37 protein-coding genes and 4 pseudogenes (1 of these 41 only partly in view) are annotated in these 50,466 nt (G+C 68.5%); 13 read left to right on the top strand and 28 right to left on the bottom strand.

Going from position 1 to position 50,466, the window contains the following annotated elements; all coding sequences use genetic code 11:
* The 7 genes from ACIQRW_RS02840 to ACIQRW_RS02810 all read right to left on the bottom strand — a co-directional run.
* Nucleotides 1-233: helix-turn-helix domain-containing protein (locus ACIQRW_RS02840; RefSeq protein ID WP_403753428.1), on the bottom strand; the 233-nt coding region annotated here is incomplete at its 3' end.
* Nucleotides 234-1,138: 905 nt separating this feature from the next.
* Nucleotides 1,139-3,283: an alpha-galactosidase gene (locus tag ACIQRW_RS02835; protein WP_403753426.1), complete on the bottom strand. Its 2,145-nt coding sequence runs from the start codon at nt 3,281-3,283 to the stop codon at nt 1,139-1,141.
* Nucleotides 3,283-5,391: a beta-galactosidase gene (locus ACIQRW_RS02830; protein ID WP_403753423.1), complete on the bottom strand. Its 2,109-nt coding sequence runs from the start codon at nt 5,389-5,391 to the stop codon at nt 3,283-3,285. Before ACIQRW_RS02830 ends, ACIQRW_RS02835 begins: the two co-directional genes overlap by 1 nt.
* The gene (locus tag ACIQRW_RS02825; RefSeq protein ID WP_403753420.1) at nt 5,388-6,284 is read right to left on the bottom strand and encodes a carbohydrate ABC transporter permease; all 897 of its coding nucleotides are present in this window, start codon (nt 6,282-6,284) and stop codon (nt 5,388-5,390) included. Before ACIQRW_RS02825 ends, ACIQRW_RS02830 begins: the two co-directional genes overlap by 4 nt.
* Nucleotides 6,281-7,198, bottom strand: coding sequence for a carbohydrate ABC transporter permease (locus ACIQRW_RS02820; protein ID WP_403753417.1), 918 nt, complete (start codon nt 7,196-7,198; stop codon nt 6,281-6,283). The genes ACIQRW_RS02825 and ACIQRW_RS02820 overlap by 4 nt, the downstream gene beginning before the upstream one ends.
* 55 nt (nt 7,199-7,253) lie before the next feature.
* Nucleotides 7,254-8,651, bottom strand: a complete 1,398-nt coding sequence (locus ACIQRW_RS02815; RefSeq protein ID WP_403753415.1) for an ABC transporter substrate-binding protein — start codon at nt 8,649-8,651, stop codon at nt 7,254-7,256.
* 271 nt (nt 8,652-8,922) lie between these two features.
* Nucleotides 8,923-9,897, bottom strand: a complete 975-nt coding sequence (locus ACIQRW_RS02810) for a LacI family DNA-binding transcriptional regulator (RefSeq protein ID WP_403753412.1) — start codon at nt 9,895-9,897, stop codon at nt 8,923-8,925.
* 683 nt (nt 9,898-10,580) lie between these two features.
* On the opposite strand from ACIQRW_RS02810, the gene ACIQRW_RS02805 reads away from it, so the two are divergent.
* Nucleotides 10,581-12,209, top strand: coding sequence for a right-handed parallel beta-helix repeat-containing protein (locus tag ACIQRW_RS02805; RefSeq protein WP_403753410.1), 1,629 nt, complete (start codon nt 10,581-10,583; stop codon nt 12,207-12,209).
* Nucleotides 12,210-12,444: 235 nt separating this feature from the next.
* Nucleotides 12,445-12,987: a TetR family transcriptional regulator gene (locus ACIQRW_RS02800; RefSeq protein ID WP_403753407.1), complete on the top strand. Its 543-nt coding sequence runs from the start codon at nt 12,445-12,447 to the stop codon at nt 12,985-12,987.
* A 364-nt stretch (nt 12,988-13,351) separates the two neighbouring features.
* On the opposite strand, the pseudogene ACIQRW_RS02795 reads toward ACIQRW_RS02800, so the two are convergent.
* Nucleotides 13,352-13,465, bottom strand: a pseudogene (locus ACIQRW_RS02795) (phytanoyl-CoA dioxygenase); the annotation flags it as partial.
* Between the two features lie 24 nt (nt 13,466-13,489).
* On the opposite strand from ACIQRW_RS02795, the gene ACIQRW_RS02790 reads away from it, so the two are divergent.
* Genes ACIQRW_RS02790 through ACIQRW_RS02770 form a run of 5 tightly spaced genes read left to right on the top strand, consistent with a single transcriptional unit; the run spans nt 13,490 to nt 19,386 of the window.
* The gene (locus ACIQRW_RS02790; protein WP_403753404.1) at nt 13,490-14,608 is read left to right on the top strand and encodes a MurR/RpiR family transcriptional regulator; all 1,119 of its coding nucleotides are present in this window, start codon (nt 13,490-13,492) and stop codon (nt 14,606-14,608) included.
* 34 nt (nt 14,609-14,642) lie between these two features.
* Entirely contained in the window at nt 14,643-15,344 is a 702-nt protein-coding gene (locus tag ACIQRW_RS02785) for an RraA family protein (RefSeq protein WP_403753401.1), read from the top strand.
* Nucleotides 15,328-16,524, top strand: coding sequence for a glycoside hydrolase family 88 protein (locus tag ACIQRW_RS02780; protein ID WP_403753398.1), 1,197 nt, complete (start codon nt 15,328-15,330; stop codon nt 16,522-16,524). Before ACIQRW_RS02785 ends, ACIQRW_RS02780 begins: the two co-directional genes overlap by 17 nt.
* Nucleotides 16,508-18,535, top strand: a complete 2,028-nt coding sequence (locus ACIQRW_RS02775) for a heparinase II/III family protein (RefSeq protein WP_403753395.1) — start codon at nt 16,508-16,510, stop codon at nt 18,533-18,535. Before ACIQRW_RS02780 ends, ACIQRW_RS02775 begins: the two co-directional genes overlap by 17 nt.
* Nucleotides 18,536-18,576: 41 nt before the next feature.
* Entirely contained in the window at nt 18,577-19,386 is an 810-nt protein-coding gene (locus tag ACIQRW_RS02770; protein ID WP_403753392.1) for a helix-turn-helix domain-containing protein, read from the top strand.
* A 49-nt stretch (nt 19,387-19,435) separates the two neighbouring features.
* Here ACIQRW_RS02770 and ACIQRW_RS02765 read toward each other — a convergent pair whose 3' ends face one another.
* The 4 genes from ACIQRW_RS02765 to ACIQRW_RS02750 form a co-directional block, all read right to left on the bottom strand.
* Nucleotides 19,436-20,206: an SDR family oxidoreductase gene (locus tag ACIQRW_RS02765; protein ID WP_403753389.1), complete on the bottom strand. Its 771-nt coding sequence runs from the start codon at nt 20,204-20,206 to the stop codon at nt 19,436-19,438.
* Nucleotides 20,203-21,231, bottom strand: a complete 1,029-nt coding sequence (locus tag ACIQRW_RS02760) for a zinc-binding dehydrogenase (protein WP_403753386.1) — start codon at nt 21,229-21,231, stop codon at nt 20,203-20,205. The genes ACIQRW_RS02765 and ACIQRW_RS02760 overlap by 4 nt, the downstream gene beginning before the upstream one ends.
* Nucleotides 21,232-21,318: 87 nt before the next feature.
* Nucleotides 21,319-22,032 (bottom strand): SDR family oxidoreductase, encoded by a 714-nt coding sequence (locus tag ACIQRW_RS02755; RefSeq protein ID WP_403753383.1) that lies wholly within the window; start codon nt 22,030-22,032, stop codon nt 21,319-21,321.
* 129 nt (nt 22,033-22,161) lie between these two features.
* A complete protein-coding gene (locus ACIQRW_RS02750; protein ID WP_403753380.1) occupies nt 22,162-22,956 on the bottom strand; it encodes a helix-turn-helix domain-containing protein in 795 nt (264 codons plus the stop codon).
* A 163-nt stretch (nt 22,957-23,119) separates the two neighbouring features.
* Between ACIQRW_RS02750 and ACIQRW_RS02745 the strand changes: the two genes are divergently transcribed.
* From ACIQRW_RS02745 to ACIQRW_RS02735, 3 genes and pseudogenes are all read left to right on the top strand, one after another.
* Nucleotides 23,120-24,034, top strand: a complete 915-nt coding sequence (locus ACIQRW_RS02745; RefSeq protein WP_403753377.1) for a phytanoyl-CoA dioxygenase family protein — start codon at nt 23,120-23,122, stop codon at nt 24,032-24,034.
* A gap of 135 nt (nt 24,035-24,169) precedes the next feature.
* Nucleotides 24,170-24,878: pseudogene (locus tag ACIQRW_RS02740) on the top strand (ABC transporter ATP-binding protein).
* A pseudogene (locus tag ACIQRW_RS02735) lies at nt 24,875-25,576 on the top strand (ABC transporter permease); the annotation flags it as partial. The pseudogenes ACIQRW_RS02740 and ACIQRW_RS02735, both read left to right, overlap by 4 nt.
* 748 nt (nt 25,577-26,324) lie before the next feature.
* On the opposite strand, the gene ACIQRW_RS02730 reads toward ACIQRW_RS02735, so the two are convergent.
* From ACIQRW_RS02730 to ACIQRW_RS02685, 10 genes are all read right to left on the bottom strand, one after another.
* Nucleotides 26,325-27,527, bottom strand: coding sequence for a polysaccharide pyruvyl transferase family protein (locus ACIQRW_RS02730; RefSeq protein ID WP_403753374.1), 1,203 nt, complete (start codon nt 27,525-27,527; stop codon nt 26,325-26,327).
* 26 nt (nt 27,528-27,553) lie between these two features.
* Nucleotides 27,554-28,561 carry a hydroxyacid dehydrogenase gene (locus ACIQRW_RS02725; protein ID WP_403753371.1) on the bottom strand — a complete coding sequence of 336 codons (1,008 nt, stop codon included), beginning with the start codon at nt 28,559-28,561 and terminating at the stop codon, nt 27,554-27,556.
* Entirely contained in the window at nt 28,558-30,663 is a 2,106-nt protein-coding gene (locus ACIQRW_RS02720; RefSeq protein ID WP_403753368.1) for a DUF2264 domain-containing protein, read from the bottom strand. The genes ACIQRW_RS02725 and ACIQRW_RS02720 overlap by 4 nt, the downstream gene beginning before the upstream one ends.
* 66 nt (nt 30,664-30,729) lie before the next feature.
* Complete coding sequence (locus ACIQRW_RS02715) at nt 30,730-32,376, bottom strand: extracellular solute-binding protein (protein WP_403753366.1); 1,647 nt, start codon at nt 32,374-32,376, stop codon at nt 30,730-30,732.
* Nucleotides 32,377-32,411: 35 nt separating this feature from the next.
* Nucleotides 32,412-33,320 (bottom strand): carbohydrate ABC transporter permease, encoded by a 909-nt coding sequence (locus ACIQRW_RS02710; protein WP_403753363.1) that lies wholly within the window; start codon nt 33,318-33,320, stop codon nt 32,412-32,414.
* Nucleotides 33,317-34,339 carry an ABC transporter permease gene (locus ACIQRW_RS02705; protein WP_403753361.1) on the bottom strand — a complete coding sequence of 341 codons (1,023 nt, stop codon included), beginning with the start codon at nt 34,337-34,339 and terminating at the stop codon, nt 33,317-33,319. The genes ACIQRW_RS02710 and ACIQRW_RS02705 overlap by 4 nt, the downstream gene beginning before the upstream one ends.
* A gap of 120 nt (nt 34,340-34,459) precedes the next feature.
* Nucleotides 34,460-36,652: an alpha-galactosidase gene (locus ACIQRW_RS02700; protein ID WP_403753358.1), complete on the bottom strand. Its 2,193-nt coding sequence runs from the start codon at nt 36,650-36,652 to the stop codon at nt 34,460-34,462.
* Between the two features lie 188 nt (nt 36,653-36,840).
* Nucleotides 36,841-38,136, bottom strand: a complete 1,296-nt coding sequence (locus ACIQRW_RS02695; protein WP_403753355.1) for a choice-of-anchor Q domain-containing protein — start codon at nt 38,134-38,136, stop codon at nt 36,841-36,843.
* 122 nt (nt 38,137-38,258) lie between these two features.
* Nucleotides 38,259-39,599, bottom strand: coding sequence for a right-handed parallel beta-helix repeat-containing protein (locus ACIQRW_RS02690; RefSeq protein WP_403753352.1), 1,341 nt, complete (start codon nt 39,597-39,599; stop codon nt 38,259-38,261).
* Between the two features lie 172 nt (nt 39,600-39,771).
* A complete protein-coding gene (locus ACIQRW_RS02685; protein ID WP_403753350.1) occupies nt 39,772-40,932 on the bottom strand; it encodes a glycosyl hydrolase in 1,161 nt (386 codons plus the stop codon).
* Nucleotides 40,933-41,502: 570 nt separating this feature from the next.
* On the opposite strand from ACIQRW_RS02685, the gene ACIQRW_RS02680 reads away from it, so the two are divergent.
* Entirely contained in the window at nt 41,503-42,399 is an 897-nt protein-coding gene (locus ACIQRW_RS02680) for a helix-turn-helix domain-containing protein (protein ID WP_403753348.1), read from the top strand.
* Nucleotides 42,400-42,901: 502 nt separating this feature from the next.
* Here the strand turns inward: ACIQRW_RS02680 and ACIQRW_RS02675 are convergent.
* From ACIQRW_RS02675 to ACIQRW_RS02660, 4 genes are all read right to left on the bottom strand, one after another.
* Complete coding sequence (locus ACIQRW_RS02675) at nt 42,902-44,284, bottom strand: ADP-ribosylglycohydrolase family protein (protein ID WP_403753345.1); 1,383 nt, start codon at nt 44,282-44,284, stop codon at nt 42,902-42,904.
* A 125-nt stretch (nt 44,285-44,409) separates the two neighbouring features.
* The gene (locus tag ACIQRW_RS02670; protein ID WP_403753343.1) at nt 44,410-45,765 is read right to left on the bottom strand and encodes a GH1 family beta-glucosidase; all 1,356 of its coding nucleotides are present in this window, start codon (nt 45,763-45,765) and stop codon (nt 44,410-44,412) included.
* A gap of 282 nt (nt 45,766-46,047) precedes the next feature.
* Nucleotides 46,048-46,326, bottom strand: a complete 279-nt coding sequence (locus tag ACIQRW_RS02665; protein ID WP_403753341.1) for a hypothetical protein — start codon at nt 46,324-46,326, stop codon at nt 46,048-46,050.
* 133 nt (nt 46,327-46,459) lie between these two features.
* Nucleotides 46,460-47,017, bottom strand: coding sequence for a C40 family peptidase (locus ACIQRW_RS02660; RefSeq protein ID WP_403753338.1), 558 nt, complete (start codon nt 47,015-47,017; stop codon nt 46,460-46,462).
* A 205-nt stretch (nt 47,018-47,222) separates the two neighbouring features.
* Here ACIQRW_RS02660 and ACIQRW_RS02655 point away from each other — a divergent pair, with 205 nt between their 5' ends.
* Nucleotides 47,223-47,828: a TetR/AcrR family transcriptional regulator gene (locus ACIQRW_RS02655; RefSeq protein WP_403753335.1), complete on the top strand. Its 606-nt coding sequence runs from the start codon at nt 47,223-47,225 to the stop codon at nt 47,826-47,828.
* 174 nt (nt 47,829-48,002) lie between these two features.
* Here the strand turns inward: ACIQRW_RS02655 and ACIQRW_RS02650 are convergent, their stop codons facing one another.
* Both ACIQRW_RS02650 and ACIQRW_RS02645 read right to left on the bottom strand, forming a co-directional pair.
* Nucleotides 48,003-48,146, bottom strand: coding sequence for an RICIN domain-containing protein (locus tag ACIQRW_RS02650; protein WP_403753332.1), 144 nt, complete (start codon nt 48,144-48,146; stop codon nt 48,003-48,005).
* Nucleotides 48,147-48,160: 14 nt separating this feature from the next.
* Nucleotides 48,161-48,670, bottom strand: a pseudogene (locus ACIQRW_RS02645) (PQQ-dependent sugar dehydrogenase); the annotation flags it as partial.
* 509 nt (nt 48,671-49,179) lie between these two features.
* Here ACIQRW_RS02645 and ACIQRW_RS02640 point away from each other — a divergent pair.
* On the top strand, nt 49,180-50,466 hold the 5' portion of the coding sequence (locus ACIQRW_RS02640) for a ricin-type beta-trefoil lectin domain protein (protein WP_403753329.1). It continues 1,113 nt past the right edge of the window; the window shows 1,287 of its 2,400 coding nt (coding positions 1-1,287); it begins with the start codon at nt 49,180-49,182; its stop codon lies off the right edge, out of view.

Here is a 50,466-nt window from a genome sequence, read left to right as displayed (position 1 = left end):
CAGACTCGGGCCTCGACCGCGGGCGGTGTGCGGTGAGGTGTGGTTCGGGGCTTGCTGGAGCGGTCGTGCAGACCGGCCTCGCCCTCGGCCCGCCATCGGCGGATCCACTTGTGGGCGGTGGGCCGCGATATGCCCATCTCGGCCGCCACGTGCGCGACGGGACGGCCGGACAGGACGCGTTCGACCAGGATCCGTCTGCCGTGAACGGTCAGCCGGGCATTACGGTGGGACACGAAGACCTCCGTGTGTGGTGTGGAGCCTAGACACCTCCACCACACCGGAGGTCTTCGCCATGATCAAGCCCGATCGGCGTTAACAACGCTCGTGATCAATACACCTAGGTCGGGGGCGATGCGGTGCGGCCAGGGGGCAAAGTCGGGCTCGCCTTCGGTGACGCGGGTCCAGCTGTGGGCGCTGATGGCCAGGCGCCGGCGTTCGTCGCTGAGGGGCTTTGGGTGGCTGGCGAGGTCCGGGCGCTGGGTGAGCCCCGTGGGCGAAGGTACCCTGGTAAAAGTGGCGACCGTGCCATCGGAGAACGCGGCGTCCATGCGTGCGTCGAGCCGGACTCGCCGACCGCCGTCCTCGGCCGCCGGCTGTCCACGTTGGCGCCCGATCGGAACGTCACCGGCGCGGGGGGCGACGGCCGGGGCGCGACGCGCTCGACGGCGTAAGCGAGCATGGTGAGGTGGGCCGAGGTCCAATTGGCCGATTGACGCCGTTCGCACTGTAGGAGCCGGAGCCGGAGCCGACCTGAGCACCCAGATCGGTCGGGAACCCTTCGAGACGGTCCTCGGCGTACGGGAGCTGCCGTTCGGCGCGCGACCGCTGCCGGGAGAGGGCGGCCGCAGCACTTGGACACGGCCGACGGCATGACCGTGGTCGTCCTCACCCGTCAGATCAGGTTCGCCCGCGACGTCGGCGACAACCGTCCTCATTGAGGATGGCGTCGTGGTCGAGGTCGGCCATTATCAGCAGCAGAGCTGCTTGAAATCGTGGCAGGTGAAGGCGACTGCTCTCGTCGGCGAGCCTGAAAGGCCAGCGTCGCTACGCCTCGTCATCTTGGGTCGTTCATCCCCAGGGCCGTAGCGGCGCCTCGAACGGGCGCGTCGGTTCCCGGCACAGCCGCGCCCTTCGCCCTTCAGTCCTCCCGGCGTAGCGTCAGCATTCGGCTGGAGTAGTTGCCGGGCGGCAGCTCTGCTGCCAGGCCGTGCGCGGCCAGCGCGGCACCGCTGCATACCGTGTCGGACGGCAGCGTTCCTCCGTCGTCGTGCACGCGGTAGACCGCCTGCGGATTGAGGCCGCGCAGTCTCAGTTTGGGTGCCAGCGCACGGCCAGCCGGCTTCGGCCGCCATTGCAGAACCACCGATTCGCGGCCGTCACGCGCCACGTACTGCACGGCGTGCTCGCCGGCCGCCGAGGAGCCGAGCCGGTACTGGTGCCCCGTCTGAATCGTTGCCCGGGCCTTCTTGTACTCGGCGACGTACACGGCTGCCTCGTCCAACTCCGCTGCCGACCAGCGCGTCAGATCTCCGCCGATGCCCAGGGCGCCGGCCATCGCACTGTGGAAGCGGAAGCGAAGGGGCACGGTCCGGTGGGTGAAGGGGTTCGGGCTGTCGGTGACCCAGGCACCCATCACCTGGGCGGGGTAGAGCTGCGAGAAGCCGTGCTGGATGGCAAGACGGTCCACTGCATCTGTATTGTCCGAAGTCCATGCCTGGTCGGTGCGGGCCAGGCTCGCCAGGTCGACCCGCCCGCCTCCGCCGGCGCAGGCCTCGACCCGTAGGTCGGGCCGGGAGGTGCGCAGTCGGTCAAGGACGCGGTGGGCCCCGAGGGCGTGCTCGACGAAGATTCGGCGTGCGTCGGCATGGCGGCCCGTGGAACCCGCCTCTGTGAACGACCGGTTGAAGTCCCACTTGAGGAAGTCCACCCTGAACCTGTCGACGGTGTGGAGCAGCCAGTCCAGGGCCCAGTCGGTGACCTCGGGGCGTGAGAAGTCGAGCACGAGCTGGTTCCGCAGAGGGTGGGCGGCGCGGTCGGGCAAATGCAGCACCCAGTCCGGCCGTTCGCGGTACAGCTCACTGTCGGGGTTGACCATCTCCGGTTCCACCCACAGCCCGAATTGCATGCCGAGCCCATGTACGTGGTTGGCGAGCGGCCGCAGCCCGTCGGGGAAGGCGGCCGGCCGGGGTACCCAGTCGCCGAGTCCCGCTCGGTCACTGTCTCGTGCGCCGAACCAGCCGTCGTCCACGACGAACAGTTCGGCGCCGACGCGTGCGGCCAGGTCTGCCAGTTCCCGCTGTCCCTGGAAGGTGACGTCGAAGGCGGTGGCCTCCCAAGAGTTGTAGAGCACGGGCCGCAACTCATCCGGCGTGGGCAGTACGTGGTCCCGCACGTATGAGTGGAAGGTCCGGGACGCCATTCCGAAGCCTTCGGGTGTGTACTGGCCCATGCTCACCGGGGTCGTCCAGCTCTCGCCGGGCGCGAGCGCGACCTCCACCCCCTCGTGGCCACTGCCGGTCAGCACACTGCATCGGCCCTCGGCGGTTTGCACCGCTGTCATCCGCCAACTGCCCGACGTGGCGAGGGCAACGGTCCACACCTCGCCGGTCTCCTCGGTGGCGTCCCCGGCGTCGAGGGTGAGCCACGGGTTGCTCTGATGGCCGGTGTGGCCGCGCCGACTGGTCAGGGTCGTCTCGCCGACGGGGAGCGGGGCCCGCCGCAACTGGAACTCCCCCGCCCAGCGGCCGTGCACCGCGCCCATTCGGTACGCCGGGAGCACGGGCAGGTTCCACTGCGCTGCCGAGTGCCGCAGCAGGGTCAGTGGGGAGTCTTGTAGCTCCCCGGTGTGCCGGAGTACGGTCCATCGCTCGATCACGGGGCAGGCCCGGCGCACCCGGTAGTGCAGCTCCCACGTGAGGGGACGTCCGCTGTCGCGGAGGCTGACGGACAGTTCTGCGCTGTCGCCGTCTTCCCGGAGGTCGTAGCCGTCCACGATCGGCTCGAGCGCGCTTGTGCCGTCCGTGTAGCGCACCTCGATCGCAGGTGGGGAGAAGCGCACCTGGCCGTCGACTGCCAGCTCCTCCGTACCGTCGAGGGAGGCATGAAAGCTGTCCGTCTCCACATCCGGCTCCCGGACCGCGCGTATGTCGTTCAGGGTGAGAGTGCCTCCCCAGTGCACGGTGCGCACGGTTCCGGCGGCCGAGTCGACCAGCAGGACGTAGCAGGTATCAGCGGCGTGCAGGAGCACGGTCCCCGAGCTGCGGTCGGCCTCGATCAGCGGCATCAGCGGTCCTCATCTCGGCGGGGCTCCCGGGGTGCCGCGAGCTCGTTCGTGCCTTGCCATACATCCGATTTACGCGTGCCGGGCTTTAGCTCCGCCGACTTGCGCAGCACGACGACCTCCCCGGCGGGCAGGCTCACACAGTCAGGAAGTACCGAGCCGTCGAGGCGGGTGTAGCCATTGAGGGGGACGATCGCCCCTTCGTCCGTGTGGTTGACGAGGAAGAGGTACGAACGCTCGCCCGAACTGCGGCGTACAGCCTCTACTCCGGGAGGCACGGCCGCGGCAGGGGCCGCCCCGGCCTCTTGGCAGACGGCACCGAGCAGGTCGCGCAGAGAGCTTTCGGGCAGTGCCGCCGCCGCGTACCAGCCTGTGCCGTGGCCGTAGCCGTGGCGGGTCACGGCCGGGCCGCCACGGGCGGGGCCTCCTTCGGGCCCGTCTGTGAATCGTAGCCAGGCCGTGCAGCCGCGTGCCTCGACCTTCTCCGTCCACACCGATGCGCGCGACCCGTCGGACAGCAGTGCCGTTTCGCCGTGCCGCAGGGGGACGTACTCGTCGATGACGAGCCCGAGAAGATCGCGGAACGCCCCCGGGTGCCCTCCGGTCCGTACCCGGTCGTGGGCGTCGACGGCACCGCTGAAAGGTCCGAGGACGGTGTGGCCGCCTTCCTGCACATAGGTGTGCAGGGCCTCGGCGTCCTCGTCGGTGACCAGGTAGAGGCTGGGAGCGAGGACGACTCGGTACGAGGCCAGGTCCGCGTCGGGTGCGACGAGGTCGCAGGTGATTCCGAGGTCCCATAGAGCCTTGTACCAGTACCTGACCAGATTCATGTGGCGCAGGCCTTCCGAGGGGCGTGCCTCCATCTCCAAGGCCCACCAGGCGGGCCAGCCGAAGATCAGCGCGACCTCGGCCTGCACCTGAGTGCCGCGTACCTCGGACAGGGTGGAGAGTTCGGCACCAAGGGCGGTGACCTCGCCCCAGGTACGGGTCGCTGTGCCGCCATGCGGGAGCATCGCGGAGTGCCATTTCTCCGCGCCCGCCCGGGACTGCCGCCACTGGAAGAACATGATGCCGTCAGCGCCGCGTGCCAGGTGGGTGAGGCTGTTACGACGCATTTCTCCCGGTGTCTTGGGGATGTTGACTGGCTGCCAGTTCACCGCCGACGTCGAGTGCTCCATCAGGAGCCAGGGCCGGCCGCCGGCCATGCCCCGCGCGAGGTCGGCGTTGAGCGCGAGGTCGACGTGGTTGCCCGGGTCGTCCGCGACGAGGTAGTGGTCGACGGAGACGATGTCGCAGTGCCGGGCGAAGGCGTGCCCGTCGACCTTCTTCTCCAGGGTGCCCAGGAGGTTGGTGGTGATCGGGGTGCTGGGGGCGAAACCGCGCAGCAGCGCGCTCTCCGCGCGGTGGCGGGCGAGCAAAGCGTCGGAGGAGAAGCGCCGGTAGTCGAGTTCCTGGCCGGGGTTGCGGAAGGCTGTGGTCTCGCGCGGTGGATCGATCTCCGCCCAGTCGCCGTACCGCTGTCCCCAGAAGTCGGTGCCCCAGACGTCGTTGAGCCGTTCCAGTGTGGTGTACCGGTCGCGCAGCCAGGTACGGAAGGCGGACCCGCTGGTGTCGCAGTAGCACAGGGCGTTGTGGTTGCCCCACTCGTTGTGGACGTGCCACATGACGACGGCCGGGTGCTTCGCGTACCGGCTCGCAAGTGCCCGCACCATGGCGTCGGCGGCGCGCGCGTAGTCGGGGCTGCTCGGGCAGAAGGCCTGCCGGCTGCCGTGGGTGAGCCGGGTGCCGGACGCGGTCTGCGGGAGTGCGGCCGGGTGGGCCCTGCTGAACCAGGGCGGAGGAGCTGCGGTGGGGGTGGCGAGGTCGACGGCGATGCCGGCGGTGTGCAGCAGGTCGAGGATCGTGTCGAGCTGCGACCAGTCGTACGCGCCGGGGCGGGGTTCGAGGCGGGACCAGGAGAACACCCCGACGGTGACGAGGTTGACGCTCGCCTCGCGCATGAGGCGTACGTCCTCGGGCCAGACGTCCGCCGGCCACTGCTCCGGGTTGTAGTCGCCTCCGTAGGCGATCCCACCGAGCTGTTCCGTCAGCGTGTGCAGGGCGTCCGTCACGACTTCACCGCCCCGGCGGCCAGGCCCGCACGCCAGTAGCGCTGGAGCATGAGGAAGGTGATCACGATGGGCACGACCGAGACGAGCGCGCCCACCAGGGTCAGCGTCTGGAGCTCCGGAGCCCGGCTGGTCTGAGACTGCCAGGTGAACAGCCCCAGGGTGACCGGGTAGAGCCGCTCGTCCTGGAGCATGATCAAGGGGAGCAGGAAGTTGTTCCAGATGACGACGAACTGGAACAGGAAGACCGTCACCAGCGCCGGGGACATCATCCGCAGCGCGACGGTGCGAAAGATCGTCCACTCACCGGCCCCGTCGATGCGGGCCGCCTCGATGACTTCCACGGGTATGGAGGCGGCGGCGAAGATGCGGGAAAGGTAGACGCCGAAAGGGCTGACGATGCTGGGCAGGAACACCGACCAGAAGGTGTTGGTGGCGTCCACCTCGGCGAACAGCAGGAACAATGGCAGCGCGAGGGCGGTTGCGGGCACCAGGACGCCGCCCAGGATCACCGAGAACACCGCCTCGCGGCCCTTGAAATCGTAGACGGCCAGGGCGTATCCGGCCATGGCGGCGAGCAGCGTGCCCACCGCCGCGCCGAATCCGGCGTACGCGAGGCTGTTGCCGAGCCAGCGGAGGTAGACGCCGTCCTGCTGGCTGAAGAGCGCGGCGAGGTTCTCGCCCAGGTGCCAGTCGGCGGGGAGCAGGCCGGGCGTGCTGACCAGATCGCTCTGGCTCTTGGTCGCGGAGACGAGCAGCCAGTAGACCGGCAGCAGCATGTACGCGGCGATCAGGGCCATGAAGACGAACACCGGCACGGCGGACGGGCCGGGGCCGCGACGGGAGCGTACGGGCGCGGGGGCGTGTGCCCCTTCGGTACGGGTGAGGAGGGTCATCCCTGCCTCCTGGCAGTGAAGCGGAGGAAGAGGAAGGAGAGCAGGAACGTCGCCACGGCGAGCAGAACCGACAAGGCTGCTGCCTCGCTGTAGCGGTCGCCCGCGGCGAGGGAGAAGGCGGCGAGATTCGGTGTGTACGTGCTGGTCACGCTGGTGGAGATGGCGCGGAAGACCTGAGGTTCGGTGAACAGTTGGAAGGTTCCGATCAGGGAGAAGACGCCGGTCAGCACGATCGCCGGGCGGATCACCGGCACCTTGATCCGCAGGGCGATCGCCCATGGCCCGGCCCCGTCGACCCGCGCTGCTTCGCTGAGATCTGCGGGCACGGCCTGAAGCGCCGCGTACATGATCAGCATGTTGTAGCCGGTGTAGGTCCAGGTCACGACGTTACCGATCGACCACAGGATGGCGTCGGGGCCGAGCAGGTCGACGTCCACGTTCACCGAACGGAGCAGGTCGACGACGGGGGACAGCCGCGGGTCGTAGAGGAACGCCCACATCAGGGCAGCCACGACGCCGGGGATGCCGTACGGCACGAAGTAGACCAGGCGGAAGAACCGCTTGAGGCGGGCCACCGCCGAGTCGAGCAGGAGCGCGAGCGCCAGGGCGAGGGCGAGCATCACGGGGATCTGCACCAGGGCGAACAGCGCCACGCGCAGCAGGCTGTCCGCGAAGTACGGCTCGGACATGACGTCGGCGTACTGCTGGAACCCGGCAAAGACGGTCTCGGTGCGGCCGAACGTGCCGCCCGTGCGCTCGGTTTTGTGCAGGCTCTGCCAGAAGGCGTAACCGACGGGCACGAGGGTGAACAGCACGAACGGGATCAGGAAGGGGGCGAGAAACGCGAACGGGGCGAGGGTTCGGTGACGGCGGGCTGGCGCCGCCACCGGGCTACGGGTGGTCGTCACGGTCACTTTCGGGTCGAGCCCAACCGGCGGGGCGATGGGGTGGGAGAGGGCGGACCGGGTGTCAGTCCGTCACGTCGAGCGACTGCTCGCGCAGCGACTCGGCGCTCTGGGAGTCGGTGTCCTTCAGCACGTCGGAGAGGGTGCTGCCGCCGCCGGTCGCCTTCGCCGTACCGTCACTGAGGAAGCGATAGGTGTCGGTCATGGTCGGACCCCACGTGAAGTCCGTGTCCACGTTGGCCGACGCCTCGGCGAAAACGTCGAAGACCTTCTGCTTCCCGTAGAAATCGACGGGCTGCTGCAAAGCGGGCAAATCCAGACCTGCCTTGGCGGCTGGGTAGAGTCCGCCTTCCCGGTTGAGAATCTCCAGCGCCTTCGCATCGGTGTTGAGCCACAGCGCGAACTTGGCCGCTTCGGCCGGATGCTTGCTGCCGGCGAGAACGGCGGTGGTCGAACCACCCCAGTTGCCCGCCTGCTCCTGCCCCTTCTCCCACTGCGGCATCGGGGCGACGGCCCACCTGCCGGAGGTGGACTTTGCGTTGTCGCGGATGGTGCTGTACCCCCAGGCGGCGCTGATCCAGCTCACGACCTCGCCGTCGTTCCACGACTTGTACAGGGCGGGCGAGAAGCCCTGGAGGTCCGTGGCGACGAGCTTGTCGTCGATGAGCCGCTGCCAGTAGTCGGCCACCTGGCGGCTCTCGGGCCGGTCCACGGTGACCTTCCAGCTGTCGCCGTCGCGCTCGAACATGGGGGCCTTGTTCTGCCACAGCAATCCGGTCAACCAGTTCGGGTCGGTCTGGGAGAAGTGGGTGATGTACTGTCCCTTCTTCGCCGCCTTGATTTTCCGGGCGGCGGCCTCGTACTCGTCCCACGTCGTCGGTGCGGCGAGACCGAGCTGGTCGAAGACGTCCTTGCGGTAGAAGAGCGCCATCGGGCCGGTGTCCTGCGGCACCGCCCACACCCCGTCCTCGCCCCCGGCGCCGAAGTCCACCTGGGACCACGTCCAGTCGACGAAGTCCGCCCGGGCGTCGGTGACTCCGGCGCACTTCGCTATGTCAGTCAGCCCGCCCTTGAGGCGGAAGCTGGCGAGGGAGTCGTACTCGATCTGTCCGAGGTCGGGGGCCTTGTCGGCCTTCAGTGCATTCGACATGTTCTGGTACGTGCCGGCGTTGCCGGACGGTGTCGTCCTGAGCTTGACCTGGATGTCGGGGTTCTCGCTGTTCCAGACGTCGACGGCCTTCTGCATGCCCGGCACCCAGGACCAGTAGTCGAGCGTGACCTTGCCCGAGGACTGCTCGCAGGCGGAGCTTGCTGCCGAATCCGTACCGTCCGTGCCGCCGCCGCACGCGGTCAGGGCGGTGAGGGTGAGCGCCACACCTCCGACCAGGCTGCGCCGCGCGAGGAGGCTGCGGCGGACGGCCGAGAGGTGGGGGGTGATCGAGCCGCGCGTGCGAAGTGCCATGAGGGTGCTCTCCCTTGAGCCGGGGCCGTCACGTTGGAGTGAGGCGACGGCGGCCACCTTCACAACAAGGATCAACACAAGTCAACAGGCCTCGCGGACTTATCTGCGCTCCGGGACCGTTTCGTGATTCGGGAGAGTGCGCTCGCAGCGGACATCAAGCGGCTCTGACCTGCGGAAATAATGCCAACGGGGCTGAGGGCGCACGATCGAGGAAGTGAACGTAATCGATTACGCCCTGCTCGTGCTTGAACGCCCGGCGTGGACAATTTCGTCAGACCGTTCCGCGCGGGATGAACTGCGTCTTGACGCGAACGGTCTTCCTCGCGACGCGCCCGTCGAGCCGCTCGATGAGCAGCCGCGCCGCAGCCCTGCCCACGTCCGGGGCCGGGTACCGGACCGTCGTCAGCCGCGGTCGGACGAGCGAAGCAAAGGAGGCGTCGTCGTGGCCGATCAGGGCCACGTCGCCCGGGATGTCGATCCCCAGCTCCTCCGCCTTGTCCATCGCGCCGACAGCGACGACGTCGTTCGCGCAGAAGACCGCGTCCGGCCGGTGCTTCATCCGCATCAGCCGCTCGAAGCCCACCGCGCCGGCCTCCCGGGTGTGTTCGCCGCGGACGACCAGGCGGCCGGGGAGCGTGGTGCCGAACTGGACGGCCAGGGCCCGCAGCAGGTCCAGGCGGGGGTCGCCGCCGGTCGCGTCCCGGGGGCCGGCGATCATCGCGATGCGCCGGCGTCCGGCATCCGTCACCTCCGTCAGAGCCTGGCGCATGGCGGCCCGCGCGTCAGGGGTCACCAGATCCGCCTCACCGAAGGGCAGGTCGGCGCTGACGACTACCGGGATGCCCGCAGCCGACAGCGTCAAAAAATCCTTCGCGACCAGCCGGAACGGAGTGATCACTACCCCTGCGAACCGCTGCTGGACGGCCTCCCGCAGAAACGCCCTCTCCTCGTCCCTGGCCGCCTGGGTGTCGCAGACCATGACGTGCAGGCCGAGCGGCCGCAACTCCTTCTGGAGCGCGGCCGCAAGCTGAGCATAGAAAGGGTTCGACAGATCGGGTACGACCAGCGCGACGATGGTGGAGCGGCCCGTCCGCAGGCTGCGCGCCATCGTGTTGACGGTGAAGCCCAGATCGGCGATGGCCGCCTCCACCACCCGTCGTGTCTCCTCCGCGACGGGCCGTTTGCCGGACAGGACGTAGGACACCGTCGCGGACGACACACCGGCCGCACGGGCTACATCGGCCATGGTGATCCGAACCGTCAACGCACACGCCCCCTCCGTTCGGGACTGAACTGTACCGGCGCTTCGAGCGGATTCCCGCACAGCCGGACGCGCCATCTACCAGCGCGCACAGGAAATCTGCGGGGGACACGGGCGGCATGCCCCACGTGAGGGATGCGTGACGGCTCGGCGGCCGCGCGCAGGTCGGTGTCGTCCAGAGGGGTCGATTCGGCGTTTTCGTGCGGAGCGTCTGCGCCGAAGCCCAGGGTGGTGAGCATGTTGCCGGAGCCAAGCCCTTCGGGGATTGGCCGACGTAGAGAGACAGGATCACATCGACTGCGGCGCCCGCTGCGGGTAGGCCAGTGGCCATGTGAAGGCGACACCGAACGGGTGCCAGGCCGCGCCGCAACTCCCAAGCAGAACTTCTTCGGAACGCCCAGTGCTCAACCAGGGCTTCAGCAGTGAACTGATGCACCGTCAGAATATTTACACCAAGGTCGGGGTTGCATTCGGTTTTTAGGTCTGCGACTGTCACTCACGCAACTCACCCCCCTCACAGTGGACTTCGGAGCACGGCGAACAGCGCTCCTGACGCGGCGCCGCGCCATGGACGAATGAACCTTTGGCGCCCTCACTTCTGCCCGTGGCTGACGCCGGCGCAGGACGTTCGCCGCTCCGTCAGGACGATCTCGGAGATCAGGCAACACATGAAACGCACGAGCACCCTCGTCGTGACCTCAGCACTGCTCGCCTCGTCTGTCCCGCTCGGCCTCGTCGCCATAACTGCGGGCCCGGCCCACGCCGCCGGACGCACGTACTTCGTCAGTCCGAGTGGCAACGACAGCAACCCGGGAACCTCACCAGGGGCCGCCTTCCGCACCATCCAGAAGGCGGCCGACAACGCTGGCCCCGGAGACACCGTCTCGATCATGAACGGCACGTACTCCGAGCGCTCCAAGGGTTCCAACGTGCTGACCGTCAAGCGCTCCGGACGCGCTGGGGCGCCCATCACCTTCACCGCCCACCCCGGCCACAACCCGGTGATCCACCCGGTGCACGCATGGAACGGCATCAGCGTTTATGGTGCGTCCTATATCACCATCAAGAACCTGGAAGTAAAGGGCAATAGCGCCGCTCTGACTCTTGCTGGGGCGGAACGCGACGCAAAGACGAGCGATTTCACTTACAACACCAATTGCATCTGGGCGGAGCCGAACAAGGCCACGGGTTCCAAACCCCACCACATCAACGTCGTCGGCAACACCGTCCATCACTGCCCCGGGCTGGGCATAGGTTCGCGCGGCGCGGACTACATGACGATCGACCGCAACCACGTCTACGCGACCTCGTGGTACACCGTCTACGCCACCAGCGGCATCTCGATCCTTGCCGCGCACGACATCGACCGCGGCAACCCCCGCAAGTACAAGATCCGAGTCACCAACAACAGGGTCCACGACAATGAGACCAGGGTGAAATGGGAGCGCTGCAAGTGCTATTCGGACGGTAACGGCATCATCATCGACACCCTCAAGGGCAAGTCGAAGGCCGGAGAGAAGGGCCCCGACTACCAGGGCAGGGTCCTGGTCTCCAACAACCTGTCCTACAACAACGGCGGCTCAGGTATCCACTCCTACAAGAGCCAGCACGTCGACATCGTCAACAACACGGCGTACAAAAACGGTCGCAGCACCCGCATGGAGAGCTACGCCAATATCTTCGCGCACGACAGCACCGATGTCCGGCTGCTCAACAACATCGCGTACGGCCGTCCCGGTCAAGCGACGAACAGCAAGTCCCGCAACGTTGATGTCACCTACGACTACAACATCTACTTCGGCGGCAAGGCTCCCGAGGTCAAGGGGCCCAACGACATCATCGCCGACCCGAAGCTCGCCAGCCCGGGTACCGGGGCTTCAGCCGACTTCCGGCTGAGCAAGGGCTCCCCCGCCATCGGCTCGGGTGTCCCGTTCGCCGCCGTGACCACCGACCTCACCGAGGCACGCCGGCCCGGCGGCGCACCCGACCGTGGAGCCTACAGCTTCAGTACCGAAGGTAACGACGCAGCACCAGGGGCATCTGCAGGCAAGCCCGCCTCTCCGGGCCAGCAGAGCTCCTCCCCGACCGAGCCCTCCGAAGGATCTGATGCCGACACCTCACCCTCCGCCGAAGCATCCGCCACCAGCGCCGACGACTCCGGCCTGAAGCCGAACGGGGAGGGCGAGCCCCTCGCAGAGACCGGCGGCTCCAGCCCTGTAGTCCCGCTCGGCATTGCGGCGGCCGTTCTTGCCGTCGGCGGCAGCATCCTCTTCGCCGTCCGGCGCAAGCGCTCCTGACCCTTCTGTCTGTTACACCGCCAAGACGTGGTGCCGGTCCCGCCCCCCTGCCCCCAGGGACCGGCACCACTGCGCGTGCGCCGTACTCATCCTCGCGGGCCTCCGCAGCAGCGGACCGCGCGCCCCTGACAGACTTGCCTCTATGGCCGCGGCAGAGCACCACACCAGAACGGAGTCACCTACCGGTGAACCGGCACCAGACCCCCCGCGCGTCGCCTGGCGCAAACAGATGAGAGTGCGCGTACTCGATGCTGCCCGCGACCTGACCTGCGAGGCAGGCTGGGACCAGGTCAGCCTCTCCGCCGTCGCGGCCCGGGCCGAAGTCTCACGCCCTTCCGTGTACAAGGAATTCGGCAGCAGAGCCGGCCTGGGCCGCGCACTGGTGATCCGGGAAACCCGCCAGTTCCTCACTGGCGTAGCCGACACCTTCTACCCCGGGACGCCGGATACCCACGCCTGCCTCGAATCCGCCGTTCTCTACGTACTCAGCGAGGCTGACAAGCAGCCTCTCATCCGTGCGGTGATCACAGCCGCCCGCGAAGGCTCCGACAGTCTGCTCCCTTACCTCACGGCCCGGGCCGACCCGATTTTCGACGCGGGACAGAGCCTGGTTCAGAGCTGGCTGGCCACGCGGTACCCACAGCAGGACGCGGAGAGTCTCGAGATGGCAGCGGACGTCATCGTCCGCATGACCATCAGCCACCTCATCCTGCCAGCCGGTGAGCAGCACCTCATTGCTCGAAGACTGGCAACGGCGGCGTTGAAACTACTGCGCTGAACCAACCCGTGTTCAGGCGGCAAGGCCGTTCAGCACAGACTGCCCCTGCCCGCGGCACGCGCTGAAGCAATCCTCCGACAGCAGTGGACGCAGCGCCCCGGTACGTGAAGACGAGGACTACCGCTCCAGCCCGCCCTGCCGACATGAGCGAACACCTCGGCCAATCGGCAGACCACTGGGGCAGCAGTACGTTCGCGGCACCTCCCGCAGCGAGACCCGCTCCCGGCCCGGACCGTAGACACGGCAGTCGGAACAGTTCGCGTAACGTACGGCGTATCGCCAGCCCCACCTCGTGGGTGCTCAAGACGAATGTCGACGCCGCCGGTCGGCGCCATGTGCAATGCCCAACCCATGCGGCCGACGTTCAGGGCGCGCCCATGATCAAGCCCTCGATGGTGTGTTTCTGCGTGATGGGCGTCAGCTCATCGACGACCGGGCAGCGAAGGTGAAGCCGAACCCGCTGCGGCAGCATGTCCCATTACTTCCGGGTGACAGCAACCACGTGACCGGACCGTCTGCCCGGAACCACGTGGCCGGTCCGTCCGACCGGGCCACCCTCGCTCCCGTCCGTACGACCACGGAGGCCGCCCTGCGCGAAGAACTCGACGCGCGCAACGCCTCCCCGCTCTCCCTCTACGAGTCGGCCGGCTTCGGTCGGAGCGAAACGGTCCAGGGCAAGGGCGAGGGCACGCCGGAAGACAGCACCCACCGAAGGACGCACGAGGGCGCCGGCCCGGACCCGGCGCTCTTGGGGCACGGAAGCCAGGTGTTCACCGGTGCCGTCACCGCCACCCTCGCCGAGCTTCCTCCGCACGACTTCGAGCATGCGGTACGGCTCCTCTCGGACCGGAAGCGCCGCATCACCCTGGCCGGTGGCCGCTTCACCCACCTCCTCGCCCAGTACCTCGGCCTGCACCTGATGCAGTTGCGGGACGACGTACGGTTCCTGCCCGACCATGACGTCGAACGCACCGCGGTCCTCGCCGCGCTCACCCGGTGCGACGTGCTGGTCGTCTTCGACTACCGCCGCTACGAGAGCGACAGGACCACCATGGCGGCCCTCGTCCAGGAGCAGGGCGGCAAAGTGGTCCTGTTTGCCGATACCTGGCTAGCCCCCGGCACCCCGCAGGCCGAGGTCGTGCTGCCCAGCCGGGTCACGGCGCCCTCCCCCTACGACAGTCTCGTTGCCGACCTCGCCGTGTGCAGACCGCCGTGGCGGGAGTCATCGCGACGCTGGGCGACGAGGCCTGGAAGCGCATGCAGCACGGCGAGGACACCGCACGGCGGGCAGGGCTCTACTGACACTCCGCGGACAACGCGCCGCTTCTGCTCTTCCTCGGCGGTCAGGGTGCCGCCGCACCTGCCGGAACGGCCACCCCGTGGGCCGCGGCCGACGTACGACCATGGTCGCCCTCCGCCCCCGCCGCTCCCCTACGTACCCGCCCTGCTGAGGACGGAATTCCGGGCGACGGACCGGCTCGACCGGCAGATCGTGCAAACCATTGGCGAACGGACCCGCGTGCGCACCAGCTGTTCCTGCATACGGTCTGGAAGTCGGCATCGTGCCGCCACGTCGCTCCGTCCCCGTCGGGCGGAGACCGACGCGCTCTGCAGGAAGTGAGTCACCACGCATGCACCATCCAAGGACCGACGCTGTGCCGCCCCCCGTCGCATCCCCCGCGGACGGGCACGTCGCCGGCTCAGGACTCACCGACGGCGAATTGTGCGACCGCTATGCCCGCGTGTCCACGGCCGCGGTCAACGACGTGCTCCGCGCCGGAGGGCTCACCCGTCAGGTACTCCCCCACGCGATCGTCCCGGTGCGCGACGACATGCGGCTGACCGGTGTGGCCTTCACCATCAAGGGTGCCAAGAGCCTGCAGCTGGACGGTGAGATGGAAGAACGCGCCGTGATGCTGGAGGAGATACCGGATCATGCGATCTGTGTCTGGGACACCTCCGGAGACGACGAGTCCGCCCAGTGGGGCGAGGTCATGACCATGGCCGCACAGCGGAAGGGCTGCCGTGGCGCCGTGGTCGACGGCGGCGTGCGCGACACGGAGAAGATCCTGGACCTGGATTTCCCCGTCTTCGCCCGCTACCGGACGTCGAACGGCATGCTCGGTCGCTTCCGGATGACGGGCTGGCAGACCGAGATCAGGCTCGGTGAGGTGACCATCGCACCGGGCGACTTCATGGTCGGCGACCTCGACGGAGTAATCGTCATTCCTCGCGCCCTGGCCGAGGGGACGTTGATCGCGGCGGAGAAGATCGAGGAGGACGAGGTCGGAATCAAGCAGATGGTCACCTCCGGCCTGGAGCCCCGAGAGGTGGTGAAGCGTGGTGGCTACTTCTGACCGTGGACACCTTGCCGATTCGACGCACCACTCCACGACGGCGCACCACTCCGCACAAGCGGCACCCCACGAGGTCGCCGTCGGACTCTTCCGTCACTACGACGCGACCGACGAGGTCAAGGCCTACTACGGCGTCCTGGCGGTCTACGCGCTGGCCCGCGCGGCGACCGAGGCGGGCGACGATGCCACCGTTCACCACGCGGAGACCGTCGTCCGCCGTTTCCCCGATGAGATCCCACATCCTCCGTACAACTTCCCCAGCTACCGCATCGGCGGAATCGCGCATGCCTTTCTGAGCGCCCGAGGCCACTTGAGGGACCGCGCGGATCTGCTGCGGCACTATGCCGACGAGATGATGACGGCGACGCGCGACGAAAAGGGGATCCTCGCCATGCCGGGGCGCCCCGATCTCATCTGGATCGACGTCGCGATGGCCTCGGCGCCCTTCCTGATGTACGCGGGCCAGGCCTTGAACGAACCCCGCTACATCGAGGAGGCCATCACCCAGGCTGTCCTGATGTACGACGAATTCCTCGACCCCGACAACGGTCTGCTGCACCAATGCAAAGGGTTCGTCGCCAAGGGAGTCCTGTCGCAGGATCACTGGGGACGGGGCAACGGATGGGGGCTGTTCGCTCTCGCCGAGCTCCTGCGCGGGCTGCCCGCAGAGTACGAGCGGCGCGAGGAGGTCGTGGAACGGTTCGTCGCGCTGTCGCGGAGCCTCTTGCCGCACCAGACCGGCCGGGGGCTGTGGCGTCAGGAGATTTCCATGGCCGACGCCTGGGAGGAGTCTTCCGGGTCCGGCCTGATCGTGTACTGCCTCGGCGTGGGAATTCAGCAAGGAGTGCTCGTCGGCCAGGAGTGGCGAGACGCCGTCAGCGCCGGCGTGCACGGCCTTGCCCGGTGGTGCGTCAACACCGACTTCTCCACGGAGAACAGCTGTCCGGGAACCCTGTGCCCGGGTGAGGGTGAGGCCACGGGGACACCCGAGGCCTACGTCGGGCTGCGTGCGCCCTTCCGGGACGAACCGCACGGCTTCGCCGCACTGATCCTGGCGATGTCCGTCGCGCACGTCGTCGGCATCGGGTCGGTACGGCTTCGACCGTGCCACCAGTCCGAGCTCTACCTTTCTCCGCTTGCCCCGACCACGGATGAGGCGCCCGATGTCCCTGGCGAATGACCCCCGCACGAAGAGCCGGCTCGATGTGCGGCGCGCTCTCGACCTGTGCCGGAAGAACCCCCGAGCCCAGGACATGCTGGATGTTCTGACGCGGCGTGCCGAGCGCTGGGCCGCTTCCCCGACCGTCGTCGATCCGGACGACGCCGCCGCACGGGTGGACTGGTGGTACGTCTGCTGGGAGCGTATGAGCGATGTCGCGGTCGTCCAGGCTCTCGACCCGGACGAGGGACGGGCTGCCTGGCTGACCACTGAGGTCATGAGAATCTGCGACCTTCCGGCCGACGAATGGACGGGTCCGTCGTTCCGGCCCCGGACCTCACCTCTGGTGGGCACCCTTGAGACGGCCCACATCGGTCTCGGCGTGACGACGGTTCTCGAGCTCTGTCCGGACCTCTTCGACGAAGCTCAGCGCCGGCTCGTAGAGCAGGCCCTCGTCAGCAAGGGCCTGGAACCGTGCCGTCGCTTCCTGGAGGGCAACGAGCGCGTTCCCGGGGACGGGGAGCCGGCGCCCGACATATGCAACTGGTACCTGGTGGTGCTGAACGGATTCGCCGCCATGGCGTTGGCGACAGGCTCCGACGCCGACATCGGGACGCTCCCCCGCCGGTTCCGGTTCGGGGCCGCGCTATGTCAGGCCGACAGCTACGCGGAGTGGGTTCAGTACTGGGGTTATGCCCTGCTGCACCTCACCCATCTGTACGAGCTGATGGCCGACGCCGATGTCCCGGGGGTGACCCCTGAGTGGATCGCACCCATGGGTAACGCGCTGCCGTGGGTCGCGCAGTCGGTGATGTTCGAGCAGAACCGCAGCTCGTGGGGTGACGGTCGCTACATGGCGATGGTGAACTTCGGGGACACGGCTCTGACGGGAAGGCCGCCTGCCGACGTTCTTCTGTGCCTCGCGAGATTTCTGCCCGACTCCGTCGGGCCCTGGCGTCGAGGTCTCGCACGCTGGCTCTTCGAAGCCACCTACGTGGACCTCGAACTCGCGCCGGGCGGCGGGGCGTCCTTCGGCTTCTTCAACGGGGTCAGCTGGCGGAGCCTCAACCACCTGGCTGATGCCGGTGAACCCATGTCGCCCTCGGAGGCCGGGCTCGCGACCGGGCAGGGTTTCGGGTCGGGCGCGGTCGTCGTCCGGGACTCCTGGCAGGACACCAGGACCGTACTGGCCGCACGTACGGGCCACGACGAACTTCCCACCGTTTCGCACCGGCACGCCGACGACGGCAGCTTCGTCCTGGGGCATCGAGGGGAGGTGCTGTTCACGGATCCGGGTCACTGCTGCTACCGCCTTCAGGCGCAGTCGGACGCCAAGGCACCCGACGCGCACACCGGTTGGTCGTTCGTCGATCCCTCGGCGGGCGAGACGGTGACGCAGAGTCTTCCGCTGACCGGGGAAGCCCAGGGCACCCGGGTCGGGCCGCGGCTGGTCGACAGCCCGTCCGTGCCCGGACCCGTCACCGTCTTCAGCGCCGATCTGGCCGCCGCTTACCGCGATCCGGCGGTTGCCCGCGTACGGCGCACCTGGATCAGCTGGCTCCCGCATCTCGTCCTGATCGTCGACGAGATCGATACACGGCGCCCCTTGACCGTAGACTCCCATTTCGTGATCAACAACCGTGATGATCTCCTGCGGACCAACAGGGCCACGGACAGCCGGCTCGTGTTCCGACGTGGCGCAGCAGCGGCCAAGTTCTTCCAGCTGGCGTCCGAGACCGACCAGCGTCCTTCCATGTCTCCGGTTCGAACACACTGGTCCGCTCTCCATGACATCTACAGCCCTCACCCGAACTCTCCGGGACAGGGAAAGGAAGGAAGCGGCGAAGTCCACACGTTCTCCTCGGCGACTGCGGGAACCCACCACCGCAGCGTCTATTCGATCATTCTGGACGAGGAGTCGGCGATCAAGGGGTGGCACATCTGGTTGCGCAGGAATGTCGCCGTCGTGCAACGTCCGGACGGGACCGAGGTCTCCTTCGACCTCCACCATCTGGTGACCCGGGCAACGTGACGAGCCGTAGTTCGGAAGAGCAGCAACGGCACCTTGCTGTCATGCCGTCGCGAGACCCGTTCGACTGCACCGTCAGCGACGTCGACTACGTGCTGATCCGCCAGACCACTCCGGACTGGCGGATCACCAACCACGCCAACACGCAGTCCCACATCATGGTCTATGCCGTGTCGGGCAAGGCCGACTACGAGATCGCCGGCCAGGCCTACCGCATCCGTCCCGGGGCGCTGGTCCTGATGCCTCGCGGCACCCCGCACACAGCCAGCAGCGACCAGGAGGACCCCTGGCACTTCATGTCGGTCGCCTTCCGGGTGACGACGGCAAACCAGGATCCGGAAGCCCTGCTGGCCACACTCCCTGTCGTGAGCACCGATCTGTCCGGAGGCGTCGCCACCTACTTCGCTCAGCTGCACACCGCGTGGACGTCCCGGGAACCGGGATACCTGCTGCAGATGCGGGGATTGACGTCGGCGGTGCTCTTCCGTGTGATCGAGAAACACCGCCAGTCGACGACGGACGCGCCGCACACGCGGCGCATCTCGGCCATCACCCAGCTGCTGACGGACAGTTTCTCCACCACGTACTCGGTACAGGAACTGGCCGCCCTGTCCGGATTCAGCCCTTCTCACTTCCGGACCGTGTTCAAGAAGGTCACCGGGCTGACGGCGACGGCGTACCAGCAACATGTCAAGATCGCGAAAGCCACGGAGTTCCTGAGCAGTGGAGAGTTCAACGTCACGGAGACCGCACGCCTGACCGGCTTTCGCGACGTGCACTACTTCAGTCGCCTGTACAAACAGATGACCGGCATCAGCCCGTCGCACCTGTCCCAGGGCGACTTCTTCGTCTGACTGCGCGGGGTGGGGCCCGGCCCACCAGGGCCGGGCCCCACCCCCTGCCTCACCGCCCCAGCCATCCCCCGTCGACAGGCAGCGTCGTGCCGTGCACGTAGTCCGCCGCGGCGCTGGCCAGGAACACCGCGCTCCACGCGAGGTCCGAGGGATCGCCCCAGCGGCCGGCCGGGATCCGGTCGAGGATCGCCTTGCTGCGGTGCGGGTCGTCGCGGAGTGCGGCGGTGTTATCGGTGGCGATGTATCCGGGCGCCAGAGCGTTCACGTTGACTCCGGACCCGGCCCACTCGTTGGCGAGCGCCTTCACCACTCCCAGGACGCCGTGCTTGGCGGCGGCGTACCCAGGCACCAGGATGCCGCCCTGGTAACTCAGGAGGGACGCGGTGAAGATGATCTTCCCCGAGCCTCTGCGCACCATGGTGGCACCGATCTGCCGGGCCAGCAGGAATTGGGCGGTCAGGTCCACTTGCAGGACGAGGTCCCAGTCCTCGTCGGAATGGACGGCCGCCGGCGCCCGGCGGATGACCCCCGCGTTGTTCACCAGAATGTCGATCGGTGGCTGGGTTTCCGTGAGCGCCGACGCCAGTTCGGTGACGGCTCGGCGGTCTGCCAGGTCCGCCTGGACAGCCTGGAAGGAACGCCCTTCCGCGCGGACCGCCGCGCCGGTCTCGCCGTAGTCGGTGATCGTGCTGGAGACGCCGACGACGTCGGCTCCCGACCGGGCGAGTGCGACGGCTATGGCCTGGCCGATGCCGCGGCTGGCTCCGGTGACCACGGCCCGCTTGCCGGAGAGGTCGAAGGGGGAGCGTGGTCCTGTCATCGCACCGCTCCGGTGCAGACGAGGACCTTCATGACCCCGCGGCCGGATTCCATCGCCGCGAACGCCTCGGCAGCGTCACCGAGCGGGACGATCGTCGAGATCATGACGTCGGTCGGTACCGTCCCGTCGTGGATCAGCTCCACGGCCTCGGCGAAGTCGCTCCGTTCGTACAGCCGGGCGCCGACAAGGGTGAGTTCGCGCCAGAAGATCCGATGCAGGTCGATGCTCTTCGGGCGGGGGTGGATCGCGACGAGGCAGAGTCGGCCGCGGACACCGAGTACCTGCACGGCGGTGGCCAGGCCGGCCTCCGCTCCGGAGACCTCGAAGGCGACGCGGGCCCCGGCGCCCTCGGTCCGGTCCTCCACCGCCGCGGCCGGGTCCTCGCTACCCGGGTCGACGGTAGGGAATCCGAGCCGGGAGATGAAGTCCCGCCGGTAGGCGTCCGGTTCGACGACCAGTACGGAGCCGCCGGCCCGGCGGGCCAGGAGTGCGATCAGCACGCCGATGGGCCCGGCTCCCACGACCACGACGGTGTCTCCTTCGGAGACTCCCGCCCGGCGGACGTCGTGGACGGCCACCGCCGTCGGCTCCACCAGTGCCGCCGCCGCCAGGTCGATGTCGGGCGGCAGGGGCACCACCACGCGGGCGGGGACGGTCCAGCGTTCCTGGAGAGAGCCGGCGGAGTCGACCCCGATGAAGTCCAACAACTGACATATGTGCTGATGACCGCCCTGGCACGCCGCGCACGCACCACAGGAACGGAGCGGCATCACGGTCACGGGGTCACCCGGCGAGAAGCCGGTGACCCCCTCACCGATCGCGGTGATCCGTCCGGACATCTCGTGACCGAGAACCGCAGGCCGGTGCACGCGGCCGTCCATGTCGCCGTGGAAGATGTGCAGGTCCGTCCCGCAGATCCCGGTGTAGGCCGGGGCGATCTCCACCTCGCCCGGCCTCGGTGGGCGCCGGTCGACCTGCGCCGTGACGATCGAACGAGCGCCCGCGTACTGAACTGCGAGGGGCATGAAAGATCCCATCTTCGAGAGGAAATGCGAAGGAGGTTCGTAAGGGAGAGCTGAGGAAGTTCGTATGTGAGAGATGAGACGCCGGTGTCAACGCGACCGAGGTGCTCCCGTGGACTCGAAGAGCAGCTCGCGCACCACGACGTGCGGGGGAAGGGAAATGACGTACAGCAACGCGGAGACCACGTCCTCCGGTGCCATCAGGAACTCCCGCTGCACGGGCCGATCACCCCAGAACGGCGTGTCGGTTCCTCCCGGAGCCAGATGCGTGACCCGGATCCGCTCCTCCTTCAGCTGCAGGGAGAGCGCAGCGGTGAACATCGCCACGGCCGCCTTCGCGGTGCAGTAACCCGGGGCGGTGGCGTTCGGCCGCAGGCCCGCCGCGGACCCCACGTTGACGATCAGCCCCTGCCCACCGGCCAGGTGCGGTATGGCGTGCTTGCAGGCGAACATGGTCCCGGACACGTTGACGTCCAGCATGGTGCCGAAGTCCGCCGCCGACGCCTTCGCGATCTCTCCGGGGATCGACAGTCCGGCCAGGTTGACGAGGACATCGAGGCCGTCGAGTTCAGCGACGGCCGCCCGCATGAAGCCGGCCACCTGCTCCTCGTCCGTGATGTCGGCGACGCGACCGAAAGCACCGGGCACCTCCTGCGTCAGAGCATCGAGGCGTTGCTTGTCGGAACCCGTCACGGCCACCGCCGCGCCGCGTTCCCGCAGAGCGGCCACCAGCGCTCGGCCGATACCGCCGGTTGCTCCCGTGATGGCAACCCGGAGACCGGAAAGGGAATCTGCTGCGTACATCCGACTGCTCCTCGACAAGAAAACACGTCCTGGAACTCCAACTGTGGCCGCAGGAGGCATGGCCGTGCCATTGGCTGGACGCTCCTCCCTTGCACAATCCGCCGCTGGGACCACGGTTGTCGGCGCCGGTCACTCCGTGGGGTACAGCGATTGGTGGCGTCGGCGGAACTCGGCCGGGGCCATGCCGTAGGTGGCCGAGAAGGCAGCGTAGAAGCGGCTCGCCGAGCCGAATCCGGCCGTGTGCGCCACCTGTACGACGGTCAGGTCCGTGGTCAGCAGGAGGTCGTGCGCCAACGACGTCCGGCACTGCCGGACGTAGGCGCCGATCGTCACGCCGGTAACGGCCTTGAAAACGGTCATGACGTAACCCGGCGCAAGGCCGACCGCTTGGGCCAGCTCCTGGACTGACAGGGGCTCGCGGAGGTGGTGCGCAACGTACTCGGCAACGGCCGCCGCGTGAGCCGGTCCGCCCGCCGGAGCCTGCGCGGCGTCGTCCTCCATCGGCCCGGCGGACCACAGCCAGCGCAGCACCGCCGCCTGGACCTCCAGGCGGACGGCATCCTCCGGACCGGCATCGAACGACTCCCAGCGGCTGGTCAACATGGCGTCCACGTCGTCCTGGCGCACCGTGACGACGGTGTCGCGCAGCAGCCTGCGCATGATCGCGGCGTGGCCGCGCCAGTGGTGCAGTTCAGAGAGCGGGACGGTTGCCCAGCGCACCGTGCACTGCGGATCGGCCCGCACCAGCCGGTGCGCGACCGCCGACCAGATGACGGCGACGCTCCCGGCGGGCACCACGACGTACCGTCCGCGGATGAGGTAGGCGAGGTCGCCACCGCGGACGACGTTGATCTCGATGCCGTCATGCGTGTGCGTACTGCCCATCGGTTCCGGCGCACCGGACCAGCAGCGGATTTGGGTCATGCCGACGTGACTCCTTCTCCCGTTGCTGTCACCCCCGCCCTGGAACACGAGCTGAGGATACGGGAGGTAAGGAGACCGGGACCGGAGGTTTCTCCTGTTCCCTCGCCCTAGCGTCGTCCACGGCGTCGCTCGGCGCCGACAGACAGGTTGTCCCAAGGGAGTAATGATGACAACGACATCCCACCCTCTCGCCCTCACCGACGCGGAGAAGGAAATCTTCGACGAGCAGGGCTTCCTCGTCCTGCGCGGCCGGATACCGGAGCTCCTGCTGGCGCGGTGCCGTACCGCCGCGCAGACGTGGATCGACGCTGCGGAAACCGCCCCCGCGGACCACCCGCGGGCAGTGGACTGGCACCGCGCCGAACGCGGGGGCCGCTCCCGCCTGTTCCGCGTCGACTACGTGCACGACAAGGGCGGCGAGGCCGCCCTCGAACTGCTCGGATCCCCCGAGATCCTCGGCGTGGCCGAGAGCCTGGCCGGCCCGGACTTCGTGCCGACCTACGAGTCCCTGGTGTTCAAGGGAGCCGACGACGGTGCGCCCGTGCCATGGCACCAGGACGCCGTACACCCGCGTCGGCACCGCATCTTCAACGTCGGTGTCTACCTCGACGACTCCCGCTCGGGGGAAGGTGCGCTACGGGTTCTGCCCGGATCCCAGCGCCAGGCGGCCGACATCTGCGCCATCGAGCAGGACGCGGGCTGGGAACCGGACGGATACGTCGAGGTGGAACTCTCGGCCGGTGACGTCCTGGTGCACGACACCATGCTGGTGCACGGCTCCCCCGCGGTCCGGGGCAACCACCTGAGGCGCACCATCTATCTGGAGTTCCGTCCGGCTCAGCAGATCATCGAGGAGGGCCCCTGGGACCGGACGTGGATCGACGCGCGGATGCGGCTGGTCCCGCTTGCCCTCTCCTCGCACGACGCCGCCCTCGCGCACAGCCACCCCTTCTCGTGGAATCCGTCCCCGGAACTGCGTCCCTCACCGGCACCCGGCCGGGAAGCGGAGCTGCGCATCGCGCACAGCGTCCACACGCCCGGCTCGTACTGCAGCGCGGGGCCGCCCGCCGCCGGGTAGGCGGGACGTCCGTCGTGCAGGTCGAGGGACGCCACAGTGCCCGCCCGGTTCAGCGGAGACCGTGCGGCGCGGAAGCAGCGTGCCGACGCGGCGTGACGGTACCTTGCGAGTGATCCGGCCGTTGCCGCAGCGGAGCTGGAAGACGTATCGAAGACCTACCCGGGCGGTGGGGGAACGCCCGCGTTGCGGGGCGTGAGCGCACGTTTCGCGTCGGGTTCGTTTTCGGCGGTGATGGGCCCGTCCGGGTCGGGAAAGTCGACGCTGCTGAACTGTGCGGCCGGTCTGGAGCGTCCCAGCGTGGGTCGGGTACGGCTGGCGGGTGAGGACATCGGTGCTCTGCGGGAGCCGGCGCTGACTCGCGCCCGGCGGCGCCGGGCGGGTTTCGTCTTTCAGTCGTTCAACCTGGTGCCTGCGTTGTCGGTTTGGCAGAACGTGCTGTTGCCTCAGCGGCTGGCCGGGGTCCGGCCGGACCGGGCGTGGGCAGGCGAGGTCCTGGAGCGGGTGGGGCTGGCTGGGCGTCGGCAGGCACGCCCCGATCAGCTGTCGGGTGGTCAGCAGCAGCGGGTGGCGGTGGCCAGGGCGTTGGCGGGGCGGCCGGAGGTCGTGTCCGCCGACGAACCGACCCGGGGCTCTGGACTTGTCGGCGGGGCATGAGGTGCTCGCTCTGCTGCGGGAGGCCGTGGATGAGTTGGGGCAGACCGTGGTGATGGTCACGCACGACCCGGCGGCCGCCGCGTGGGCGGACCAGGTGCTTTTCCTCGCCGACGGTGTGGTCCACTCGCATCTGGAGCGGGCCTCGGCCGCCGAGGTCGCCGCCGTCATGACGGGGCTGAGCGCGCGATGATCCGTCTTGCTCTGGCCACCGTGCGGCACCGGTGGTGGGCTTTCGTGGGTACGTTCGCCGGCACGGCGCTCGCCGTGGCGTTGGTCGCGGCCTGTGGCACGCTCTTGTTCTCCGCCCTTTCCGCCCCTGCCGGAGCGGACCGCTACGCCGCCGCTGACGTGGTGGCCACCGCCGAGCGCCAGGTGACCGTGCGTGACGGGGACGAAGCCAAGACCCGTCCGCTGTCCGGAGCGCCCGCGCTCCCGGATGGTCTGGAGGGCCGGTTCGCAGCTGTGCCAGGGGTGGCGCAGGTGACGAAGGACGTGTCCTTCTACGCCCAGCCTCTGTCGGCCGGCGGAGATCCGGTCGCCGGGAAAGACGGTGCCCCGGTGATGGGGCACGCATGGTCCTCGGCGGCGCTGACCCCTTTCCGGCTTACCGACGGGCACAAGCCCGGCACGGGTGAGGTGGTCCTGGATGAGGGCCTGGCCCGCCGTGCTTCCGTACACCCCGGTGACCGGATACGGCTGGCGCTGAGCGAGAAGGTGACCGCCTTCCGTGTCGCCGGGGTCGCCGCCGCCCAGGACGGGCCGCAGCTGCCCTCACAGGGCGCAATGTTCTTCTCCGACCAAGATGCGGCAACGCTTGTCCGGCCGGGTGATTCTGCTGCGGTGGCCCTGCGCTTCACGTCCGGTGCCGACAACGGCCGGGTGCTGGACGCGGTGCGCTCCGCCGCAGGACCGCACGTGCGGGTCCGCACCGGGGATGAGCGCGAGCAGGCCGACGCTCCGGCGGTGCTGGTCAGCTACACGGGCGCGGTCGGGGTGTTCGGCTCGATGGCCGGTATCACCGTTTTCGCCGCGTTGTTCGTCATCGCGGGCACCATCGCGTTCGCCGCCCGACAGAGGCTGCGCGAGCTGGCTCTGCTGCGCACGCTGGGGGCCACCGCGGCACCGCCCTCGACCCCGAAGTCGTCGCCCAGATCTTCGCCCGCAACAGCCAGAACACCGGTCTCGCCCGCCTCACCCCCCGGGAACACGAGGTCCTGGCTCTTATGGCTCAAGGCCTGTCCAATTCCGCTATCGCCGGCCAACTTGTCCTCGCCCCGGTCTCCGTGGAGAAGCACGGGGGCCCCGAGAGTACGGGCGGGCTGAAGAGACGCGGTGGCCGCGTATCCGGTACCAACTTCGTGGGGGGCCCACAGCAGTGCAGCGGCAATGCTGTAGGGGGCGATGCGGTGGTAGCGCAGGCGGGTGGAGCCCGCGAGGTGCGTGATGAGGGTGCGGATCACCCGCGGCGACACCAACGCCGACATCGCTGCCACCCTCGGCATGCGCGAACGCACCGTCGAAGCTCACGTCAGCCGCGAGCAATTCGACCAACCAGTCCTTCGGAGGCGTCAGCAGACCAACTCGACTACACGGCGGTATTACGCAGGCATCATTTTCGCCGTGCTGGTCGCGGCCCTCACAGGTGCAATCCTGAACTGCACCGGCCAAGTGCGTCGGCGAGGACGCGCATGGAATCAGCCTGCATCCGGTGCACCCTCTCCCTGGCGCCTTCGGCCTTGGTCCTGGCGGCGGCGGGGTCGGCGGCCATGCTCAGGACTGCGGGCGCGATCCGGGCCACGGACGCCGGGTCGTCCATGTCGAACAGCCAGTCACCGAGCCCGATGTCGTGCCACATGAATCCCTTGGACGTCTGCTCCTTCCACCGGCACACGAGGGCGGGTACGCCGTGGCCGATGGCCATGATCGGCGAGTGCATCTCGTTGCCGAACAGCCCGGCGGACCGGGCGTGCACGCTCAGGGCCTCGCCGAGGGTCCAGAAGTCCTCCCGCCACACCACCCGGTCCCGGACGTCCGCCGGCAACCGGTCGTAGATGTTCTCCCGTGCGATCTTCATCTGAGAGCTGTCCTCGGGGCACAACAGGACCTTGAGCCCGGTGTTCCGGACCACCGCCTCGATCGCGGAGCGCAGTGGGGCATGGTCCCGCTCCCTCATCTGCTCGTTGTACGCGTGGTCCCGCCGGTCCTGCTCGTTCATGGGCCGGTCGTACATGTCCCAGTACGGGCTCACCCTCAGTCGGCTGAGGCAGCACAGATACGTGCCGTCCGCCAGCCCGTTCGCCTCCAGGAACGCCCGCGCGGCGTCGTCGTCGGCAAGGTCGATGGCGAACGCGCTGTCGGGGGCGAGGCCCACCACGGGTGCGCTCACCCCGGCCTCCCGGGCCCGCCGCAGCGATACCGAGTCCCGGAAGTACGCGAACTCGGCGCCGCTCAGGAGACGGACCGTCTCCTCATCGCTCTCCTGCAGCGTGATGCCGTAGACACCGTACGGCTTTCCGGCCTCCGCCCACTGGGCCAGCTCCCGCGCCCCCATGAGCTTGGGCCCCGACCCGTGCAGCAGGAAGTCGTTGTGGGCGATGGCCGGCAAGAGGTTCTCAGGCGTGTTCTTCAGAACGCGCACGTGAGGGAATCGGGAGGCGATCTGTGCTTCCACCCCGTTGTCCACCGCACTCGGCCACACCTGTACCTCGGCCTCGGGGAGGTACTTCTCCAGCAGGGCCAGCAGGCCCGGTGTGTGGGCCACGTCGCCGATGTTCACCGTCTGCCACGCGGAGCGCAGCAGGATGCGCGGGGGCCGTGTGCCGGATGATTCATGGGTCATGATCAGACTCTCATTCGTGTGAATTGTCAGGCGGTGTGGTCGAGATCGGGCGCGGCGACGGGGAAACGGAAGGGCCGGCCATGTACGAGACGTTCCAGCTCGTCCACCGCCGAACCGCCCAGCCGGGTCAGTTCGTTGCCGGAGGAGCCCGCCAGATGCGGTGTCAGCACGACGTTCGGCAGCTCGTACAGGGGTGAGTCCGCGGGCAGGACCTCGGGGTCCGTGACGTCCAGGACGGCGTGCAGCCGGCCCGAGACCAGCTCCTCGGTGAGCGCCCGCTGGTCTATCAGGTCACCGCGGGCTGTGTTGATGAGCGTCGTGCCGTCGCGCAGCAGGCCGAGTCTGCGGCGGTCCAGCATCCCGCGCGTGCGGTCGGTCACCGGCGCGTGCACGCTGACCACCGAGCACTGGTCCAGCAGTTCGTCCAGGGGAAGCGGTCGGACCCCCAGGGTCGCGGCGTCGGCGGGGTCGAGGAACGGGTCGTGGACGGAGACCAGGACGTCGTGCGGCCGCAGGAGTTCGATGACCCGCCGCCCGATCCTGGAGGCGCCGATGATGCCGACGTGCCGTCCGGCGTTGCCGATCCCCGGATGGTCGCGGTGCAGGGGGATGGCCGTTCGTTCCCGCGCGTAGCGCTCCTTGAGCGCCATCACGCCCTTGCCCGCCAACAGGATCCAGGCCAGTGTGAACTCGGCGACCGGCAAGGCGTTCGCGTCCGCCGCCGTGGTGACGGCCAGACCCCGTTCCCAGCAGGCGGGGTGGACATGGTGCTTCACCGTTCCGGCGGCGTGCAGGACGGCCCGTAGGCGTGGCGCTCGATCGAGCACCGTCTCGTCGATGTACGGCGCCTCCCAGCCGGTGATGAGTACGTCGAGTTCGCCGAGGACACGCCGCGCCTCGGGCCCGTCGAAGTCCGTGAGCACCACCGGTGCCACCTCGCTCAGGGCATCCATGCGTGCGCGGTCGGCGGGGCTGAAGAGCCGAGCGGGAAGGTACTCGGCCATGGCGAGCCCGCACCGCGGTCGTCGGGTCACGTCGTCTCCGTAGTGCCGGGTGCCGGACGCGTCCGGGTGGGTGTCGGACGCGCCGGGACGACGGTCTCGGCCGTCCTGCTCCCGGGCGGATCGAGGCGGAGGTCATCTCGGTGCCCGTCGCCCCAGGTCACGCTCACCGCGCTTCCGTGCGCGTCCTTTGTCACGTCGACCGTCACCGCCTCGGCGGAGGTGACGACCGCGGGGTCGCCGGCGAGGACCAGCAGAGCCGCGTAGACCTCGCCGTGGCGCACCGGCTGCCCGCTGGTGGCGGTGGGGACGGCAGCGTACCGGCCGAACGCGTTGGTGCCGTCGGCGTCCACGGCTGCCGCGTCCGTGAGCCCTCGCAGTCCGATCACCGTGCTGATCAGGCCGTTCGCCGTCGTCACGTCGACCCGGGCGGGCGAGAGTCGCGCCTGGACCGGTACTTCGCCGGCGACGGGCAGACCGCTCATGCTGAGCACCCACGGCCCGTGGTCCTCGGGGAGGCCGGACGCCCGGCTGCCGTCGGCTTCGGCCTCGTGGTCCTGTGGCCGCCAGGCATCGAGGCGTGCCAGCCGTACCTCCGCCCCGCCGTGCAGCACCGATGCGGTGGTCACCACCGGGCCGGGGGTGAACCGGGACGAGTCGGGGACGAAGTAGTCGGGGAGCTCGCCGTCGAGCCAGTGGGCCCGGTGGCGGGAGATTCCCACCCTGCCGTCCAGCCGCAGCCTGTGCCAGGGCCGCCTCAGGGAGGGCGAGCCGTCCGCGCGGATCAGCGCGACATGGGCGTCGACAGGACGCGAGTCCGCCGTACCGCCCACGGCGGGTCCGGCGGCCGTCGCGTACACGTGCCGCGCGTACACACTGTCGTCGGATTCCAGGAACCTCGGGTCGGCGTGGTCCCCGCCGTGCTGGACCAGCCGTACGATCCCGTCCCGGCGGGTACCCGAGACGAGCCACCCCGGGCCGGTGAGAGGAAATTCCGTGTCGGCCTCCTCGACGGGCAGTGGTTCCTCGACCGCGGTCCACACCGGATGATCGGCGGGCAGCAGCAACCCGGCGAAGCCCTTGCTCGCCCAGTACGGCGACGCGGGACCGGAGTACGGCTGCCGGATACGGGGGAACGCGTCCCGCCAGCCGAGGGACAGCAGGCCGCGTTCGTCCACGCAACCGCCGTCGAGGAAGTAGCGCAGCACACCGCTGGTGAGCCTCCTGGTCAGACCAGGAGGGAGGGGCGTGGCGTCGAAGAGCGCACCGGTCCAGAACGGGGCCGTCACCGCCATGCGGTACGTCAGCGAACGCCCCTGGAACACCGGCGCGCCGTCTGCGCCGACGAGGTACGCCGCGTCCTGAAGGTAGCGGGAGAGCCGTTCGCGGTAGCGCGCCGCCTGGTCCTGGTAGGCGTCCCCGCCGGCGATGCGGCAGAACCAGAGCGGGTAGAAGTGCATGGCCCAGCCGGAGTAGTAGTCGAACCTCCGATGGTCGCCCGGCTGGTCGGAGCCGTCGGCGTACCAGCCGTCGCCGACGTAGAACTCCTCGTTCAGTGCCATCACGGCGTCGATGTCGTCGGGTGACCACGGCCCGCCGACCGAGCGCAGGAAAGCGTTCGTCACCCCCTGGAACCACGCCCAGTTGTTACGGCTGGGCACCTGGCCGACCGCGGGCGCCAGCCACTCGACGACCCGCTGCCGCACGGCGTCGTCCAGCCGCTCCCAGATGAGGGGGCGGGTCTCGTGCAGCGCGAGCACGATCGAGGCGGCTTCCACCTTGGCCTGCGGAGTGTCCCGCAGCGTGGGCCAGCGCTCGGGCGAGGCGGGGTCGGTCCCGGCGGCCAGTCCCCGGGCGTACCGCTCGGCGAGCTGGAGCGGGTCGTGGCCCGACGATCCGGCGAGGCGGAAGGCCGCCAGCAGGAACGTGCGGGCGAAGCCTTCGAGCCCGTCGCTGCGCCGGCCCGACCGGCTGGCCGGGCCGGGCAGATCGATGAGTGCGTGGGTGCTGGAGGCGTAGGGACGTACGGCCGACAGCAGCCGGTCCGCGGTGTGCTCCCAGTGTGCGCGTGTCCAGCCGGTCAGCGGCGACAGCGCGCGGTCCTCCTCAGGCGGCGGGGCAGCGGTCGCTGCCATCGCGTTCTCCCTTCCGGTGATCGATGCGACGCGAGGCGGCCGACGCCGCCCCGCGGGTGCGGGACGTCAGGCCGCCTCGATGGCCTTCAGCAGTTCGTCGCGCGCGCGGTCCCCGCCGCTCTGCCGCCACGTCTGCATCGTGTCGTCCCAGGAGGAGACGGGCTTCCTGCCCTGGAGAATCTCGATGCAGGACTCGTCGATGATCTTCTGGAGCTGAGCGCTCTTGCGGGTCAGTGTGGGCGAGTAGAACCCGAAGCCGGGGTTGTCCACCGCGGTCTCGAAGAACACCTTCTCGAAGTCGTGCATACCGCGCACCACGTCGGGATTCTTCGGATAGGTGAAGACGTAGGGCGAGTCGGTGACGAACTTGACCCCGATCGCCGATTCCGACTTCCCCTTGTCGTTGAGCACGGGAGCGCCGTTCGCGTCCCGCTCGTGGTGGGTGCCTTCGAGGCCGTACCGGCGGAAGAGGTACTCCTGGCTCCCGAAGGGAGCGGCGAGCCAGTTCGCGATGGACAGCAACTCCCTGATGCGGTCCTTGCCGCCCTTCTTGACGGCGCTGAAGCCGCCCCAGAACGAGGGTTCCTGCATCCAGGGGGTCGGGGTGACTCCCTCCTCGAAGGAGAAGGCCGGACGGCCGGTGATCCGGTACGCGTCGCCGGCGACGTTCTGTTCGTACAGGTCGACCCAGCTGTTGTTCGGGTTCTGGGTGAACGCGATCGTGCCGGCGTTGAACCACTGGACGTGCGGGGCGGTGGCGAGGAAGGCGTCGGGATGGAACAAGCCGGCCTTGCGGGCCTTCGCCAGCGCGTCCAGTGCCTGCTTCGCGCCCTCCATCTCGTCGACACTGGTCAGCTTGCCGCCTTCGAGCTCCCAGCTGTTCGGCAGGCCCAGCATCTGCATGACGTAGCGGTACATGCCGAGCGGGGAGGACATCCCGTACCGGTTCCTCCGGGGGTCGGTGTACTCCTTCATAGCGGCGACGAGCTCGTCGAAGGTCTGCGGAGCGGGGTCGATGCCGCGTTCTTCCAGCAGGTCGTCCCGGCTGAAGAGCGCCATGACCGCGCGGGGGCGGGGTATGGGGAGGCCGTAGAGCCCCCCGTTGATGGCCGTTCCCTTCCAGCACGCCTGCGGGAAGTTGGCGAGGTTGGGGTAGTTCTTGATCTCGTCCCCGGCCAGGAACTCGCTGAGGTCCTGGCACTTGGCCTGGAGGAACGGCGCCAGCTCCGGTACCGCCCCGTGGGTGATCTGCATGAAGTCGGGGATGTCGTCGCCTGCGACGAGAGTGGCGATCTTGGTCTTGTAGTCGGCGAACCCGGCGACGCTCATCCGCAGGTCGACGTTGAGCTTGCCGTTCAGCTCGCGCCAGTACTTGTTGCGGTCCACGCCCGGCGGGACCGGTGTGTAGGACAGGACGAATCCGGAGACCTTTCCGCCCTTGCCCGGTGCCCTGCGCACCGACTTCACCAGTTCCTCCGGGAAGCCGAGGTACCCGTCGGAGCCGTCCGCGTGCACGCGCGGCAGGTCGGGCTCGATGCCGAGTTTGCTCGGGACGTGGTTGGGCAGCTCGACCCGCTTCCCGACCTCGGCCGTGCTGCCACCACCTCCACTGCACGCCGTCAGGAGCGGACCGCCCACTGAGGCGGCGGCGAGTGCGACGGCGGTGCCCCGAAGGACCGTGCGGCGGCTGGGCGTGCTGTGGTTGTCGTTCATGAGTCTCTCTTTTCCGTTCGAGGAATTCGTGGTTCTCACCCCTTCACCGCACCCGTCAGCATTCCCTTGGTGAAGTGACGCTGGAGGAAGGGGTAGACCAGCAGAATGGGGAGGATCGAGACGAGCAGAATCGCCATCTGGATGGACTGCTGGGGTGGCAGCGCCTCCGCGGAGGCGCTCAGTTGGTCGACTCCCAGTTCGGTGTTGTTGACCACGTACGTACGCAGGACCAGTTGCAACGGCCACTTGGAGCTGTCGTTCAGATACAGCAGCGGAGCGAAGAAGGCGTTCCAGTAGGAGACCGCGTAGAAGAGTCCGATGACCGCGAGCACCGCCCGCGACAAGGGGAGGATGATCCGGAGAAGCACGGTGAGATCACTCGCTCCGTCGATCCGCGCGCTTTCCAGGAGCTCCTGCGGCAGGTCCATGAAGAAGGCCCGCATGACGATGACGTTGAAGGCGTTGATCGCGGTGGGGAGGATGATCGACCAGTAGCTGTCGATCATCCCGAGGTTCTTCACGAGCAGATAGCTGGGGATGATCCCAGGCGTGAAAAGCAGGGTGAACAGCACCACCATGAGCAGTGGCTTGTGGGCGAAGGATCCCGGCCTGCTCAGGCTGTAGGCGAGCAGCGCCGTGCACATCAGGCTCAGCAGCGTGCCCGTCACCGTGACACCGACGCTGACCCCGAGGGCCCGGGTGACGACTCCCCCGTCGAAGATCGCCGCGTAGGCGTCGAGGGTCGGGGCGTCCGGCCACATGACGTAGCCGCCCGCGTGGGTGATCTGCTCACGCGATGCCAGACTGGTGGAGATCATCCCGACGAAGGGGACGATCACCACAGCGCACACGAGGGTGAAGAACACCGCCTTGGCGAGGCCGGCGAGCCGGGACAGGACGCGGGGCGAGAGTGGGTCCCGGGGGCGGACAGGGGTGTAGGTCATGACTTGTAGATCCCTCGCTCTCCGAACAGGTGGGCCACCTTGTTGGCGCCCAGCACCAGGGCGACGCCGACGAGGCCCTTCACCAGCCCCACGGCGGCACTGACGCCCCACTCGCCGCCGACGATGCCGTTGTTGTAGACGTAGGTGTCGAGCACCTCGCTGACGTCCCGGCCCACGGGCCCCTGCTGGAGGATGATCTGCTCGAAGCCGACCGTGACGGCGTCTCCCAGCCGCAGGATGAGCAGCAGGATGATGATTCCGCGCAGTCCTGGCAGCGTCACGTGCCACATCTGGCGCCATTTGTTCGCCCCGTCGACGCTGGCGGCCTCGTAGAGGGACGGCGGTATCTGGGACAGGGCTGCCAGGAAGAGGATGGTCGCCCAGCCGGTGTCCTTCCACATCACCTGACTGGTGAGCAGCGCCTTGAACCAGTCCACGTTGCCGATGACGCTGATGGAGTCGGCACCGGCGTCGCGCAGCGCGCTGTTGAGTACACCCACGTCGCCGAGGAACTGCTGGAAGATCGCCACCACGATCACCCAGGACAGGAAGTGCGGCATGTACAGAATGCTCTGCACGAGTCGCTTGGTGCGCTCGGAGGACAGGGTGTTGAGGGCGAGCGCCAGCACGATGGGTGCCGGAAAGACGAGAACGACCTGGAGGAACAGAAGGATCAGCGTGTTCTGCAGCGCGTTGATGAACTGCGGATCACCGTTGAAGATGACCTCGAAGTTGCGGAATCCGACCCACTCACTGTTCTTGATGCCGATGAAGGGTTGGTAGTCCTGGAAGGCGATGACGTTTCCCAGGAGCGGGACGTACTGGAAGAGCAGCAGAATGGCGATTCCGGGCAGGGCGCAGAAGAACAGCAGCCGATCCCGGCGCAGACGGCGCCACCTGGATTCGCTCGCAGGCTTGTGCCCGGTGCTTCCCCGGGCGTTCTTCGAGGTGTTCTTCCGGGCCGTCGGCGGAGCCTTTTTCGAGGCGGGTATCCGCGGCCGTTCCAATCGATCGAGCATCTAGGTCACCTGACGTCATGAGGTTCTCGGTTCTCGCACAGCTTCACCAGCCGGCGGTGTGACGGGCGGTAAGCCTGCCGGGGGCCACTCTTCTCAGTCGTGCTGCCCGTCTCCCACGGGTCAGACGGCTTCCGCCAGCAGCAGCACGATCTGCAGGGGACACAGCGTCGGCATGGTGACTCCGACTCGGGCGAGCACGGCCCCCGAGGCCACCGCGCCCTCCTCCGGCAGGCCGGGGACGCGATCGGCTCGCGAGAGGGCCACCTCCGTCGGAGGTTGAATCGCGCGAACGCGGTACTGCCGCTCGGGAACCAGACCGGGGATGGTCATCCGCGCCGGCGTGGTGTTCAGCCCGTCGTCGAACTGCACACAGGCCATCAGAGCGGCGGTGGCGTCCGGAGCGACGACCCCGTGCATCCACGATCGGCCCTCACCGGTGTCCACCCTGACGACCTTTCCCGTGTGCAGGAGCGTCCGATGCTCTTTGTAGAGCTCGACCCACGCTCTCAGCGCGGCCCGTTCCCGCGGATCGGCCTCGCGGACGTCCCACTCGATGCCGAAGTGCCCGAAGAAGGCCGTCGCGGCCCGGAAGGCGAGGGGCATGTACCGGCCGGAGTACATGGAGTAGGGGGCGGAGACGTGTGCGCCCTGGTACTCCGGCGGGACGAGTTGCCCGGTCCATCGCTGGATCGGCTGGCGCGCCAGGGCGTCGGTCATGTCGGAGGACCAGACCCGTTGGACTCGGTCGAGGACCTCCATGTCGATGCGCGCGCCTCCGGCGGAGCAGGATTCCCACTCCACGTGCGGGTGCCGTCGGCGCAGTTCGTCGAGCAGGGTGTAGTAGCCGAGGGTCTGCGCGTGGACGGCCGGCCCTCCGGCGATCCGGCCCGATCCGCCGTCCAGCACCGCCCGGTTGTGGTCCCACTTCACGTAGTCGATGTCGTGCTCGGTGAGCAGGGCGTCGATGCGCTCCAGCAGGTGGGCGACGACCTCGGGCCGCGAGAGGTCCAGGACGAGCTGGTTGCGATGCAGCAGCGGGATCCGGCCCCCCGTGGACAGGATCCACTCGGGGTGACGGCGATAGAGGTCGGAGTCCTGGTTGATCATCTCGGGCTCGATCCATATCCCGAATCGCATGCCGAGTTCCCGGACGCGGGTGACGAGCGGTTTCAGTCCGTCCGGGAAGACGGCCTCATCCACCCACCAATCACCCAGGCCCGCGTTGTCCGCCCGCCGGCCGTGGAACCATCCGTCGTCCAGGACGTAGCGCTCGGCCCCCACTTCGGCGGCGAGTTCGGCGAGTTCGATCAGCTCCGCGGTGTCGTGGTGCCAGAGGACCGCCTCCCACACGTTGAAGTTCACCGGCCGGGGTGAGGTGGGGTGGGAGGGGCGGGACCGCAGGTAGGTGTGGAACTGCTCGGCCAGTCCGTCCAGGCCCTCGTCAGAGGCGGCGAAGTACACCCACGGCGTCTCGTACCTCTCGCCGTGGCCGAGGGCCACCTCGCCCGGCAGTAGGAGTTCCCCGCCGCCGATCGTCAGCACGCCGTCGTGCAGTTCGGTGCGGTAGACCTGGTTACCGCTCCATCCCACGTGCGCGCCCCATACCTCCCCCGAGGCGAAGCCGAAGCCGCTGGTGCCGACGATGTTCAGCGTGGCCGAGTCGTGGCCCGCCTTGCCCCGGCGGCTCTCGCGCAGCCACAGCCCGTCGACGACCGGGCGTCGCTGGGGGGTGCGTTCGTGCAGGATCCTGCCGGTGAAGTCGAGCCCCTCGCGCGCCGACGCCGGCACCGGGACGACGACGTCGAGGAAGTCCACCACGTAGGGCGAGCTTCCGGTGTTGACGAGTGCGTGGCGCACCCTCAGCGGACCGCCCGGCAGCGACTCCACGGTCGTGGTCAGGGACAGCCCGGCGACGGTGTCGTGCGCCTCCATCGTGAGGACGGCGCCCTCGACCCGGGCACGGTCCAGACTGAATGCGGGGGCCCAGTCCCGACCGGTGGGCGGCTCGCCGCCGGTGCCGGCGAGGCGGTGGCCGCTCAGTCCGGGGCGTCCGAACCAGCCTCGCCAGTGTTCCGGCAGCAGCGGCACGGCCGACTGGGCGCCCGCGGCGCGTTCCGCGTCCTTTGCACTCCAGACGGCGGCGCCCTCGGCTCCGGACGCCGTCCCGCACCAGACGACCGACGGCAGGGCGGTGGACGACTGCTGGAGAAGCAGCCTCGTACGCCGGTCGGGGAACGCCTCCGGGGCCGGGAACAGCAGGGGGAATCGCAGCGGCTGCGCCGGAGTGGACGATGGGGGGTGAAGGGAGACCACGGCGCGAACCTCTTTCATCGGTGCACGTGATGTGCCATGCGCACATCGTTCTGGTGGATCGGTTTTCTGATGGGGGTGGGTGCGGCGGTCGGTGATACGGCGTCCGCGGTGTTCCGTGGCGAGCCATTCCGGCGGGCGGGGAGCCGCCCCGCCCGCCGAAATGGTGCGAGGGGACCGGAAGGGCTTGGTCAGGGAGTGACGTACTCGTACGCGCCACGGTCCCAGCCGGCACCTTGCGGCCGTGGGACTCCTTCGCGGTCGATCTCTGTGATCGTCTCGGTGCCGCTGTCGATCGCGGGTGAACCGGCCGACGGACGGAAGTCGGAGTCCCAGGGGTCGAGCCCGGGGGCGACGAGTTTCGGATCGGTGATCCGGTCGTTCGGTCCCGTCACCCGCGGGGCGAGGCCGCCGAAGTAGATGTTGTGATCGTAGACGACGTTCTCGTTCCCGTGAACGAAATTCGTTTCCTTTCCTTCACGAGCAACCGAGATGTTGTTCAGCACCTTGACGTCTTTACTGTCCCAGGCCCCGATGTTGGGCCAGTTGATGCCCCGACCGCGCGAGTTCATGTACGCGGTGTTGTTGAGGATGTCGACACCGCTGGAACTGTAGGAGTGAATGCCCGAACCTCCGTTGTTGAACGAGAGGTTGTTCTCCACCAGGACCCGGCCCGTATAGGCCGGGTCGTCGTCCTGCCGGTGCAACGTGTCGTCGACGATGATTCCGTTGCCGTCGGAGTAGCAGTCACAGGCATGCCACTTGATCTTCGCCTCGTTGTCGAAGACGGTGTTGTTCCGGACGAAGATCTTGTGGCCGGTGTAGTCGTCCGCGTTCACCGGGTGGAAGACAGAGATTCCGCTGGTGGCGTAGGTCGAGTACCAGGAGTTGGAATGCACCTGGTTGTAGTCGATCGTGACGTGGTCGCTGCCGATGGCCGAGATACCGGAGCCCGGGCAGTCCCATACGTGGTTGTCGCGGATGGTGATGTGGTGGGGTGAGCGTCCGGTCACCGCGTCCTTACGTGCGGAGATGCAGTTGGTGTTGAACGCCGGCCCCGAGGGCTTCGAGCCGGCCTCCGCGTCCTCCAACGTCAGGTTGTCGCTGTCGCCGCGGACCTGGAGCCCGGTGATCTTGATGTACGAGGCGCCGACGATCAGGATCCCGTTCCAGCCGGTCCTGGGCGCGATCACCGGATCGTGACCGGGGTGGGGCCGGTACGTGATGACCTTTCCGGGGCTCCCGGACCGGCTGATCTGGACGACTCCCTCGCGGTTGATGTCTCCGTAGGTCCCGTTCATGATGAGGACGGTGTCGCCAGGCAGCGTGGAGTCCGCCGCCTTCTGGATCGTCTTGAAGGGTGTGGCGGCGGAGCGGCCGTCGTTGGTGTCCGAGCCGCTCGCACTGCTGACGAAGAAGTCGCGAGGGGCGGCGTGCGCGGACGGCGCGGATACGAGCGGTACGACGAGCAGCATGGCTGAGACCATGGCCGCGGGCAGGATACGTCGGGGGAATCTGTTCATCTCTGCTTGTCTCCGTATGTGGGGGGATCGGGGCGTGGCGGTGCGTTCCCCTTGTTCGTTGAGCGGCGCAGCGTGCGCTCTTCGGGTCAGTGCCGCCCCGGCAGTTCGAAGGCGCCGCGGTCGTAGGCAGTGCCTTGGGGGCGCTTCTTGCCGGCGAAGTCCGAATCGACCGCGTCGAAGCGCGTTCCTGAATCACCTGCCGGAGACCCTCGCTCGATATGGAAATCGGCCGCCTCGGGATCCGTGCTCGGGTTCACGAGGAGCGGGTCGGTCACCTTGTCATGTGCGCCCATGGTCCGGGGCTTCAGGCCGCCCGAATAGATGTTGTAGTCGTAGATCACGTTCTCGTTGTTGTGCGTGAAATTGGTTTCCTTTCCTTCCCTCGCGACGGAGATGTTGTTCAGCACCTGGACGTCCTTGCTTCCCCACGCACCCACGTTCGGGTAACTGAGCGCAGGGCTGCGCGAATTCAGGTAGGCCGTGTTGTTGACGATGTCGACGTTCGCGCTCTTGTACGCGTGGATGCCTGATCCGCCGTTGTTGAATGACAGGTTGTTCGCGACCAGCGTTCGCCCCGCGTACACACCACCGCTCGTGCCCGGGTGGATGGTGCTGTCGACGATGATGCCGTTTCCGTCAGAAATGCAGTCGCATGCGACCCACTTCACCTTGGACTCGTTGTCGTGCACGACGTTGCGGAGGATGGAGATCTTGACACCGCGGGACTCGTCCACCGCTTCGGGCACCAGGACGGAGATGCCGCTGTTGGCGTACACGGCGTACCACGCGTTCGAGTGGACCACGTTGTCCTCGATGGTGATGTGGTCACCACCGGTCGTGGCGAGTCCGCCCCCCGGGCAGTCATGCACGTAGAGGTTGCGGAGTGTCACGTGCGACCAGGGAGCCTTGTCCGCGCCCTCACGGGCATGCAGGCAGTTCTGGTTGTAGGTCGGCTTCTTGGGATCGGCCCGGGCGGTGGCGTCCTCCAGCGTCAGACTGTCCGCGGTCCCCTGGATTTCGAGACCCTCGACGATGATGTGCGAGGCGCCGGCGAGCAGGATGCCGTTCCATCCCGTCACGGGCGCGATCTTCGGCGTGTGGTTCTTGTAGGCGGTGAAGGTGATGGGAGCACTTGACGTGCCGGAGTTCCGGATCACCACTACGCCCTCTGCGGACGTGTCCCGGTAGGTGCCGTTCATGATCTGCACGGTGTCACCGGGCTTGGTCAGGTCCGCCGCACGCTGGATGGTGCGAAACGGGGCGGCCGGGGAGCGGCCGGGGTTGTCGTCCGATCCCGAAGCGCTGACGTAATAGACGCCGCGTGCGTGAGGGTCGCCGGTTTCCACGGCGCCGGCAGGGGCGAGTCCGGCGCCCAGCCAGCACGCCAGAACGGCGGCGGTGGTCACGGTTTTCGTCGGGTGTCTCATCGAACGCCTCCATGAATGTCGATCGGTTCAGGCGGCGGCAGTGCATCTGCCGCGCCCTTACGCCGTTCATGCCGAACGCAGGGGTGCGCTCTGTTTTCACGCCGCGCCTGAGCGCCACGCGCGCCCCGTGGGCGGCGCGGGACAGGCAGGAGAGTGACGGTGCGGTGGACCGTCAGTGGGTGATGAGTTCGCGGATGCCGCGCGCGGCCAGGCGCGGGGCGTCGTCGCCGTGTTCGGGCAGGACCAGCGCCGGCCTGATCCCGTCATCGATGAGGGAGAAGAAGCGGTCGGCGGCCGGAAGCCCCCTGTCCCGCGGGTCGGGGAGGACCAGTCCGACGTGGCGGCTGACGGGTTGTACGGGGTTGGCCCGCAGGTCTTCGATCAGGTGGGCGAGGCGGGCACCGGTCGGTTTGACCTCGTTGTCCACGGTCAGGAGTCCGAGGTCGTACTCGTACTCCACGAAGGCCGTGTAGCGGCGATCGATGTCGTGGCTGCCCCACCAGGTGCAGCCCCAGACGCCCTGGGACGACAGCGTGTTGCGGACGAATGCCTCCGCCCAGGCCGGGATGGACTCCGCCGGACGTTCCACCGGCGAGGCTCCGAACTCCTGGAGCCACTTCGGCCGTCCCGGCCGCTCGGCGTACGCTTCGACGAGTTCGGCCATGTACTCGCCGAGGTGCAGGACACCGGTGCCGTCCGGCCCGTAGCGTTCGATCGCACCCGTCCAGTGCGGATAGCAGTGCAGAACGCTCGCTCCACCCTGTGTGGCGGCTCCGGCGGGGGAGAACGTACGCGCTTCGAACCAGGGCTGGTGGTCCACGCCGTTGACGTGGAAGCAGCCGGGCGCGACAGCCTCGCAGTGGTCCAGCAGGCGCTCGGCCCACGAGTCCCCCGCGTCCGGAGCCACGTCGCCGTTGGGTACCGACAACTCGTTGCCGAGGTCGAAGCCGAGAAATCGAGGGTGCCCGCCCACGTGCTCGGCCACCGCGTCGAACAGCAACAGCTCCGCGCGGACCACGTCCTCATCGGTGATCATGGATCGGCCCTTGAGCCACGCCGGCAGGAAGGTGAACCCGCTGAGCCAGCCGTCGAGCACCGATACCGAGACATCCAGGCGCACGTCGGGGCGGTCGGCGAGCTCCATGAGTGCGGCCAGCCTCTCCAGAGCCGTGCGGTTCACCACTGCGGGGTCAGGCTGGAACACCGGCCACAGCAGCTGGATCCGCACATGGTCCATGCCCAGACTCGACACGGCGCGCAGATCGTCCAGGATCGATGCCGCGTCCCACTCCATCCACGAGTACCACCAGTTCCTGCTCGGCACGTAGTTCACGCCGAACCTCGGTGCCCCAGCACGGGCTGCCGTCATCACTTCTGCCTTTCTGCTATCCGCTCGTACGGCTCGCCCCGGAGCCGAGTCCGCCTCTTCACCCGCACTTGTCCGCCACCGAACCGACGGCCAGGGGCGTGACGCCTCGTCGCGGGGGCGCCCTGCGCTTCGGGTGCCGTCGCGGCCCGTGCTGCGCCGAGCAGACACAACGCGCCGGCTGGGAGCCGCCCTGGACTCCGGGCTGACAGTGCGCCCTCCGGTTCTGCCGTTCTCGCTCACTGCGGGCCCTGGGACGGCCGCGAGGCAGAGACGGAGTCCGGGCGAGGTCACACCGGGGGAGATCCCGGTAACCTCGGCCCCTCCGGACGCACCCCGGCCCGCCGCGAGCCGAGAGTCTGCACGGCCAGTGAGGAACGCGGCCGGTATCGGGCCGCTTCGGCGGGGAGAACAGACATCGCTTTCTCCTCGTCGACGTGGCTTAATCCGGATGGAACACTGCTGACACCCGTCATGGAACCGCGCCCAGCCTGCAGGTTCCTCCTGTCGGCTCCTTCGACCTTCCTGGATCCTCAGATGCTGGAATCACTCACCCCCCGTACCGACCCGTCGATGCTCGCCTGCTGGCATGGCACACCCGCCTTGATGGAGCGGGCTCACCGGCACGACGACATCGAGTTCAACCTCGCCATGGACAGCGATCTGGTCTACATCGTGGGGGGGCGTCGGCTCACCTTCGCCCCCGGCGAGCTGGTGGCGTTCTGGGCCGCGATACCGCACAAACTGATCCATGTGGCCCCCGGGACCCACATGGGGTGGCTCTATGTCCCGCTGACCACCTTCCTCGGCTGGCGGGTTCCGGCGGCCGGTGTGATGGCTCTGCTGCACGGCCAGTCCGTGCGGACCGGCAGAGCCGGTCGCCAGAAGGGCGACGCCGACCTGCTGCGCCGGTGGCAGGCCGACCTGAGCACCGACGACGCCGAACTGCACCGCATCGCCCTGCTGGAGATGGAGGCACGGGTACGCAGGCTCATCCACCAGTCCTTCCCCGGCGCGCGGGAAACGGACGAGCCCGGGGGGCACAGGTCGGTGGAGCACGCCGCCCGGATGGCACAGTTCATCGCCGCGCACTTCCGTGAACCACTCACCGCCGAGCGCATCGCGGCCAGCGTTCCCCTGCACCCTCACTACGCCATGTCGCTCTTCAAGGAGGTCCTGGGAATAACGTTGAACGGCTACATCAACCAGTGCCGGGTGGCGGAGGCCCAACGGTTGCTGATCACGACGGACCGCCCGGTGACCGAGATCTCCTCCGCCGTCGGCTTCGGCTCGCAGAGCAGCTTCTACGCACACTTCACCGAAGCCTGCGACGCCTCACCGGGCAGCTACCGCAAGGCGCACCACGGCAGCGCACCGTTCGCGAGCGTGGCTGGGGATGATCCGCTCACCGTGATCGACCGGGCCTCCCCCTGACGGACGCACGCTGCTGTTACCCCCGCTCACCCCGCCCACCCCACCCGTGTATTCGCATATGCGAATAGTGAGAGTCAGGTCTGCCGGAGCGCCGACGGCTGCCGCGACCCAGGGACCCTCAGCTCGCGTGTGCGCCTGGAGGAACGGGCGTTGACGCTCGTCGGCGGCACCTGACCTCTCATAGGCGCATAGCCTGCCGAGGGCCCCAGGCACACATGCTGTCACGACGGTACGCACTGCGGACCCCGGAATACCCGTCGTCGCGGCCGCCAGGTCCATCGTGGTGTTCTCCAGCCTGCTGATCCACCGCATCGGCCCCAACCTCACCGACCGCTACCGCCGCATCCACCTGGTGCAGTACTCCAGTGAGGTGATCAGGAAGAAGGAGAGGGAGATCGGGAGGGCCGGTCGGTTCGTTCGACCGGTTCCCCGACCGCAACGAGATCGTCGGGTCATGATCGGCTTGACCGGCGGCGCCCGCAGGACCGCGGGCGCCGCCGGTTCAAGGCCGACCGGGAGCCGAGGGCCCGGCGGGTCCCAGCACGCGCGCGGGAAGTGCCGCCACCCGGTCGGCGGCAGCGGCCAGTGAGTTCTCGTACCACCCGGCGAGCCGGGTGTGCAGCAGGTCGTTGAACGGGGCAGTCCACCGTTCCTCCAGGTGCCCCGGGCCGAAGTACACGCCCAGGAGGGAGCCCGCCGTGGCGCCGTAACTGTCGGTGTCGTTTCCCTGGCTGACCTGTTTGCAGATGCCATCTCCGACGTCCGTAGCGAAGCGCAGTGTGTTGATCAGGGTCCCGCTCTCCTGGAAGACACGACAGTGGCCGTACTCCGCGTACCGGCCGTGGATGGCCCGGTAGCCCTCCAGCCAGTCGCGTGCCTCCGCCACCAGCGCGAGCGAGTCCGAGACGATCGCGAAGAAGCGACTGCGCTGCGGTACGTAGCGCAGCGCGGTGGCGAAGACGTCCAGCGGATCCGTGGCGGTGAAGGCCGCTGAGATGGCGGCGGCCGCGAACATCGCTCCGTAGATACCGTTGCCGCGGTGGGTCATCGACGCGTCCCGCCAAGCGAGCTCGGCCGCGAGGCCGGGGCGACCCGGACAGGCGTAACCGTAGGCGTCCGCGCGGATCATGGCACCGCAGAGCTCTTCGCCGGGGTTGTACCGGGTCGGCAGTGCTTCCAGTTCCTCGGGCGTCATCGTCGGGTAGTCGTCCAGGCCCATCGCGAGGCCCTGCCGGGTGAGGAACGTCCTCTCCGGCCCCCAGGTGTGGGCGAGGGGGACGTTCTCCAGCCACATCATCCGCAGGTCGGTCTTGGTGAAGTCGCCCCCGTACCGCTCGAGCGTCATCAGACCGAGCAGCGTGTAGTTGATGTCGTCGTCCGGGACCACTCGTGCGATGTTGCCCCGGGTGGTCTCCGGCCAGTCCGGATGAAAGGCGCGGAAGCCCCCCTCGGTGCGCAGCCCGGACGGGATGTAGTCGCGCAGGGGCCATTCTCCGAGCCGTTCCAGAGCTGACCGCAGTTCGTCGAGGGTCGGCATGACCTCGACCGGCTTGCCCAGGACGCAGCCCGCCACCGACCCCAGGAACCCGGCACGCGCCCGCTCCCCCGCCTCGGTGAGGGGCACCGGTCCCGGGCGGTCCGGGAGCAGTGCGGCCGAGGGGGCCTGCTCGGCGCGGATCCCCGCGAGGTCGCTGGGTTCGGCATACGGCCAGTCCGCGCGAACCGGGGCCGCATCGATCTCGGCAGCCAGGTCAGCGAGGGCCTGGTAGTCGTCCGGCAGCCGTTCCAGGCGGCTCGTCATGCCGGTGACGTCGCGGCCCTGCTCTTCTTTGTCCCGGAGCATGGCGCGCAGCTGCTGACGCAGCACGGGAAAGGGCGCGAACACGGGATCTCCCTGTGTGGTGGGTGGCTGGAGGCTCGGTCGTGCCGACCCCCCTGCCCCCGCGCTTCGACAGCTCGCCGCCATCACTGGTGAGCGGGGAGCAGAGGGGCCGTTGGCGGCCGCCCCTGTCAGGCGGGTGCGGCCGCTTTCCGGTGGGAGGCGATCAGCTGGGCGAATCGCCTCCCACTGGTCTTGAGGGTGCGTCGTTGGGTCGCGTAGTCGACGTGGACGAGCCCGAAACGCTTGCCGTAGCCGAAGTTCCACTCGAAGTTGTCCATCAGCGACCAGGCGTAGTAGCCGTCCAGCGGTACGCCTTGGCGCACGGCGGACGCGCAGGCATCCAGGTGGCGCTCCAGGAAATCGACCCGGTGGGGGTCGTGCACGGTTCCGTCTGCCCCGACAACGTCGTGCTGGGCGGAGCCGTTCTCGGTGATGACGATCGAGGCGGGGGCGTACTCCTCGTGCAGCCTCACGAGTGTCCGCTCCAGTCCTTCCGGATGAACCTCCCAGCCCATCGCGGTCGTTCGGGCTTCGGGGACGGACAGGATGTCGAAGGAGGGCGCCGGCCGCCCCGGGGCGTCGGCGACGACTTGCCGGAAGTAGTAGTTGACACCGATGTGGTCGAGCGGCGTGGCGATGGTCTCGGCGTCACCCGGGTGCTCGGGCAGGTCGACGCCGTACACCTCGCGCATGTCGGCCGGGAAGCCGCGGCCGTGCACCGGGTCGAGCCACCAGCGGTTGTGGTGCCCGTCGGCTCGCAGGGCGGCGTCACGGTCGGCGGCGGAGTCCGTGGCAGGTTCGCAGGGACTCAGGTTCACGGCGATGCCGACGTCGATGGTGCGGGAGGAGTTGGCCCTCAGTGCCTGCGCGGCGAGACCGTGGCCGAGCAGGAGATGGTACGAGGCATGGACGGCGGCGGTGAGGTCCGTCAGTCCCGGAGCATGGCGGCCCTCCAGGTGACCGAGCCAGGCGGAGCAGTACGGCTCGTTGAGAGTGGCCCAGTTCTGGACGCGGTCGCCCAGGACCTCGGCCACCGCAGCGGCGTAGTCGCCGAAACGCTGGGCGGTCTCGCGGTGAGGCCAGCCGCCGCGGTCCTGCAGCGCCTGCGGCAGGTCCCAGTGGTAGAGGGTGGCGTACGGGCGGATACCGGCTTCGAGCAGACCGTCCACGAGGCGGTCGTAGAAGGCCAGGCCGGCACGGTTGACGACGCCGTCGCCGTTCGGGACGACCCGCGGCCAGGAGATGGAGAAGCGATAATCACTCACCCCCAGCTCCCGCATCACCTCGATGTCCTCGGCCCACCGGTGGTAATGGTCGCAGGCCGGGTCGCCGTTCTCGCCCTGCTCCACCGCGCCCGGGACCTCGCACAGCGTGTCCCAGATGGACCGTCCGCGTCCGTCGGCGGCGGTGGCTCCTTCGATCTGGTAGGCCGAGGTCGCGACTCCCCAGCGGAACGCGGGAGGAAGGTCCTGAAGGGACTGCATGGAGCGGCTCCTGTTTCGGTGCTTGGAAGGGACGGTGCTCGACCCACCGCCGTCGACGGCCGGGCAGCGAGAAGGGGTGGCGCGGGCCCTGGACCTGGGCTCACCCTGCCCGGTGGGCCGTTGTGGTCGTGGAGGACATCGGCGTCGCCGTGGGCGAAGCAGACGAGGTCGCCGGGGACACGCCACCGGGACGCCGCTCAGTACGTTCACGTCGACATCCGCTATGGAACCGCTTTTCTCCCCCGGATTCCTCCTGTGAACCCGGGCGACCTTCCTGGTTCCTCAGATGATCGCCACCGGCCCGGGAGACCACTGGCGGGCGTGACCACTGGCGGGCGTGAAGATGTCGTTCGCAGGAGTGTCCGTCCTCCGCACGTGCCGGGAGGACACGTAGCGCCCTGATCCGGTGCCCCTGTTCCGGACCATCGCGGGGTGGAACGCCTCGGTACGCACCGGGCTCTCGGCGATACGGGGCCGGAACTCAGCGCGTTCCGGCCATGCCGAGACGAGTTGGGCGACGGTGATGACCTTCCGGTCACCGCTCGGCCGGATCAGCGTCACGGCTCACCATGGAGGACCTCGACGTCCCCCACCTTGATCCGGTCGGAGCGGTCAACGGACCAGTCATATCGTCGGATGGGGAGCACGGCCCCCGCCGCCTGACAGAGGGGCGGCGGGCCGTGGGTCGGCGGGGTCAGTAGCCGTTGGGGGTGAGGACGTCGATGTAGATGGGGTCGCGTTCGGTGCCGCCGAGGGTGACGGAGTCGTACTTGACGCGTCCGTAGTAGGCGTTGGCGTCGATGGCCTGGCCGTTGCCGATGTAGATGCCGGTGTGGTCGAGGTCGCCGCCGTAGCGGATGCCGTCGCCCGGGTCGGTGTCCCAGAAGATGAGGTCGCCGGGGCGGGGGCTGGTGGTGCGGCGGCCCTGGTTGATCTGGCCCTGGAGCCAGTAGTCGAGTTGGAGTCCGCGCCCGGTGGCGGCTTTGGTGCCGTCCCAGATCGCGTGGCGGTTGAGGCATTCGCAGTCGACGCGCGCGGTGCCGCAGGTCCAGCCGTATTCCAGCTTGTAGGGGGTGCCCAGGTACGCCTTGGCGGCGTTGACGACTGCCTGGCGCACGCCTGCGGCCCGCGTCCCCACGGAGGCGGGTGCGGCGGTGGCGGGGGTGGAGAGAGCGCCGGCGAAGACGGCGACGACGGCCAGCGCGGCGACGGTGCCGCGACGTCGGCGGGCGCTGCGGGAGATCTGGGGCATGGGTGCTCCCTGGGGCGAAGAAGTGAGCGGGCCGTCAGGTGTGCGGGCGGAAGCGGAGCCGTCCCTTGCCCTGCCCTGCCGCGACGTGCGGTTCAATTCTTCGGACGATGCGATAAAGAACGTAGAAGCATGGTCGCGTACACGTCAATAGGTGGCGAGTAAGCTCGTCGGCGTTCCGGTCCCCCGGCATGAGTGAGGTTGGTTCGTGGCCCGCCCCAAGCAGCAGGACGCGAGGCGTGAGGAACTTCTGCGCGCGGCCCGCGCGGTCATACTCCGCCGCGGCCTGCACGCCACCCGCGTCCGTGACGTCGCCGACCAGGCGGGCGTCGCTACCGGCACGGTCACCTACTACTTCCGCGAATTGGACGATCTGTTCGACCTGGTCTTCGCCGAGGCCGTGGAGCGGTTCTGCACACTGCGCGAGCAGGACGCCGCGAGCCGCCCGGACGCTCGCGAGCAGCTCGTCTCCCTCATTCGCACCGGTCTGCCGACCGGCCCGGACGACGAGCTGTGCTGTCTGCTGTACGAGTTCTCGCCGCAGGCACGCCGACAGCCCACTGACGCCCGGCTGCGCCGTGAGCTGTACGGACGGCAGGTCGACCTCTACATCCGCGTGCTGGGTGCCGGAGCTCAGGCCGGACGGTTCACGTTGCGGCGCCCCGCTGCCGAGATCGCAGCGAATCTGGTCGCTCTGGAAGACGCCTACGGCTACCACGTCATCGCGCAGACGTTCATGACCAGGGAGACCGCGGAGCAGCACCTCTTCGGCTACGCGGCTCTCGCCACGGGGGATTCCACCCTCACCGTGTGACGGCGGGGGAGCCTCGGCCATCCGCCCGGAGGACCGCGGGAGACTGCGCCTCGACGTACGGGAGCGAGCGGCGGCGGGCGCTTCGGCGTCGCGCCCGCCGCCGTCACCGGCCCGATCTCGCGGCCGGTTTCGCCGACGCCGCCTTTCGCGGCGCCGACGAGGTCGAGAGGTCGCTCAGCTCGGGAGAGCCCACTTCTGGTTGGCGCCGGTGTGGCAGGTCCACAGGTGGAGCTTGGTGCCGTCCGCCGAGGCGGCTCCGGAGGCGTCCAGGCACTTGCCGGAGGACGGGTTCTTCAACGTTCCGTCGGGCTGTGCCACCCACTTCTGGGCGCCCGTGCCGTTGCACCCGTACAGCTGCCGTCGGTCCTGAGGGAGAACCGCGACAGCCGGTTGACTCCGTCGAAGGGGGCGAAGTCCGTCGCGGAGCCGGTGGCGGGTGCGTCGCCGGCGGGGGTGGTCAGCTTCGGCGCGTAGTAGAGGTAGACGAAACGGTTGGCGGTGAAGCCGGGGTCCACGCCCACGCCTTGGAGGCCCTCTTCGTCGTGCGAGTAGACGTCCAGTTTCCCGGCGACCTTGGTGGTGCCGGCGGCGTCGGTGAGGCGGAGGGTGCCGTCCCGTGAGGTGTGCAGGACGGACCGGTCGGGCAGGACGGCGAGCGTCATGGGCTCACCGGTCTCGGCCACCCCCTTGGCGAGGGTGACCTGCTGGAACTCGTCGGCCGCGACGGCCGCCAGGGGCGGGGGTGCCGCGTCGGCGGGTCTCTGCTGGGCGGTCAGGGCACCCGCGGCGGCGAGCAAGGTGCAGGCGAGCGCCGCGAGGGGTCTGGTGAGTCTCCTGTGCACGCGCATCCTCCGTGTGATGACGGGGTGAGGTCTGGAGCACAGGCGCACGCCGTCGCGCCGAGGGGCTTGGGGACCACGGAGGGGGGGCGCGCCACCCTTGTCGTTCGGTACAGGGCAGGAAGGTATTCGCTTTTTCACGCACCAGAAACCCCTTTGACGTACATGGCCGCAACTTTTTCCAGCAGAGGGACAAAGTGACTGGGCGGGGGCTCCGCGCGATGAGCCACACCACCCCTCTGAACCCAACTCGTCTCTACAGAGGCGTAGTTCAGGAATTTTTCGGAACTTTGTACACGCTCATGACAAAGCATGGACGCGCCCGGAGGAAGTCCCTACTGTGTGCGAGGCGGCGGTGAGGCGACGGTACGCACGTCAAGCGTCACCGTCCGCATCACTCCGCACCTTCCGTATCTCTCCGTATCCGGAACGACGGCGCGCTCCGGCGGCGGTGGACTCTGCACTTTGCCCCATTGACGTTCCCTGATCCCGGGGGACCTACAGGAGGTCACGTGTATCCACGGCTGTTCTCCCATCGACTCGGCAGACGTCTGGCCGTGTCGCTCACCGCCCCGTTACTGGCCCTCGGCCTGTCGTCCCCCGCGGCGGCCGCCCCCTCGAAAGCCGCAGCACCTCCCCCGCAGGAACCCGGGGTCACACTCCGCGTCTTCGACGTGCAGACGTCACTGAAGGAGATCTGCACCCTCAAGCCCGGACAGACCCCGAACATCGACAAGAAGATGTCGGTGATCAACTGGACCTCGGACGCGGACTTCGGCCTGGCGTCCAACTTCGTCACTCAGGTCACCGGGAACATCGACGTCGCCGCGGCCGGCAGCCACACCTTCCGTCTGGCCAGCGACGACGGTTCCCGCCTCTACGTGGATGACAAGCTGGTCATCAACCACGACGGGCTGCACGGCTCCGACCTGCCCAAGGACGGCACGGTCTCGCTGACGACCGGCTACCACTCCCTGCGTATCGAGCACTTCGAGGCGGGCGGCGACCAGCAGATCACGCTCTCCTGGAAGCCTCCGGGCGCCACCGGCTTCAGCCTCGTACCGAACTCGGTGCTGAGCACCGACGCCGGCGTCGTACGCGTCACTTCGCCCGGCAGGAAGGAGTGCGAAGGCGTCCTCGACACGCCCGGTGACGGACTGCCCCTGACCGGGGTCCACCCGAACTACACCCTGACGAACCTGAGGCCCGGCGGCTTCGAACCGCAGGTCTCCGCCATGGACTGGCTGCCCGACGGCCGCCTCGCGGTGACCACCTGGGGCGGCACGGACAACAGCACGGGCGAGGTGTACCTGCTGAGCAACGTCACCGGGGCCACCGGGCCCGACAAGGTGACGTACAAGAAGATCGCGAGCGGCCTGAAGGAGCCGATGGGCGTCAAGTACGTGGACGGCAAGCTCTATGTATCCCAGAAACACGAGCTGACCGAACTGAACGACACCAACGGCGACGGCGTCACCGACCAGTACAAGCGGATCGCCACCTGGCCGTTCGGCAACAACTTCCACGAGTTCGCCTTCGGCCTGCTGTACAAGGACGGGTTCTTCTACCTGAACCTGTCGGTGTCGATCAACTACGGGGGCGCCACCACGGACCCGCAGCCGGCACCGAACCGCGGCACCACGATCAAGGTGAACAAGACGAACGGAGAGGTCAGTTACGTCGCCGGTGGTCTGCGCACCCCCAACGGAATCGGGTGGGGCCCGGACGGCGACATGTTCGTCACCGACAACCAGGGCGGCTGGCTGCCCTCGTCGAAGTTGGTGCACATCAAGCAGGAC

It is taken from the genome of Streptomyces sp. NPDC091287 (genome assembly GCF_044768525.1).
Taxonomy (GTDB): Bacteria; Actinomycetota; Actinomycetes; order Streptomycetales; family Streptomycetaceae; genus Streptomyces.
This window is presented reverse-complemented; position numbering and strand designations above follow the sequence as displayed.

Coding starts and splice junctions, on each gene's coding strand:
- ACIQRW_RS02835 (WP_403753426.1), bottom strand. CDS start 3,283: ATGCCGCTGATCGAGGCCGACCGCAGCTCGGGGACCGTGCTCCTGCAC.
- ACIQRW_RS02825 (WP_403753420.1), bottom strand. CDS start 6,284: ATGACCCTCCTCACCCGTACCGAAGGGGCACACGCCCCCGCGCCCGTA.
- ACIQRW_RS02815 (WP_403753415.1), bottom strand. CDS start 8,651: ATGGCACTTCGCACGCGCGGCTCGATCACCCCCCACCTCTCGGCCGTC.
- ACIQRW_RS02810 (WP_403753412.1), bottom strand. CDS start 9,897: ATGGCCGATGTAGCCCGTGCGGCCGGTGTGTCGTCCGCGACGGTGTCC.
- ACIQRW_RS02805 (WP_403753410.1), top strand. CDS start 10,581: ATGAAACGCACGAGCACCCTCGTCGTGACCTCAGCACTGCTCGCCTCG.
- ACIQRW_RS02775 (WP_403753395.1), top strand. CDS start 16,508: ATGTCCCTGGCGAATGACCCCCGCACGAAGAGCCGGCTCGATGTGCGG.
- ACIQRW_RS02770 (WP_403753392.1), top strand. CDS start 18,577: ATGCCGTCGCGAGACCCGTTCGACTGCACCGTCAGCGACGTCGACTAC.
- ACIQRW_RS02765 (WP_403753389.1), bottom strand. CDS start 20,206: ATGACAGGACCACGCTCCCCCTTCGACCTCTCCGGCAAGCGGGCCGTG.
- ACIQRW_RS02760 (WP_403753386.1), bottom strand. CDS start 21,231: ATGCCCCTCGCAGTTCAGTACGCGGGCGCTCGTTCGATCGTCACGGCG.
- ACIQRW_RS02755 (WP_403753383.1), bottom strand. CDS start 22,032: ATGTACGCAGCAGATTCCCTTTCCGGTCTCCGGGTTGCCATCACGGGA.
- ACIQRW_RS02750 (WP_403753380.1), bottom strand. CDS start 22,956: ATGACCCAAATCCGCTGCTGGTCCGGTGCGCCGGAACCGATGGGCAGT.
- ACIQRW_RS02745 (WP_403753377.1), top strand. CDS start 23,120: ATGATGACAACGACATCCCACCCTCTCGCCCTCACCGACGCGGAGAAG.
- ACIQRW_RS02730 (WP_403753374.1), bottom strand. CDS start 27,527: ATGACCCATGAATCATCCGGCACACGGCCCCCGCGCATCCTGCTGCGC.
- ACIQRW_RS02720 (WP_403753368.1), bottom strand. CDS start 30,663: ATGGCAGCGACCGCTGCCCCGCCGCCTGAGGAGGACCGCGCGCTGTCG.
- ACIQRW_RS02715 (WP_403753366.1), bottom strand. CDS start 32,376: ATGAACGACAACCACAGCACGCCCAGCCGCCGCACGGTCCTTCGGGGC.
- ACIQRW_RS02710 (WP_403753363.1), bottom strand. CDS start 33,320: ATGACCTACACCCCTGTCCGCCCCCGGGACCCACTCTCGCCCCGCGTC.
- ACIQRW_RS02705 (WP_403753361.1), bottom strand. CDS start 34,339: ATGCTCGATCGATTGGAACGGCCGCGGATACCCGCCTCGAAAAAGGCT.
- ACIQRW_RS02695 (WP_403753355.1), bottom strand. CDS start 38,136: ATGGTCTCAGCCATGCTGCTCGTCGTACCGCTCGTATCCGCGCCGTCC.
- ACIQRW_RS02690 (WP_403753352.1), bottom strand. CDS start 39,599: ATGAGACACCCGACGAAAACCGTGACCACCGCCGCCGTTCTGGCGTGC.
- ACIQRW_RS02680 (WP_403753348.1), top strand. CDS start 41,503: ATGCTGGAATCACTCACCCCCCGTACCGACCCGTCGATGCTCGCCTGC.
- ACIQRW_RS02670 (WP_403753343.1), bottom strand. CDS start 45,765: ATGCAGTCCCTTCAGGACCTTCCTCCCGCGTTCCGCTGGGGAGTCGCG.
- ACIQRW_RS02660 (WP_403753338.1), bottom strand. CDS start 47,017: ATGCCCCAGATCTCCCGCAGCGCCCGCCGACGTCGCGGCACCGTCGCC.